The sequence below is a fragment of the Gallibacter intestinalis genome, assembly GCF_014982745.1.
GTDB classification, from domain to species: Bacteria; Bacillota; Clostridia; order Peptostreptococcales; family Anaerovoracaceae; genus Gallibacter; species Gallibacter intestinalis.
In genome coordinates this window covers 1-48,129 of sequence record NZ_JADCKA010000013.1, presented here as the reverse complement: position 1 = coordinate 48,129, position 48,129 = coordinate 1, and the positions used below count along the sequence as shown (strand labels likewise).

At 41.8% G+C, this 48,129-nt stretch carries 52 protein-coding genes, 1 tRNA gene and 1 other annotated feature; of the genes, 42 read left to right on the top strand and 11 right to left on the bottom strand.

All coding sequences use genetic code 11. The features are described 5' to 3' along the window. Positions 1-140: 140 nt before the first annotated feature. The 6 genes from rhuM to INF20_RS07135 all read left to right on the top strand — a co-directional run bounded on the left by rhuM (position 141) and on the right by INF20_RS07135 (position 7,251). Complete coding sequence (gene rhuM / locus INF20_RS07160; protein ID WP_226385690.1) at positions 141-869, top strand: Fic family protein; 729 nt, start codon at positions 141-143, stop codon at positions 867-869. A 222-nt stretch (positions 870-1,091) separates the two neighbouring features. Further along, entirely contained in the window at positions 1,092-1,568 is a 477-nt protein-coding gene (locus INF20_RS07155; RefSeq protein ID WP_226385689.1) for an acyl-CoA thioesterase, read from the top strand. A gap of 84 nt (positions 1,569-1,652) precedes the next feature. Further along, positions 1,653-4,568, top strand: coding sequence for a DUF3427 domain-containing protein (locus tag INF20_RS07150; protein WP_226385688.1), 2,916 nt, complete (start codon positions 1,653-1,655; stop codon positions 4,566-4,568). A 4-nt stretch (positions 4,569-4,572) separates the two neighbouring features. Further along, positions 4,573-4,959 carry an 8-oxo-dGTP diphosphatase MutT gene (gene mutT / locus INF20_RS07145; protein WP_226385687.1) on the top strand — a complete coding sequence of 129 codons (387 nt, stop codon included), beginning with the start codon at positions 4,573-4,575 and terminating at the stop codon, positions 4,957-4,959. A gap of 61 nt (positions 4,960-5,020) precedes the next feature. Beyond that, a complete protein-coding gene (locus INF20_RS07140) occupies positions 5,021-5,911 on the top strand; it encodes an endonuclease NucS domain-containing protein (RefSeq protein ID WP_226385686.1) in 891 nt (296 codons plus the stop codon). 218 nt (positions 5,912-6,129) lie between these two features. Further along, positions 6,130-7,251: a M15 family metallopeptidase gene (locus INF20_RS07135; RefSeq protein WP_226385685.1), complete on the top strand. Its 1,122-nt coding sequence runs from the start codon at positions 6,130-6,132 to the stop codon at positions 7,249-7,251. A 105-nt stretch (positions 7,252-7,356) separates the two neighbouring features. On the opposite strand, the gene INF20_RS07130 is transcribed toward INF20_RS07135, so the two are convergent. From INF20_RS07130 to INF20_RS07105, 6 genes are read right to left on the bottom strand one after another with little or no spacing between them, the layout of a single operon-like run. Further along, positions 7,357-8,370: a TRAP transporter substrate-binding protein gene (locus tag INF20_RS07130; RefSeq protein WP_226385684.1), complete on the bottom strand. Its 1,014-nt coding sequence runs from the start codon at positions 8,368-8,370 to the stop codon at positions 7,357-7,359. A 16-nt stretch (positions 8,371-8,386) separates the two neighbouring features. Continuing rightward, a complete protein-coding gene (locus tag INF20_RS07125; RefSeq protein ID WP_226385683.1) occupies positions 8,387-9,676 on the bottom strand; it encodes a TRAP transporter large permease in 1,290 nt (429 codons plus the stop codon). A gap of 3 nt (positions 9,677-9,679) precedes the next feature. Beyond that, positions 9,680-10,165, bottom strand: a complete 486-nt coding sequence (locus INF20_RS07120; protein ID WP_226385682.1) for a TRAP transporter small permease — start codon at positions 10,163-10,165, stop codon at positions 9,680-9,682. A gap of 34 nt (positions 10,166-10,199) precedes the next feature. Beyond that, positions 10,200-10,961, bottom strand: coding sequence for a type I 3-dehydroquinate dehydratase (gene aroD, locus INF20_RS07115; protein ID WP_226385681.1), 762 nt, complete (start codon positions 10,959-10,961; stop codon positions 10,200-10,202). Positions 10,962-11,020: 59 nt separating this feature from the next. Next, positions 11,021-12,208 carry an MFS transporter gene (locus INF20_RS07110; RefSeq protein ID WP_226385680.1) on the bottom strand — a complete coding sequence of 396 codons (1,188 nt, stop codon included), beginning with the start codon at positions 12,206-12,208 and terminating at the stop codon, positions 11,021-11,023. 46 nt (positions 12,209-12,254) lie between these two features. Further along, positions 12,255-13,130, bottom strand: a complete 876-nt coding sequence (locus INF20_RS07105; RefSeq protein WP_226385679.1) for a shikimate dehydrogenase — start codon at positions 13,128-13,130, stop codon at positions 12,255-12,257. A gap of 224 nt (positions 13,131-13,354) precedes the next feature. Here INF20_RS07105 and INF20_RS07100 point away from each other — a divergent pair, with 224 nt between their 5' ends. Continuing rightward, the gene (locus INF20_RS07100; RefSeq protein ID WP_226385678.1) at positions 13,355-14,239 is read left to right on the top strand and encodes a LysR family transcriptional regulator; all 885 of its coding nucleotides are present in this window, start codon (positions 13,355-13,357) and stop codon (positions 14,237-14,239) included. Positions 14,240-14,267: 28 nt separating this feature from the next. Here the strand turns inward: INF20_RS07100 and INF20_RS07095 are convergent, their stop codons facing one another. Continuing rightward, the gene (locus INF20_RS07095) at positions 14,268-15,167 is read right to left on the bottom strand and encodes a LysR family transcriptional regulator (protein ID WP_226385677.1); all 900 of its coding nucleotides are present in this window, start codon (positions 15,165-15,167) and stop codon (positions 14,268-14,270) included. Positions 15,168-15,389: 222 nt separating this feature from the next. On the opposite strand from INF20_RS07095, the gene INF20_RS07090 reads away from it, so the two are divergent. After that, entirely contained in the window at positions 15,390-17,390 is a 2,001-nt protein-coding gene (locus INF20_RS07090; protein WP_226385676.1) for an NAD(P)/FAD-dependent oxidoreductase, read from the top strand. Positions 17,391-17,468: 78 nt separating this feature from the next. Here INF20_RS07090 and INF20_RS07085 read toward each other — a convergent pair whose 3' ends face one another. Further along, positions 17,469-17,942 carry a methylglyoxal synthase gene (locus INF20_RS07085; protein ID WP_226385675.1) on the bottom strand — a complete coding sequence of 158 codons (474 nt, stop codon included), beginning with the start codon at positions 17,940-17,942 and terminating at the stop codon, positions 17,469-17,471. A gap of 198 nt (positions 17,943-18,140) precedes the next feature. On the opposite strand from INF20_RS07085, the gene INF20_RS07080 reads away from it, so the two are divergent. The 5 genes from INF20_RS07080 to INF20_RS07060 are packed head-to-tail and all read left to right on the top strand — an operon-like array spanning position 18,141 to position 22,769. Next, positions 18,141-18,863, top strand: a complete 723-nt coding sequence (locus INF20_RS07080; protein WP_226385674.1) for an AzlC family ABC transporter permease — start codon at positions 18,141-18,143, stop codon at positions 18,861-18,863. After that, the gene (locus INF20_RS07075; RefSeq protein WP_226385673.1) at positions 18,864-19,199 is read left to right on the top strand and encodes a branched-chain amino acid transporter permease; all 336 of its coding nucleotides are present in this window, start codon (positions 18,864-18,866) and stop codon (positions 19,197-19,199) included. Positions 19,200-19,249: 50 nt separating this feature from the next. Continuing rightward, positions 19,250-21,316 (top strand): bifunctional metallophosphatase/5'-nucleotidase, encoded by a 2,067-nt coding sequence (locus INF20_RS07070; protein ID WP_226385672.1) that lies wholly within the window; start codon positions 19,250-19,252, stop codon positions 21,314-21,316. Between the two features lie 18 nt (positions 21,317-21,334). Beyond that, on the top strand, positions 21,335-21,937 hold the full coding sequence (locus tag INF20_RS07065; RefSeq protein ID WP_226385692.1) for an XTP/dITP diphosphatase: 603 nt from the start codon (positions 21,335-21,337) through the stop codon (positions 21,935-21,937). A gap of 1 nt (position 21,938) precedes the next feature. After that, positions 21,939-22,769, top strand: a complete 831-nt coding sequence (locus INF20_RS07060) for a YihY/virulence factor BrkB family protein (protein ID WP_226385671.1) — start codon at positions 21,939-21,941, stop codon at positions 22,767-22,769. Between the two features lie 100 nt (positions 22,770-22,869). Here the strand turns inward: INF20_RS07060 and INF20_RS07055 are convergent, their stop codons facing one another. After that, complete coding sequence (locus tag INF20_RS07055) at positions 22,870-24,039, bottom strand: 3-phosphoglycerate dehydrogenase family protein (RefSeq protein ID WP_226385670.1); 1,170 nt, start codon at positions 24,037-24,039, stop codon at positions 22,870-22,872. Positions 24,040-24,157: 118 nt separating this feature from the next. On the opposite strand from INF20_RS07055, the gene serC reads away from it, so the two are divergent. The 8 genes from serC (at position 24,158) to INF20_RS07015 (ending at position 32,197) form a co-directional block, all read left to right on the top strand. After that, positions 24,158-25,240, top strand: a complete 1,083-nt coding sequence (gene serC, locus INF20_RS07050; RefSeq protein ID WP_226385669.1) for a 3-phosphoserine/phosphohydroxythreonine transaminase — start codon at positions 24,158-24,160, stop codon at positions 25,238-25,240. A gap of 18 nt (positions 25,241-25,258) precedes the next feature. After that, on the top strand, positions 25,259-26,473 hold the full coding sequence (locus INF20_RS07045; RefSeq protein WP_226385668.1) for a cofactor-independent phosphoglycerate mutase: 1,215 nt from the start codon (positions 25,259-25,261) through the stop codon (positions 26,471-26,473). A 97-nt stretch (positions 26,474-26,570) separates the two neighbouring features. Then, positions 26,571-27,779: a D-alanyl-D-alanine carboxypeptidase family protein gene (locus tag INF20_RS07040; protein ID WP_226385667.1), complete on the top strand. Its 1,209-nt coding sequence runs from the start codon at positions 26,571-26,573 to the stop codon at positions 27,777-27,779. An 11-nt stretch (positions 27,780-27,790) separates the two neighbouring features. After that, the gene (uvrC, locus tag INF20_RS07035; protein WP_226385666.1) at positions 27,791-29,713 is read left to right on the top strand and encodes an excinuclease ABC subunit UvrC; all 1,923 of its coding nucleotides are present in this window, start codon (positions 27,791-27,793) and stop codon (positions 29,711-29,713) included. A 47-nt stretch (positions 29,714-29,760) separates the two neighbouring features. Further along, positions 29,761-30,012, top strand: a complete 252-nt coding sequence (locus tag INF20_RS07030; RefSeq protein ID WP_226385665.1) for a DUF1292 domain-containing protein — start codon at positions 29,761-29,763, stop codon at positions 30,010-30,012. Positions 30,013-30,108: 96 nt separating this feature from the next. Continuing rightward, a complete protein-coding gene (locus tag INF20_RS07025) occupies positions 30,109-30,321 on the top strand; it encodes an HU family DNA-binding protein (protein WP_226385664.1) in 213 nt (70 codons plus the stop codon). Positions 30,322-30,399: 78 nt separating this feature from the next. Continuing rightward, a complete protein-coding gene (locus INF20_RS07020; RefSeq protein WP_226385663.1) occupies positions 30,400-30,678 on the top strand; it encodes an HU family DNA-binding protein in 279 nt (92 codons plus the stop codon). Positions 30,679-30,793: 115 nt separating this feature from the next. Next, positions 30,794-32,197: an NAD(P)/FAD-dependent oxidoreductase gene (locus tag INF20_RS07015; protein WP_226385662.1), complete on the top strand. Its 1,404-nt coding sequence runs from the start codon at positions 30,794-30,796 to the stop codon at positions 32,195-32,197. A gap of 241 nt (positions 32,198-32,438) precedes the next feature. Here the strand turns inward: INF20_RS07015 and INF20_RS07010 are convergent, their stop codons facing one another. Then, positions 32,439-33,197 (bottom strand): GH25 family lysozyme, encoded by a 759-nt coding sequence (locus tag INF20_RS07010; RefSeq protein WP_226385661.1) that lies wholly within the window; start codon positions 33,195-33,197, stop codon positions 32,439-32,441. A gap of 53 nt (positions 33,198-33,250) precedes the next feature. Between INF20_RS07010 and INF20_RS07005 the strand changes: the two genes are divergently transcribed. From INF20_RS07005 to rplL, 21 genes are all read left to right on the top strand, one after another. Then, positions 33,251-33,823 (top strand): xanthine phosphoribosyltransferase, encoded by a 573-nt coding sequence (locus tag INF20_RS07005; protein ID WP_226385660.1) that lies wholly within the window; start codon positions 33,251-33,253, stop codon positions 33,821-33,823. A 19-nt stretch (positions 33,824-33,842) separates the two neighbouring features. After that, positions 33,843-34,565 (top strand): hypothetical protein, encoded by a 723-nt coding sequence (locus INF20_RS07000; RefSeq protein WP_226385659.1) that lies wholly within the window; start codon positions 33,843-33,845, stop codon positions 34,563-34,565. A gap of 25 nt (positions 34,566-34,590) precedes the next feature. Next, entirely contained in the window at positions 34,591-35,382 is a 792-nt protein-coding gene (locus tag INF20_RS06995; protein WP_226385658.1) for a PHP domain-containing protein, read from the top strand. Positions 35,383-35,434: 52 nt separating this feature from the next. After that, positions 35,435-36,100 carry a serine O-acetyltransferase gene (gene cysE / locus INF20_RS06990; RefSeq protein WP_226385657.1) on the top strand — a complete coding sequence of 222 codons (666 nt, stop codon included), beginning with the start codon at positions 35,435-35,437 and terminating at the stop codon, positions 36,098-36,100. Then, positions 36,087-37,490: a cysteine--tRNA ligase gene (gene cysS / locus INF20_RS06985; protein WP_226385656.1), complete on the top strand. Its 1,404-nt coding sequence runs from the start codon at positions 36,087-36,089 to the stop codon at positions 37,488-37,490. The genes cysE and cysS overlap by 14 nt, the downstream gene beginning before the upstream one ends. A gap of 5 nt (positions 37,491-37,495) precedes the next feature. After that, a complete protein-coding gene (locus INF20_RS06980) occupies positions 37,496-37,897 on the top strand; it encodes a Mini-ribonuclease 3 (RefSeq protein WP_226385655.1) in 402 nt (133 codons plus the stop codon). Further along, positions 37,884-38,714: a thymidylate synthase gene (gene thyA, locus INF20_RS06975; protein WP_226385654.1), complete on the top strand. Its 831-nt coding sequence runs from the start codon at positions 37,884-37,886 to the stop codon at positions 38,712-38,714. Before INF20_RS06980 ends, thyA begins: the two co-directional genes overlap by 14 nt. A 41-nt stretch (positions 38,715-38,755) precedes the next feature. Continuing rightward, entirely contained in the window at positions 38,756-39,244 is a 489-nt protein-coding gene (locus tag INF20_RS06970; protein ID WP_226385653.1) for a dihydrofolate reductase, read from the top strand. 10 nt (positions 39,245-39,254) lie between these two features. Beyond that, on the top strand, positions 39,255-39,995 hold the full coding sequence (gene rlmB / locus INF20_RS06965) for a 23S rRNA (guanosine(2251)-2'-O)-methyltransferase RlmB (protein WP_226385652.1): 741 nt from the start codon (positions 39,255-39,257) through the stop codon (positions 39,993-39,995). Continuing rightward, a complete protein-coding gene (locus INF20_RS06960; protein WP_226385651.1) occupies positions 39,985-40,617 on the top strand; it encodes a sigma-70 family RNA polymerase sigma factor in 633 nt (210 codons plus the stop codon). The genes rlmB and INF20_RS06960 overlap by 11 nt, the downstream gene beginning before the upstream one ends. Before the next feature lie 53 nt (positions 40,618-40,670). Further along, positions 40,671-40,747, top strand: a tRNA-Thr gene (locus INF20_RS06955). Positions 40,748-40,788: 41 nt separating this feature from the next. Further along, on the top strand, positions 40,789-41,982 hold the full coding sequence (gene tuf, locus INF20_RS06950; protein ID WP_226385650.1) for an elongation factor Tu: 1,194 nt from the start codon (positions 40,789-40,791) through the stop codon (positions 41,980-41,982). 215 nt (positions 41,983-42,197) lie between these two features. Further along, positions 42,198-43,112 (top strand): ABC transporter ATP-binding protein, encoded by a 915-nt coding sequence (locus tag INF20_RS06945; RefSeq protein ID WP_226385649.1) that lies wholly within the window; start codon positions 42,198-42,200, stop codon positions 43,110-43,112. Then, positions 43,109-44,002 (top strand): ABC transporter permease, encoded by an 894-nt coding sequence (locus tag INF20_RS06940; RefSeq protein ID WP_226385648.1) that lies wholly within the window; start codon positions 43,109-43,111, stop codon positions 44,000-44,002. Before INF20_RS06945 ends, INF20_RS06940 begins: the two co-directional genes overlap by 4 nt. Positions 44,003-44,197: 195 nt before the next feature. After that, positions 44,198-44,347 carry a 50S ribosomal protein L33 gene (rpmG, locus tag INF20_RS06935; RefSeq protein WP_226385647.1) on the top strand — a complete coding sequence of 50 codons (150 nt, stop codon included), beginning with the start codon at positions 44,198-44,200 and terminating at the stop codon, positions 44,345-44,347. Positions 44,348-44,359: 12 nt separating this feature from the next. Then, the gene (gene secE / locus INF20_RS06930) at positions 44,360-44,617 is read left to right on the top strand and encodes a preprotein translocase subunit SecE (protein ID WP_318959513.1); all 258 of its coding nucleotides are present in this window, start codon (positions 44,360-44,362) and stop codon (positions 44,615-44,617) included. A gap of 13 nt (positions 44,618-44,630) precedes the next feature. Next, the gene (gene nusG / locus INF20_RS06925) at positions 44,631-45,200 is read left to right on the top strand and encodes a transcription termination/antitermination protein NusG (RefSeq protein WP_226385646.1); all 570 of its coding nucleotides are present in this window, start codon (positions 44,631-44,633) and stop codon (positions 45,198-45,200) included. Positions 45,201-45,214: 14 nt separating this feature from the next. Further along, on the top strand, positions 45,215-45,640 hold the full coding sequence (rplK, locus tag INF20_RS06920) for a 50S ribosomal protein L11 (protein ID WP_226385645.1): 426 nt from the start codon (positions 45,215-45,217) through the stop codon (positions 45,638-45,640). A 47-nt stretch (positions 45,641-45,687) separates the two neighbouring features. Then, positions 45,688-46,383, top strand: coding sequence for a 50S ribosomal protein L1 (gene rplA / locus INF20_RS06915; RefSeq protein ID WP_226385644.1), 696 nt, complete (start codon positions 45,688-45,690; stop codon positions 46,381-46,383). Between the two features lie 15 nt (positions 46,384-46,398). After that, positions 46,399-46,511 (top strand) — a sequence feature (ribosomal protein L10 leader region). Between the two features lie 50 nt (positions 46,512-46,561). Then, positions 46,562-47,071: a 50S ribosomal protein L10 gene (gene rplJ, locus INF20_RS06910; RefSeq protein WP_226385643.1), complete on the top strand. Its 510-nt coding sequence runs from the start codon at positions 46,562-46,564 to the stop codon at positions 47,069-47,071. An 82-nt stretch (positions 47,072-47,153) separates the two neighbouring features. After that, on the top strand, positions 47,154-47,519 hold the full coding sequence (gene rplL, locus INF20_RS06905) for a 50S ribosomal protein L7/L12 (RefSeq protein ID WP_226385642.1): 366 nt from the start codon (positions 47,154-47,156) through the stop codon (positions 47,517-47,519). A 220-nt stretch (positions 47,520-47,739) separates the two neighbouring features. Here the strand turns inward: rplL and INF20_RS06900 are convergent. Further along, positions 47,740-48,129: transposase (locus INF20_RS06900; protein ID WP_226385641.1), on the bottom strand; the 390-nt coding region annotated here is incomplete at its 5' end.

Genomic DNA, 48,129 nt, shown 5'->3' with positions numbered 1-48,129 from the left:
TTTCTATATTAATATTATATCATAAATACCGCCATAAGCGTTGATATTTCAACGATTTATATATGTTTTATGCAAAAGAAAAAGCCCAATCTCAAAATTGAGATTGGACCTTTGTCTACAGTCTGAGCAATGTGCAAAAAATGCACATTGCAAATTCAGATCGACCTGTACAGTTCTACAATCTCGATGTCATCATCTCAGTCGGATATCGTGTTAAATCAAGGCGAGGCGTTGAATTTAGGAGATGGGCCAATTCAGTTCTCAAGCAGTATATATTACAAGGTTATGCCATAAATGATAATCGTATCGCACAGCTTGGAGAAGTGATACAGATTATGAAGAGAACTCAAAATGCGTTGGATTCGCAGCAGGTGCTCAATGTAATACAAAAATATAGCAAAGCGTTAGATTTATTAGACTCTTATGATCATCAGACTATGGAGCGTCCTAAAGGAAATGTCGCAACATATGAACTTACTTATGAGGAATGCATGGATGTAATTTCTCAAATGCGTTTTGGCGATGAGTCTGATTTATTTGGCAAGGAAAAGGACGATTCTTTCAGAGGCAGTATTGGAAATATATATCAATCCTTTGCAGGAAAAGAACTATATCCGAGCCTTGAAGAAAAAGCAGCTCATCTTTTATATTTCGTAACTAAAAATCATAGTTTTCTCGATGGAAATAAGAGAATAGCAGCAACTATGTTTCTATATTTTCTCGACAAAAACGGAGTACTATTTATGGAAGGTGAGAAGCTGATAGATGACCACACACTTGTTGCTTTAACTATAATGATTGCAGAGTCAAAGCCTGAGGAAAAGGAAATGATGATTACGGTTATCATGAATTGTTTAAGCTGTAAATAAATCTAATTTAAATAAACAAGATATGAGAACGAAGAAAGAATAACCTGTCTTTTTTTTAGTGTTTGTTGCCTATGATAGGTAAAAGTCCCTTGAAAAAGTTGATAGTTTCATCAAAAAGTCCCTTGAAAAAGTTGATAGTTCACTTTTGAAAATATTAGTTATGTGGTATATTAAGAGCATTAGGGAGATATAACTAAACTGCATCGAAAGGAAAGAAAGACAATGACGATAACAAAAAAAGTATCAGACTCGACAGTGGAAACCATCCATATCGTTAGACCAAACCATCTCAACGCTGCCAGCCGACTTTTTGGCGGAATGCTGATGCAGTGGCTGGACGAAGTTGCCGGAGTTGTGGCTCAGCGTCACACCAGATCAAATGTAATTACGGCATCCGTTGATAACCTGAGATTTATTCACGGTGTATACAAGGGAGAGATGGTAGTAATTAAAGGAAAGGTAACATTTGTCGGAACTACTTCCATGGAAGTTAAAGTTGATACATATGTAGAAAACCTTTCTGATGGCTCTCACCACAAAATCAATACAGCCTACTTCACAATGGTTGCCCTTGGAGAAGACGATAAACCTGCAAAGGTGCCAAGGCTGGAACTGGAAACTGATGAAGAGCGTAAGGAATGGGCTGCAGCGGAAAGAAGAAGAGAAATCAGAATGCTGCGTAAGGCGGAAAAGTTCTAAAATTAAAATCAATATTGAAATGTAAAGGCAGAACGGATAAAAGTTCTGCCTTTTATATGATATAATACGCTTGGAGTAAGTATCATGAACAAAAAACTACAGCGAATACAAGAAGGATTTCAAACAGCATTTATAGACTATAATCACAATTCAGAACTCAGCTACAGACCTCAGTTTATTTCAAATGATTATAAAGAGGGTCGTAAAGTAATCTCTTCAATAGAAGAGGAACTGAAGTATTGCGATGAGTTCTTTATTAGTGTTGCTTTTATAACTGAAGGCGGTATAGCTCCGCTACTTCAGACATTTAAAGAGCTGGAAAAAAGAAATATTAAAGGTAGAATTCTGACTACGGATTATCTTAATTTCAGCGAACCGAAAGCTTTAAGAAAGTTAAACGAACTTTCGAATATTGAGCTTCGTATGTATTGTGTAGGTGGAAACAATGCCGGATTTCATACTAAAGGATACATGTTTCGTGAAGGAGAAATTTACAAAATAATTGTAGGTAGCTCCAATATGACGATGAAAGCGTTGTCTGTTAACAAAGAATGGAATACAAAGATTATTGCCACGGAAAATGGAGAATACGTGCGTGAAATGCGCATAGAGTTTCAAAATCTTTGGGAACAGGCTAGACCTCTTGAAGGTTGGATAGATACATATACTGCTATTTATGAAGAACAAAAGAAAATAGCAAAGCAATCAGAAAAACTGATTTCCCTTGAGCAATATAAACTGGAACCGAATACAATGCAGGTTTCTTTTATTGAAAATTTAAACGCAATTATAAAGGAAGGCGAAAAGCGAGCATTACTTATTTCCGCAACGGGAACAGGAAAAACCTATGCTTCAGCATTTGCAATCAGACAACTTAAGCCTCATCGCGTTTTGTTTTTAGTACATAGAGAACAGATTGCAAAACAGGCTAAAAAGGCTTATAAAAATGTATTTGGAAATACTAAGTCTTATGGCTTGATTTCTGGAAGCAATAAAGATTTCGATAAAGATTTGTTGTTTGCAACGGTACAGACGATGTCAAAGGACGAAAGCCTGAAACAGTTTGAGCCAGAAGATTTTGATGTGATCGTAATGGATGAAGTGCACAGAGCAGGTGCAAAGAGCCATCAAAAGATAATGGAATATTTTAAACCTAAATTGTTTTTAGGTATGACAGCAAGTCCTGAGAGAACCGACGGATTTGATATTTTCAGTTTGTTTGATCATAACATCGCATATGAAATCAGACTTAATCAGGCGTTAGAAGAGGATTTACTATGCCCGTTCCACTATTTTGGAATAAGCGAAATAGAGATAAATGGTGAAGTATTTGATGATGAGACGGGTTTAAGAAATTTTAACAGACTTGTTTCCGATGACAGAGTAAATCATATAATTGAACAGGCTGAATACTATGGATACAGCGGGGAACGTGTAAAGGGACTAATATTTTGCAGCAGTAAAAAAGAGGCTCAGATACTTTCGGAAAAGTTTAATGAAAGAGGATATTCAACTTTAGATCTTTCGGGAGAAGATAATCAAGAAACTAGAGAAAAAGCAATAGAGAGACTTGTCAGTGATGAAGCAGAAAATCATTTGGATTATATCTTTACTGTAGACATTTTTAATGAAGGTGTTGATATACCAGAGATAAATCAGGTAATTATGCTTAGGCCTACTCAATCTCCTATAGTCTTTGTGCAGCAGTTGGGACGAGGTTTGAGAAAAAATGAAGATAAGGAATTCGTAGTTATATTGGACTTTATCGGTAATTACAAGAATAACTTTATGATTCCGATGGCTCTTTCTGGGGATCGCAGCTATAACAAGGATACCATTAGGAGATATGTAGCTTCCGGAACAAGGGTAATTCCAGGCAGCTCAAGTGTACATTTTGATGAAATATCAAGAAAGAGAATATATGAGTCCATTGACAAGGCCAGAACAATTGATGTTAAGCTAATTAAAGAATCATATAAAAATTTGAAATACAGATTAGGACATATTCCTTCTTTACTTGATTTTGACAGGTACGGTTCCATTGATGTAACAAAAATATTTGATAATAGCAATTTAGGTTCGTATCATAATTTCCTGTCAAAGTATGATAAAGAAGATTATCATGTGGAATTATCTCCTAAAGAAGAACAAGCTTTAACATACATTTCTCAGAAATATGCAAAAGGCAAGAGAATACATGAATTGCTGCTCTTAAAATGCATATTAGACGAGGCGGAAGATATTATCAGAGACTTTAGAGAAAAATTAGAAGCAGAATATGAGATTAAAGTTTCTGATAAAGATGAGGAGTCGGCTATAAATAATCTTAGATTTGAATTTCTAAAAACTCAGGAAAGAGAAAAAATCATATTCAATTTCATAGAGGAGATAGAAAGCAAAATATGCGTTTCGCAAGAATTTGAGGATATGATAAAAAATCCTGAATTTAAGGCAATGGTTACAGATGCCATTGAGTTTGGAATTCACAGATATAAAGAGAATTATTCCGAAAGGTACAAGGAAACCAATTTCCAGCTTTATCAAAAGTATACATATGAAGATGTATGCAGGCTTCTTAATTGGGATAAAAATATGAACGCTCTTAATATCGGTGGGTATTTCTACGACAAAAAGACAAAGACTCTACCTGTCTTTATAAATTATGAAAAAGACCATGATGCTATAGCATATGAAGACAGATTCTTGTCAAATAAAGAGTTGATTGCCCTTTCAAAAAGCAAAAGAACAGCAGAATCTTCAGACGCAGTACATATATATAAGTCCAGCGATGATGATAAGGATAACAAGATATACCTGTTTGTACGTAAAAATAAGGACGATGGGGAAGCTAAGGAGTTTTATTTCTTGGGAGAGATAAATGCAGTGGGCAAACCACATCCGATAGTTATGGACAAAACAGGGTATGATGCATTTGAGATAACGTATCTACTGGATCATCCTATAAGAGAAGACATTTACGAGTATATAGTGGGAGAGTAATTTAATGAAGACTATAGAGGTAGTTGCAGCGATAATTAAAGATGGCAATAAAATCTTTGCGACGCAGAGAGGGTACGGCGAATTTAAAGATGGTTGGGAGTTTCCCGGCGGGAAAATAGAAGATGGAGAAAGCCCTCAAGAAGCTCTGGTTAGGGAAATTAAAGAAGAACTGGATGTAGAAATAAGTGTTCAGGAGCTATTTGATACTGTTGAATACGATTATCCGGGGTTTCACCTCACAATGCATTGCTTTATAAGCTCACTAAAAGCTGGAGAAATTGTTTTAAATGAGCACGAAGATGCAAGATGGCTGTATAAAGAAGAGCTTGATACTGTTGCGTGGCTTCCTGCGGATGAAGGTTTGATTGAGAAATTAAAGAAGGTATTGTAATGTTTTTGAGAATAATGTAGTCATAATCGTTTATATCTGATAACTATGGGGAGGATTATTTATGTCTGATATAAAGTTGTTTCAACTAGAAGAAAGTGTTAAAGAACTTTCGGCAGCGCAGGTTTCAGTAGAAAAAGAGTTACAATCTTTAATAGAAGATAATATGGAACTGTTTTTTGGTGTTAGATTCCTTAAAAGTGAATATCAAATAACTAATGGGCGTATGGATAGTATAGGCATTGATGAGAATAATTGTCCGGTTATTTTTGAGTATAAAAGGAGCATAAATGAAAACGTTATAAATCAAGGACTTTTCTATTTGGATTGGTTATTGGATCATAAAGCGGATTTTAAACTTCTTGTGATTGAAAAGCTTGGAACGAAAGCAGCAGATGAAATTGATTGGTCAATGCCATGTGTAATATGTATAGCAAATGATTTTACTAGATACGATGTGCATGCGGTAAATCAAATGCAAAGAAATATAAAGTTAGTTAAGTATAAGAAATATGAAGATAAACTTGTTTTATTTGAACATTTAAATGCACCAAATGTAAAAGCGATAGTGCAAGATCAAGATGAAGATAAAGCAAAATCAGGGCAAAAAACACATGTGGAAAAAGTAGCAAGTGTACCAGAAAATATAAAGAGAATATATAAATCAATATGCGAATATATTGAAAGCCTAGGAGACGATATAGTTGCAAATCAACTTAAATTCTATATTGCATACAGGAAAGTTCAGAATATTGCATGTATAGAAATATATAATAAGCAAGTTATAGTGAATTTAAGATTGAATCCGGAGACGGTCGAACTTGAAGAAGGATTTAGTCGCGATATGCGAGGAATAGGGCATTTTGGAACAGGAGATCTTCAATTAATAGTAAAAAGCGATAAGGATTATGAAAAATCTTTACCGTATATAGAAAGAGCATATCAAGAGAATTAAATCTACTACATCTGCAAGCGGCTCGATAGAATTTAGTAGCAAAATGAGCACATTAAAAACCACGGAGTAGCAGTCCGTGGTTTTTTTCTTGATTATGCGCTAAATTCGTACTCACGATTTAGCCTAATTCATTATAGCATATTTAAGCTTATAGTCAAATGTTGTATAATTAACAAAGAACTTATTTGTTATAAAAGCACGATGCAGGGGATAATATAATGGCAAAACATACTTTAAAAAATAGAAAGACAGTAATCATTGTTGCATGTATAGTTGTTGTTATAATCGCAGTTGCCTTAGGGTTATTCATTTCGCAGCCTAAAGTAAAAGAGGATATCTTCACATTTGAATATGGCAAGAAAGTAGAAATTGATACTAGCGCGATTTTCGGTGATAGCTCTGACAAAGTAAAAAATATTGAAGTGGATTATTCTTCCTTGAAGATGGTCAAAGATAAGGATTATCCGGAGGTTGGAGAGTACGAACTCCCATTTACATATCGAACAATGATTAAGCATTCCGATAAGCTGAAAGTGGTGGTAAAGGATACCACAAAACCTGAGTTCACTTCTTTTTCAGAAAAAATTGAAGTGGCAAAGGGGAATAAGGACTTTGATTTTAAAAGTTACTTTAAAGCTAGCGATTTGAGCAATTGCACTCTTGATATCGATACAAAGGATGTTAAATTTGATAAAGAAGGTGACTATACTGCAGAAGTCACCGCAACTGATGCCCATAAAAACAAGGAAAGCAAAAAGTTCACTGTGGTAGTTAAGGCTGAAGAGAAAGCGGTCATCCAATCTTCATCAAATTCAGCAGTTAAGCCATACTACAAAAATGGCATACTGATTGTTAATAAGAAACATCCTGTACCACCGGGATTTGGTGGCGGTGTAAACCAAACTGCACTGGCAGCAGTTAACAGGATGATAAGTGATATGAAGGCCGAGGGGCTTTCTGTAGATAGCACTACAAGTAATTACAGAAGTTACAGTTATCAAAGTACTCTTTATCAAAATTATGTGAGTGCATATGGACAGGCAAGCGCTGATACTTTTTCAGCTAGGCCTGGTTATTCGGAACATCAGACTGGATTGGCTTTCGATTTGCGTGAGCCGGGCGGTGGTTCCCTTCTAACAAATTCCAAAGCGACAAGCTGGGTTGCTAAAAATGCCCATAAATATGGTTTAATTGTTAGATATCAGTCAGGAAAGGAATGGATAACCGGATATCAGGCTGAACCATGGCATGTTCGCTATGTTGGAGACATTGCAACGAGCGTCTATAACTCCGGTCTCAGCCTAGAGGAATATCTAGGAGTTTCCGGCGGCGGATATTAACTCAGGTTATAGGATAAAAAACGCGTAATAAAAGGCAAAACTAAAACCACGGAGCAGTTTTTAGCAATAGTCCGTGGTTTTGTGTTGTTATATTACTGTAGTATTTTATTCCCCAACATATGCCCTGTAAATATCCTCATCTACAGCATTCTTGATTTCCTCATATATATCAGCTGAAGCATCAACCATATCCTGGCGAGTTTCATCGCTTATGGTTACGATTTGTGTGCCGCTATCCTCGATTACTTCGATTCGCTGGTTTATACGTTCATCTGAAGCTTTACGTGAGTAATCTCTTGCGATTTTTTGAGCTTCAACTAAAATTTGCTGATCTTCGGCTGATAACTGATCATAAAAGTCCTTGCTGACCACAAGGGATATCAGATGAGGCAGGTGGTTTGTTTCCACTACATAGTCCTGCTGCTCGTAGAGCTTGTTGGAGACTATGACCTCATAAGGGTTTTCCTGGGCGTCAATGGTGTTTTGTTGAAGCCCTATGTAAACTTCGCTGAAGTTCATCGGTGTAGGATTTGCGCCGAGGGCCGACCAGAAATCAAGATGATAGCTGTTTTCCATAGTTCTTATTTTCTGCCCTTTAAAATCCCCTATGGAAGTGACATTTTTGTTTGTGGACATCACTCTAAAGCCTTGGTCGGAGTATCCTAAGAGCTCGTAACCGGCATCGCGGTATGACTGTTGAATCCTGTTAAAAAATTCGGGATTGTCTACGGTGGCTCTGACGTCTTCAAGGCTGTCAAAGAGGCATGGCACATCAAATACGGCGGTATCTGGGATAAATGTTACCTGTGGGGCCGTATTTTGTATTACAAAAGGTATATCTCCGTCATAGCAGCTTTCTAAGAGTTCTCTGTCACCGCCTAGTACGCTATTTGGGTACACCTGGATTTTGATGCGTCCGTCACTGAGACGATCAACTTCCTCGGCGAATTTTTCGGCATATATCTGGGTTACGGTGTCTTCCGGACTGGCTGTGGCCAGTGGATAGGCATATTCCTGTTCACCATCGGCACTTTGGTTGCCGCCGGAGCATGAGCTTAGGCTAAAGGTAAGCCCAAAGGTTATTATGAAAGCTGCTGCTGTTATAATCCATTTCTTCATGGTTATTCTCCTATACCTACAACAGCACGAGGCTGATTGCAGGAATAAATGTTATCAGCACAAGGGCAAATAAAAAGTATATTATCATCGGCATTGCCTTTGCTGCAATCTTCATCAGAGGTATCTCCGAAAGGGAAGAAGCTACAAAGAGATTTACGCCAATTGGTGGTGTTACAAAACCGACAGCCAGGTTTACAACCATCATTACACCGAAGTGTATAGGGTCCATGCCTATTTCCGTTACGATCGGCAGCAATATCGGTGTAAGAATCAATATTGCTGGTGTGGTATCCATTACCATTCCAACTATAAGCAGGAATATATTGATTACAAGCAACAGTACAATCGGATTTGTAAAGTGGGTCAGTATCCAGTCGCTTACGGCCTGAGGTACTTGCATTAAAGTGAGCACCCTTGAAAATGCTATTGAAGCAGCCAGTATAAACAGTATCGGTGTGTATGTGCGTATTGATTCTACTAGTATGCCCCATATATCTTTTAGCTTGATGCTGCGGTACACAAACAGGCTGATGATAAGGGCATAAAATACGGATATTACCGCTGCTTCTGTAGGTGAAGCTATGCCGCTGTATATGCATCCTAGGATTATAACGGGACTTAAAAGAGCCAGGGAACTGTCCTTAAGCACCTTTAAAAATCCGCGAGAATGAAGTTCATTTACCATTACCAGTTTCTTTTCTTGATCTTCGCCGTGTTTTTTACAGTAGAGCCAGGCGTAAATCATCAGAAGTGCACCGATGAGAAGTCCCGGTATTATTCCGGCGATAAAAAGGTCGCTGACAGAGGCTCCGGAAGCGCTTCCGTACATGATAAAAGGTATGCTCGGAGGGATTATTACCCCAAGTCCTCCTACCACTGCCACGACGGCTGTGGAAAATGTCTTATCATATCCCATTTCTATTAGAATAGGAATCGTCATACTGCCTACTGCTGCTACAGTGGCTGGGCCTGAACCTGAAATCGCTCCGTAAAAAAGACAGGTTACGATTACGGCACAAGGCATGCCTGCTGTGCGTTTTCCCATAAAGAAGGCAAATATATCAAAGAGCTTTCTTGATATACCACCTCTTGCCATGATGATTCCCGATAAAACGAACATAGGAACCGCCAGCAAAGGGAAGCTGTCAAGACCGCCTAGCATAGAACGGATAACATAGGTTGCGCTAGCCGTAAATGAAGGATCAAGGGCGCCCGGCAACACCGATGCTATTCCCAGGGAAATGGACACCGGAATTGCGATTACCAGGCAGATTACGAATATTATCATTACAACTGCTGCCGGCATGAGTTACTCCTTTCCCCTTACTGTATTGAACTCCACAATCCAGCGCTGGATTATGCGTATGGCCACCAGTATAAATCCTGCAAGGGGAGCAGCCTGAACATAGTACATTGGAATTCCCAGAGCTGGACTTACCTGGCCTGTTTCAATGGCTGAGTAAAAATATTTCCATGCAAATGGAATAAGGTAAAGAAACAGTACCAGTTCAATAGTATGGTTTACAACTTTAAACAGCGCTTTCCCCCTTTTAGGGAAGAGCGCTACAAATTGTTCTATTTTTATGGATATGCACTTCTTTGTGCAGTAGCTGACGCTTAAAAATCCTGCCCATATGAACAGATATCTTGTCAGCTCTTCAGACCATGTCAGGGACATGGAAAGTGCATAGCGACAGAATACCTGGATGCCCATAATTACAGCCATTGCTGCAAGGAGGAAGACCAGGATTATTTCTTCGAGGTATTCGTCTATGCAATTTATTATCTTTTTCATAAGTCTGCCTCCTTGTCTTACGCAAAGGATTTACCTAAAGGCTTTTGTGAAGAAGCGAAAGAACTGTTTTCAGGTCTTCAACTCCCATCTGTCCAGGAGCGGAGGCCTTGCCTGCGGCTCCGAAGGTAAGCGATGAACCGAACACTTCACCACACAGGCGGCTTATAACGCCTGTTCCTGCCATGGACATTGTTATAATCGGTCTGTCTGCATATTCTGTGCTCATTTCTTCAGTAGCTGACAGCAGTGTCAGCACATCTTTTTTGTTCTGTGGCATTACTGCTATTTTAGGGATATCTGCTCCCAGTTCCTGCATTTTGCGCAGTCTTTTTACAATTTCATCCTTTTCAGGAGTCTTGTCAAAGTCGTGGTTTGATGCTACCACTTTAACACCGCAGCTGTGAGCGGCACTGATGACCTGTTTTACGGCATCGTCGCCGGTGAAGGCTTCAATATCTACAAGGTCAACATATCCTGTTTTTGCAATTTTAGAGTTTAACTCAACATAGTCTGCTGTTTTTATGGCTTTTTCGCCGCCTTCCTTTGATGTACGGAAGGTAAAAAGTATAGGAGTGTCGCCGAGAGCCTTGCGAAGTTCTTCGGCGGTTTTTTCAACTTCATCGAAGTTAAATACATCCTGGTACCAGTCTACACGCCATTCTACCACGTCGGTTCCCATGGCGGCAATGAATTTAGCGGCATCAAGGATTTCATTTCTTGTTACGCCTACTATAGGTACGCAAATTTTTGGGATGCCCGCTCCAATTTCAATATTTCTAACTTTTACTGTATTCATCAGTTGTATCCTTTCTTAATATATGACCTGAAATATACGACCTGAAACTGTGACAAAGATTATTCGGCCTGTCCGGCATTTTTAAGCAGCTTGCCGTATCTCAGGTTTACAAACAGAGCAAGAAGTATACCTATTACTGTTATTACGATGTTCATAAGGATAACTCCGGAGGAGCTCATTTTTGCTGCTGCTGTAAGGATTGTGTAATTGCACAGGCTGGAAGCTATCATAACCAGACTTGTGAGGGTTCCCTTGATTTTTGGGAACAAATCATTGGCTACGGCTGTTGCCATCTGCAGTACGCCGCCTGCACCAGCATAACCGATTACAAAGGCGCCTACATAGCAGATCATAGGTGTCTTAATCAGGTAAACTAGAGCCAGCATTACAAGAGAGATTACAGGATAGATTACCAGGAAACGAACCTGCTTAAACTTTGTAATAAGAATACTTGTTACAAACAGAGCAACCAGAGTACCTGCTGAGTAATAAGTCTGCATCATTGAAACGCTTTCAGACGGAATTCCGGCAACCTCAGTACCGAATGTCTGCGCGCAATTGAGCCACAGCTGGAAAGTTGCTGTGCATGTAAATCCGATGAGGATCAGAGCTACGCTTTCCAGAGAGAAATGAGCGTTCTTAAGGTTATTTAAGAAGGATTCGCCCTTTCCTACGCCTTCAACCTTAGGCAGCGGAGCAAATATTGCAAGTATACCCAGTACTGCAATTACGATACCGCATACCAGAGGGAGCATCAGGTAGGACATGGAAGTTCCTACGCACATTCCCAGGAAGAATGGGAGGAGCAGCTGAGCAACGGATATGAACAGCTTGATACCCATTGTGGCAACGCCTGTGTACTTGTAGATGATTTCTCCAACTGCAGGATAAGTTGCTGTATCCAGGAAGGAGTTTGCTATACCGCCCAGTACGGCTGCCACATATGCAAAGGTCATGCTTGGGGAGAAAGCAATTCCCACAAAGAATATTACATATGAGAAGCATCCGATGAGAACGGAAATTCTTCTTCCAAATTTATCGGACAGAGGACCTGCAAAAGGCAGGGAAATGAGTCTTCCCAGACCAAGAGCTGCTGCTACTGCAGTTACGCTCATTACATCTCCTGTACCCCACTGTTCGGAAAGCATTTCCTTTACAACCTGCTGGCTGAGGATAGAGCATCCGATACCGTGGATAAAGTAGTTTAAATAAAGAATAAGTGCGCTTGGCAGATATTTTGTATTCATGAAATAATCTCCTTTATATAACGATATTTTCCTTTAGCGATGGTTATTAGTCGTACTTGATGTCCAATACTTCCTTCATATGGTCGATTGGCATATGCTTGCCTGTCCACAGATGGAAAGCCGCATCTCCCTGGAAGAGCATCATGCCAAGGCCGTTCATTGTTTTGCAGCCTACTTCCTTTGCCATCTTCAGGAGAGCTGTTTCTCTCGGTGAGTAGATTGTATCAGTTACAATCAGGTCAGGGCGGAAGAAGGATTTGTCAGGAACTACAGACTGTCCTTCCATCGGCTTCATACCTACGCCTGTTGCCTGAGCAAAGAGATAGCTATCTGCGATTTCTTCTCTCAGCTTTTCCTTGTCATCGAGATCGTAGAGATTTACAACGCAGTCTGTGTTTTCTCTTATTACCTGCACTGTTCTTTCGGCAGCTTCCCAGAAGCTATCGTGTATATTAAAGATGGAAATTTCCTTTACACCGTCTAAAGCGGCCTGAACTTCAATAGCCTTTGCGGCTCCGCCGGCGCCTGCTACGGTGATTTTCTTTCCTATTACATCTATATTGTTATCTTTAAGGGACTGCATGTATCCGATACCGTCTGTGATATGTCCGATGAGTTTGCCGTTATCATTTACGATTGTGTTTACGGCGCCGCACATCTGCGCAGCAGGGGAAAGCTCATCAAGATACTGGCCTACTACTGTTTTGTTAGGCATGGAAACATTGGAACCTACCATCTTTAATGCGCGAAGTCCTTTAACGGCATCTTCCAGAGTGCTGTTATCCACTTCAAATGCCAGATATGCATAATCCAGTCCTAAGGTTGCAAATGCTTCGTTATGCATTGCAGGGGAGCTGGAGTGACGAATCGGATATGCCATAAGTCCGATTAGCTCAGTATGTCCTGTAATTCTTTCAGTCATTTTGTTTTTCCTCCATTAATTAATAAATGTGTCTAATTGATTTGTGATTTTGCTTTTGATTTTCGTTTGTTAATTAACAGACAACCTCTTTAACTTTATTATATATGAGCCTACCGATAGTTCTAATATATCTTTTATTTAATTTTGATAGCATTTAACTATCAATGGTGGTACAATTTAATAGTAAGATGATTTGAACGAAAAAGGATTAAAGAGGATTAAATATGACGCTTAATCAATTGCTGTATTTTCAGACTGTGGCAAAGCACCAGCATTTTCATAAAGCGGCGGAGGAGCTTAATATATCGCAGCCGTCCTTGAGCAGATCCATTGCGACTTTAGAGGAGGAGCTTGGCATCATGCTCTTTGAAAGACAAGGAAGAAATGTAAGGCTTACCAAGTATGGTCGTATTTTTTTAGAGCATGCGGAAAGGATTTTAAAGGATGTTGATATGGCCACCTTGCAGATGAAGCAGCTGACAGGAGATGAAGGACATGTGGATATAGCCTATGTATTCCCTCTGGCAGGCCATTACATCCCTCACATGGTAAGGCGATTTCTCAGTCAAGAAAAAAACAGGAAGGTAACCTTCAGCTTTCATCAGCTGCATACATCGGCACTTATAGAAGGGCTTAAAAACGAAAAGTTTGATGTTGTTTTCGGCTCTTATGTGGAAAATGAACCGGGCATACAGTTTGTACCTATAATACATCAGGAAATGGTTATCATAGCTCCGGAAGGACATCCACTGACGGAAAGTCCATTGGTGAGATTGCAGGATTTAGAAGACTATCCGGTAATAGGATATGACAGAACATCGGGGCTTGGTAAATATACAAACAGACTTTATGAGATCTACGGGATGAAGCCCAATATAATATGTGAGTCGCCGGACGAATACGCTATTTCCGCACTGGTGGAGGAAAACTTCGGCGTGGCACTGGTGGCGGATGTGGAGACGATACACGAGAGAAATGTAGAGATTATAAAGGTGAAAGATCAGGAAATTGCTCATACGGTGTATATGGGATACCTGAAAAATCATTATATGATACCGGCGGTCAAAAACTTTATTAAGTTCATACAAAAGGAAGGGACGAGATTGTAATTCTCGTCCATTTTAATTTCTATGATATTTATAGCTGAGGTGTAAAGGATATGGCGTTGGCCACATATTTAATAAACTGTTTGACTGCAGGGGGATGATAATTGTCAGGGCACCATGCCATATATACATATCTGCGATGGCCTGAGAGGTTAAGGGGCAACACATCGACATCCATGGTGCGCAGCACGGGAATGTCAGGCATGATGCCTATGCCAAAGCCTCGGGCAATAAGGCCTGCCATGCAGCTGTCCTCTTCTATTTCATATGCGATTTCCGGCTTTATATCCGCTTGCTCAAAGAGATTGTCTATGAGGGGACGCAGGCCGCTGTTTTCTGTAAAGAAAATCTGAGGATACTTGGCGGCCTCTTCCAAAGAAACTGCATTTCCGGATGAAGCAATGGGATGACCCTTTGGAGTTACAAGCACAAGTTCTTCGGTGCCCACAGGTGCAAAGTTTATATGAGACTCCTTTTCAACCATGGAACAAAAGGCCACGTCGAATTTTTCATCCTTTAATCCCTTTAAAATATCCGTTGTATTTCCCACGGTGAAATGAAAGCGAATGTTAAGCTCCTCGTGGGAACGCAAAAAGTCGCTGACCATATTAGGAACAAATTCGCTGCCTAGGGTGTATATAAATGCCAGGTCGATGATGCCGCCGGTGTGGCCGGTCATTTCCTTTGTTTTGCGGATGCCTTCCTCAAGGGTGGAAAGGGATTCTTCTGCATATTTAAGGAAGGTGCGCCCGTACTTGGTAAGGACAACTCCACGACCTTGTTTTTGGAAGAGGCGAGTTCCCAATTCCTGTTCAAGAGTCGCCATGGAGTGACTTAGTGTGGGCTGGGTGATTTCAAGTTCCTCGGCGGCCTTTGTAAAGTGTTCAAGTTTGGCAAGGGTGATGAAATATTTAAGATGATTGAGATTCATGGTTACATCCTTTTGACTGTTTTTTAACAATAAACTCCTTCGATAATGACAATATATCACAATTCATAAACGTTTTCTATGAATTTTACGGTTTATATGCATTTGTTTTATTAAATAAAAATTCATATAATACGGGCAGAAAACATAAACACAACCTCTTTATTTTAAAACTTAGATTGAACATTATATACAAGCATTTCTGATTCAAGGAGAAAGATAACAATGAAAAAGGATTACAAGCATATCTTTGAGCCGCTGACCATCAGACGCATGACCATGAAAAACAGAATCATGATGACTCCGATGGGAACAAACTACGGTGAACAGAGCGGAGAAATGAGCTTCCGTCACATTAATTATTATGAGCTTCGCGCAAAGGGCGGCACAGGCCTTATTATGGTGGAAAATGCCAATGTGGATTTTCCGACAGGCTCCAACGGTACGACACAGCTTCGTATAGATAAGGATAATTTTATTCCGAGACTATACATGCTCACAGAAACCGTTCATAAGCACGGTGCGTGCATCGGTATTCAGATTAACCATGCAGGAGCATCTGCCCAGTCGGCCCGTATAAACACTCAGCCTGTATCCGCATCGGATATACCTTCTAAGGAAGGCGGAGAAATTCCTCGTCCTTTAGATAAAGAGGAAATATTAAGAATAGTAAAGAAGTACGGCGAAGCAGCTAAGAGAGCTCAGACTGCAGGCTTTGACTGTGTGGAAATCCATGCTGGTCATTCCTACCTTATAAGTCAGTTCCTTTCACCGACAACAAATAAGAGAACCGATGAATTTGGAGGAAGCCCGGAAAACAGAGCGAGATTTGCTTCCATGGTACTCAAGGAGGTAAGAGCACAGGTGGGACCTTTCTTCCCAATTTTCCTGAGAGTAAGTGCCGATGAATTTATGGAAGGCGGCAATACTTTAGAGGATACATTACAGCTTTTGGAATATTTCCAGGAGGAAGCGGATGTTATAGATGTGTCCGCAGGTCTCAACGGTTCTCTACAGTATCAGATAGATGCCAACTATCTGCCTGACGGATGGCGTTCATATATGGCTAAAGCCGTTAAAGAAAAATTCGGCAAGCCTTGCGTAACAACGGGCAATATTCGTGACCCTAAGGTGGCTGATGAAATCCTTGAAAGAGGAGATGCAGACATCATCGGTATGGGTAGAGGTCTTATCGCTGACCCTGACTGGGTAAACAAGGTGGAATTTGGCGATGTTAAAGATATTAGAAAATGTATTTCCTGTAATGTTGGTTGTGCAGGACACAGAATCGGTATCAACAGACCTATTCGTTGTACCGTTAACCCAGCAGTTCCTACCGGCGAAGGATATAAGAAAAAACACATCAGCAAGCCTTGCAATGTAGTTGTTATCGGCGGAGGAACAGCAGGAATGGAAGCTGCCTGTACAGCGGCTGAAGTGGGCTGCACCACCTTCCTTATAGAAAAGAAACCTTATCTTGGCGGACTTGCTGCGGAAATTTCAAAGATTCCTGATAAGAAGAGATTGGCGGATTTTCCTAATTACATGATCCACCGTGCAGAGAACCTGAAAAACCTATTTGTATTTACGAACACCGAAGGTACTGTAGACTTTGTTAAAAACCTTAAACCAAATGTTATAGTCAATGCAACGGGTTCTCTGCCTCTGCTTCCGCCTATTGACGGTTTGCATGACAACCTGGGTAAAGAGGGAAGCCATGTGTATTCCATCTTTGACATGATAGAAAATATCAACAATTATCCTGAGGATATGAAGGGTAAAAAGGTTGCAGTAATCGGCGGAGGTGCCGTAGGCCTTGATGTAGTTGAATTCTTTGCCCCGAGAGGAGCGGAGGTTACCATTGTGGAGATGCTGCCTGCCATCGGAAACGGCATTGACCCTGTTTCAAAGGTTGGCACATTTACACTGATGAAAAAATACGGTGTTCGCCAGATGACCAATACGGCTCTTAAGGAAGTGAGAGCTAATTCATTCCTGGTGGAAACAAAGGACGGAATGGAAGAACTGGACTTTGATTACGGCTTTGTTTGCCTGGGTATGAAGGCAAATGCTCCTGTACTCAATGATATAAAAGAGGCCTTTGAAGAAGATGGCAATGTTGAAATTGTAAATATCGGCGACAGTGTAAGAGCAAGAAGAATCATAGAAGGAACCGATGAAGGTAGAAATATTTTAAATACTCTTGAAAAGAGAGGATATTTTTAAAACTCCGAAAACTCCTATGTTTGATTTCACTTAATAAAAAACAGGGAATGGTTACGATTAGTGTAATCCTTCCCTGTTTTATTTTATTATGTCGTTTTTCATTTCCGATGCTCTGTTTTCGGCGTTTTCTTCGCTGTCGATAACATCGTGTTCATATGGAGCAAACATGTATCCGCTACTGATGAGAAAGTCTGCTGTGGCTCTGTTGTTGGCCATCGGTATATCGTAAACTGTGGAAATTCTCACAAGAGCTTTGATGTCTGGGTCATGGGGCTGAGCTTCTAGGGGATCGGAAAAGAATATAAGCATATCTATTTTTCCGTCGGCTATAAGGGCTCCCACCTGCTGATCCCCGCCGAGAGGGCCTGACTTGTAAGCCTTAACCGGCAGCCCTGTTGCTTCTGCCACGAGCCTTGCAGTGGTGCCTGTTCCGCATAGGAAATGACCGCCTAAAGTAGCCTTATTTTTGATGCACCAGCTTACCAATTCATCCTTCTTATTATCGTGGGCGATAAGTGCGATGTGCTTTTGCGTGTTCATTGTCTTTTTCATCTGAAATCCTCCTTTCCTTATTATATTAGTGGTACGGATGTCGTATTCCACAACTCTAATATATACTAAAATCATCAAAAAACAACGGCGGCGGCATAGAATTAACACATATTAACAGAAGTTTTACAATGGATTAACAAATATGGTAAAATTAAACGATTGTAACTTAATTTCGAATTAAGAAAGGACCGATAAGAAATGACTGAAACAGCGGCTAAAAAGGAAAACGTATTTGACCGGAAAAGAACTTTCAGACAGGCTTTTTTAGATTCGCTGCCGGTGATGGCAGGATATGTGGTGCTTGGTCTGGGATATGGACTGATTATGGAGACCAGTGGATACAGCTTTTTGTGGGCTATGGCCATGAGTATATTTGTCTTTGCAGGCTCCATGCAGTATGTTACCGTATCCTTGCTCACGGGAGGAGCATCTCTTATCACTACGGGCCTTATGACACTTATGATAAACGCAAGACATTTCTTTTATGGCATATCCATGCTTGGTAAATACAAGGATATGGGTAAGGAAAAGCCGCTGCTAATACATACTCTTGTGGATGAAACATATTCGCTGGTATGTACAAGGCTTCACGACGAAGAATGGTTTGACGAAAAGAAATACTATCTGTATATATCTTTGCTCAACTGGAGCTACTGGGTGGTTGCCAGTGCTGCAGGAGGCATAGCGGGAACCTTTATAACCTTCGACACAACGGGTATAGATTTTGCTATGACAGCACTGTTTGTGGTTATATTTACAGAACAGTGGCTGAGTACAAAGGAGCATCTGCCTGCTCTTACGGGGCTTGGGGCTTCCCTAATATGCTTGCTTGTATTCGGACCGGACAGATTTTTGATTCCGGCCATGGTACTGATAAGTGCAGTATTGCTGCTTCTCAGAAAAAGACTGGAGGAAAAATAAATGCAGATAGATGTAATACACAGTATAGCAATAATAGCGGTGGTAGCTTTAGTAACCGCTCTAATAAGATTTTCGCCTTTTATTATCTTTCCTGCGGGAAAGGAAGCGCCTAAAACTATAAATTATCTGGGAACGGTGCTCCCATATGCCATAATGGGAATGCTGGTAATATACTGCCTGAGAAATACTTCCTTTGCTTCTGCAGGTCAGTGGGCACCGGCATTTATATCCGTTGCGTTGGTGGTGGCACTCCACGTGTGGAAACGAAATACCCTTATAAGTGTTCTGTGCGGTACAATATGCTATATGGTACTGGTGCAGACGGTGTTTGCATAGACAAAATATGATATAATTACCTGATAAGTATATCTGTGAAAGGAAAAAGTATGAAAAAAATAGTATCGCTGGTGACGGCATTTGTTATGGTGGCAGCCCTTGCGGCGGGCTTTGGTTCTGCCTTTAGCAGAGTTTCGGCTGCAGAGGGGGATACGGTATCGGTGCTGTTTACCCATGACATGCATAGCCATCTGGAAACGGAAAAGCAGACCAGAGATGGTAAAACCACGGAAAGCGGCGGTTTTGCCAAAATTAAAACTGTAAAGGACGATGTGGAAAAGGATTATCCGGGAACTTTCCTGCTGGATGCAGGGGATTTTTCCATGGGTACACCTTTCCAGACAATCTTTAAATCCGATGCGGCAGAACTTTCAGTAATGGCGCAGATAGGTTATGATGCAACAACCTTCGGTAATCATGAATTTGATTACGGAGCTGCAGGACTTGCCGACATGCTTAATACCGCAGCAAAATACGACAGCGATGACTACACCATGCCTGCCATTGTAGGCACTAATATAAACTGGGAGGCAACCTTGGCAGATGAGGAAGCATATCCTGACGGACAGAAACTGAAAAAGGCCTTTGATAACTATGGAGTTGAAGATTATACCATCATAGAAAAGGATGGCATAAGAATGGCTATATTCGGAGTAATCGGTGATGAAGCCATAAGCAATGCCCCTGAAGCGGGATTAGCCTTCAGCGATTATGTTAAAAGAGCACAAAAGATAGTAGATGAAATCGAAGAAAACGGCGATGCCGATATTATCGTTGCTTTAAGCCATGCAGGAACAAACGAAGATGACTTCAGCAGTTCAGAGGATGTCAAACTAGCTAAGGAAGTTAAGGGAATAGACCTTATTATAAGCGGACATTCTCATACTGTTCTCGATGAAGCGCAGAGCGTAGGAGATACAACTATAGTTTCCTGCGGAGAGTACACTGACAATGTTGGACACCTGGTTTTGGAAAAAAGTGGGGACAGCTATAAGGTTAGCGATTATCAGATTATAAAACTGGACGGCAGCGTGAAAAATGACAGCGATGTTCAGAGGACAATTGAAGGATTTAAATCTACGGTAAACAGCAAGTTCTTTAGCGATTACGGATATTCCTATGATGAGGTGCTGGCAGAAAGCGACTTTGCCTTTACCGATATAGGTGAGTTCGGAAAGCAGCAGGGTGAGGAACCTTTGGCAAATTTGATTTCCGATAGTTACATCTATGCTGTAAAACAGGCGGAAGGCAGTGACTCTGAACCTATTACAGCATCAATTATTCCTGCGGGAACTGTAAGAGCATCCTTTGATGAAGGCGATATTACAGTGGCAGATGCCTTTAATGTAAGCTCCCTTGGTATGGGGGCCGATGAAAGTGTCGGCTATCCTGTTGTAAGCATATATCTTACAGGTAAGGAGCTTAAGACGGCCGCCGAGGTTGATGCATCAATTTCTCCGGGAATGGGTGTTGCCCGTCTTTATATGAGCGGCATCGGCTATACCATAAACGATAAGAGACTCTTTTTAAACAGAGCTACAGATGTTGCAATAATCGATAACGAAGGAAATGAAATAGAAAAACTGGATAATGACAAGCTGTACAGAGTTGTGGGAGGACTTTATTCCTGTCAGATGCTGAGCATTGTAAAGGATCAGTCCCACGGTTTGCTTTCCATTGAGCCAAAGGATAAGGACGGCAATGTAATAACAGATTTTACTGAGCATATCGTAAAGGATAGAGACGGACAGGAACTCAAGGAATGGTACGCTTTAGCGTCATATATTGATTCCTTTGAAGGAAACAGCGTGCCTGACTATTATTCGACAACCCACAACAGAAAAGTGGTGGATAACAGTATCAATCCGGTGAAACTGCTTAAGCAGCCTAACCACATTGCCATAATGCTTACAGCAATAATCCTTATACCGGTGGTAATCATCGTGGGTATAATAGTTGCCTTTGTAAAAAGGAGAAATGCAAGACGAGGATTTGCAAAGAGCATGTTCTCAGGAAGCAGAAACCGCGGTTACAAGAGAACTATGAGCTCCCGCGGCGTAAGACCGTCAGTTCGTCACAGAAAGATGAGCATGAAGGGTAGAAAAAGAAGATTTTAACAGTTGAGAGGTGATATGGTGAAGGATATAGTCATAGCAACTCAGAATAAACATAAGATTGAAGAGATAGAAAAGATAACAAAAAACTTCGGCTTCAGACTTTTAAGCGGCAAAGAAGCGGGTATAGACGGAGTTGATGTTGTCGAAGACGGTACGACCTTTGAAGAAAATTCATATAAAAAGGCTTCGGAAATTATGAAGCTGACAGGCATGATAACCATAGCTGATGATTCTGGCCTTGAGGTTGATGCTTTGAACGGCGCACCGGGCGTTTATAGCGCTCGTTTTGCCGGTGAAGATGCTTCTGACGAAGATAACAACAGGAAGCTGATGGCTGAGCTTAAAGGGGTTCCATTTGAAAAAAGAACAGCCAGATATGTATGCGTTATTACCATGTTGTTCCCTGATGGCAGAAAACTGGTGGCAAGGGGAGAAAGCGAAGGACATATAGCTGAAGAACCGTCAGGAAATAACGGATTTGGTTACGATCCGTATTTTATACCAGAAGGATACGATAAAACCTTCGGGTGCTTTGATATGGATGAAAAAAATAAGATAAGTCACAGAGCGAGAGCGCTGGAAAAACTGGCGCAGCTGCTGGATCAGGAGGAAAACCGTTAATATGCGTAAAAGGGATCGTGTATTTAAAATGATCACCCTGGGATTAAAGCAGATGCAGGACCCGTATTACCAGGGCTTTGCAGCGCAGCTGTCATTTTACTTTATTTTGGCGCTGGTACCTATAATACTGTTGATATCCCAGGTGCTGACAAGCATATTTAAACAGAACCTTGAAGATGCCATAGGATGGATTATGGATTATATCGGAACCTCTGGCATAGGCAGCTATATCGAAAAGCTGGTAATAGGTAACGGCGGCGGTGCCATGAGTCTGGTATTTATAATCATCGCTGTTTGGGCGGCCTCTAGGGTTCAGTTCTCCATGATGAGAATTACAAATTATACTTTCAGTGACGGACAGTACACAGGAAAGGGCTTTTTGAGAGACAGGATAAGAGCCTTTGCAACCATGGGACTTACCATACTGACAATAGTATTTGCCATAATAGTGCTGCTGTATGGAGATGTTATTTTAAGCACAGTTCTTAAAATCATCGGAAAGGAAAGCGATGCCACCGACATTTGGATGGTATTGCGCTGGCCTATAGCTATAGTACTGTATTTTCTGATGATTAGCTTTAACTATTATGTGCTTCCTATGCGCAGGATGAAATTTAGAGAGATTATACCGGGAAGTATATTTGCTTCAGTGGGCCTTTTGATTGTATCCTATCTGTATTCGAAATACGCATTTAGCATAGCCAACTACAGCTTACTATATGGCTCTTTGGCAACGATAGTGGCGTTGCTGTTTTGGTTTTACTTCCTTGCGTGGGTGCTGTTTTTGGGTATACTTGTAAACAAGGTATGGGCTGATACAAAGACCTATTGACGAATTATTGATGACATAAGAGATTTAATACCAAAAGACCGGAATATCCGTAAGGATGCTTCCGGTCTTTTGTAATGCGTATATTAGAAAATGCAATGTGTTATCTGCTTCTTATAATCCTTATCCTTATGATGCCGTCAATATCCAGAGCGCTTTTAAATTGCTCTTCGGTAACCTCGGCGTCTATGTCCATGAGGGTTACGGCAAAATCGCCCTTGGATTTATTTGTCAGATCTCTGATATTTACATTGAGGTCGGACATGATACCTGTAATCTTACCCAACATAGAAGGAATATTTTTATTTAAAATACATACTCTGGCGTGAGCCTCCTTGTTAAGTTCGCCCATGGAGCAATTAGGATAGTTTACGGAATTTACAACGTTTCCCTTTTCGATATATTCCATTAGCTGATCTGCTGCCATCATAGCGCAGTTGTCTTCGGCTTCTTTAGTGGAAGCGCCTAGGTGCGGCAGCATTATGACTTTATCAAGACCTGCGATTCCAGCAGTTGGAAAGTCAGTTACATAGTAACGGAGGCTTCCTGCTGCAAGGGCTTCTGTAAGAGCCTTTTCGTTAACAAGTTTGTCCCTAGAGAAGTTTAAAAGCACCGCACCGTCCTTCATCTGGCTAAAACGCCTAGAATCAAACATACCTGTGGTGTCTTCAGTTGCAGGAACATGCAAAGTTACAAAGTCGCTGGCGGCAAGTAGCTCGCCGGCATCTTCTGTTACTGGTATCGTGTTGGAAAGATTATGAGCCGATTTAATGGATATAAATGGGTCATATCCGATAACATTCATGCCGAGAGTTTGGGCAGCATTGGCAACCAATACGCCTATGGCTCCGAGACCTACAACGCCCAAGGTCTTTCCAGCTATTTCGGTTCCGGCAAACTGACTTTTGCCCTTTTCCACTGCCTCGGAAATATTTTCCGTTAGGGAAGATGCCCATTTTATACCAGATGGAATATTTCTTGCTGCCAGAAGCATTCCGGCAATTACCAGTTCCTTTACGGCGTTGGCATTGGCTCCCGGCGTGTTAAATACAACGATGCCTTCCTCTGCACATTTTTCTACCGGTATGTTGTTGACGCCGGCGCCTGCCCTGGCGATGGCCAAAAGCTCATCGGAAAATTCCATGTCCTTCATGTTCTGGCTTCTTACGATGATTCCCGATGCCTTTTCGGGCTCGTCGATAAGAGTATATTTATCACTGAAGCGGCTTAGTCCTGCCGGCGATATTTTGTTTAGTGTAGCGATTTTATACATTGAAATAGCTCCTTTCCAGAAAAATTGTTGATATAAAGTATAACACTTTACCATATTCGAGTAAAGTGTTATAATTCTGAAAAAGGCGAAAATAGTGACAATTTGGAGGTATATACATATGAAAAGAGCTTTTAATTTTTCGGCAGGTCCGTCGATGCTGCCGCTTGATGTTATAGAAAAGGTGGCAGCAGAGCTTACGGATTACAACGGATGCGGTGAGTCGGTAATGGAAATGTCCCACAGATCAGCTGAATTTAAGCAGATTTTGAAGGATGCTGAAGCGGATTTAAGGGATCTTATGAGCATACCGGACAACTATAAAGTGCTCTTCCTTCAGGGCGGAGGTACGTTACAGTTTTCAATGGTGCCTTTAAATTTGATGACGGGTTCAAAAAAGGCAGACTATATCGTAGGCGGCTCATGGGCTAAAAAGGCGGCTAAGGAAGCTGCTAAGTTCGGTGATGTCAAAGTTGTGGCTTCCTCTGAAGATGACAATTTCACATATATACCTAAGGTGGATAAAAGTCAGATAAGACCGGATGCTGACTATGTGCATATAACGTATAACAACACCATCTACGGAACTCATTATGCAGAGGTTCCTGATGTGGGCGATGTGACGCTAGTTGCTGATATGTCATCGTGTATACTTTCCGAAAATATCGATGTAAGTAAATTTGGTCTCATATATGCTGGTGCTCAGAAAAACATCGGCCCTGCAGGTATGACTCTTGTGATTGTAAGAGAAGACCTTTTAGGTAAAGCTCCTGCGGATATTCCTATTTATTTAGATTATCAGATTCACGCTGACAATGATTCTTCATACAACACGCCTCCTTGTTTTGCCATATATGTAGCAGGAGAAGTGTTTAAGAAAATCAAGAGGGAAGGCGGCGTTGAAGTGCTTCTTAAGGCCAATGTTGAGAAGGCAAAGATGCTTTATGATTACATCGACGGCAGCGGATTTTATAAATGTCCTGTGGCTAAAGAAGATAGATCATTGATGAATGTTGTCTTTGTAACGGGAAACGGAGACCTGGACAAGAAGTTTGTTTCCCAGGCAAAGGAAAAGGGACTGCATAATCTGGGAGGACACAGATCCATAGGAGGAATGAGAGCATCAATTTACAATGCAATGCCTAAAGAAGGTGTTGAGGCACTTATAGACTTCATGGAGGAATTCAGAAAGGAAAACGCTTAATTTTAAGCAGGTGAAGATATGAAATATTTTGTACTGGTGCCCGACGGGGCAGGAGATGAAAAACTAGAAGAACTGGGAGGTAAAACTCCTTTGGAAGTGGCCAATATGCCATGTGCAGACGCTTTAGCTGCAGAAGGCGAAGTGGGAATGGTAAGAACCGTACCTGAAGGCATAGCGCCGGGAAGCGATGCGGCAAATCTGTCGGTCATGGGTTATGACCCGGCAATTTATCTCACAGGAAGATCTCCTTTGGAAGCTGCCAGCATCGGCATAGACATGGATGATACGGATGTTGCCTTCAGAACAAACATAATAACCATCGAAGGTGACGGAGCCTACGAGGATATGACCATTGTGGATCACAGCGCAGGGGACATAACCACTGCAGAGGCACAGCAGCTTATCGAAGCTTTAGCCGCAGAGCTTTCCACAGAGGACATAAAATTCTATCCGGGCGTAAGCTACAGGCACTGCATGATAATGAAAAATGGTCGTACGGATTATGAGCTGACTCCTCCTCACGATGTTTTGGGACAGAGAGTCGGAGATCATCTGCCAAAGGGCGAGGGAGCCGAGTTCATCACCGACATGATGAAAAAGAGTTATGAGATTTTAAAGGATCATCCCGTAAATCTTGAGAGAATTAAAAAAGGCCTTAATCCTGCAAATACTGCATGGATATGGGGTCAGGGTAAGAAGCCTGCTCTTTCCGCCTTTAAGGAAAAGTACGGACTTTCCGGTGCTGCAATAAGTGCCGTTGATCTTATCAAGGGTATAGCAATCTGCGCAGGCCTTGACAGTATCGATGTGGAAGGAGCAACAGGAACACTTCATACCAATTATGACGGAAAGAAGGATGCGGCTATAAAGGCCTTTGAAGAAGGCAAGGATTTTGTATATATGCATCTTGAAGGCCCGGATGAATGCGGACATCAGGCTGATATAGACGGCAAGATTGAAGCCTTAGAAAAGATAGATGAACTGGTGCTTAAGCCGGTTGTGGAATATCTGAAAGAAAGTGGTGAAGACTTTAAAGTGCTTATCGTGCCAGATCACAGGACTCCGATATGCATAAGAACCCACAGTTCCACTCCTGTACCTTATGTTATTTACAGAAGCGATGATGTAAAGGAACAGGATAGCTCCAGAGGATTTAACGAAACCGCAGGAGAAGCTTCAGGAAGATTCTTTGAGCAGGGGTACGAAATGGCGGATTATTTCTTTGCCGGATAGAATATTTATTGCAGATGGATATCCGAATCTACTTTTCTTATGATATAATAAATAGGATAGTATCATGGAGGAGAGCCATCCTAGGTGGCGGGGAAATATGACATTAAACCGAAGAATAAGAAAGACATATATTTGTTTTATAACGGCATTGATTATGGTACTGTCTGTATTTACACAGGCAGTACCTGTTTTTGCTGTAACCGGTGAAGCTCCAGTTACAGATAGCAGCGCAGCAATTGTTGTAGATGCCGGAACGGGAGCCGTTGTCTATCGTAAAAATGAAAAGGCATCCTTTAATCCGAAAGCGATGACAAAGCTGATGACTGCCCTTGTTGCGGCGGATAAAAAGAAGCTGACGGATGGAGATATAGCCAAGATAGGAGATATGCTGACAGCTTCCGACAGCAAAGGGACTGAAGCGCTGGCAAAGGAAATCTCTGGAAGCACATCTGCCTTCTGCAAGGAAATGAATGCCAAGGCTAAGGAACTGGGATGTAAAGGTACAAATTTTGTAAGTCCGGAAGGACAGACATCTGATGAAAAGCATAAAACCACTCTGGCAGACATGAAGTTGATTGCTAAGGCCTTTGCGGACAGCAAGCTTTCTTCGACAATAAAAACGGAAAAAAAGAAGGATAAAGATGAAAAAGCTTATATGACCCTTGTCAGCGGTGATGGTGAAAAAAGCGGCATTTGCACAGTGGCTGTTGGAGATAAAGGGGAAACAAGACTTATTGTACTGGCAACGGGAGGATCTTCTGCCGAAAGCAGTCTTACAGATGCAGAGTCTCTGCTCAGCTACTGCCTGGACAACTACAGGACATACACTGCAATGAAGGCCGGTGAAAAAGCTGGAAAGGTAAAGGTTAAAGGCGGACAGAAAAGCTATGCCAAAGTAGCGGCAAAAGAGGACCTTAAAGTGACACTTCCGTCGGAAGGAGCGGATTCCTTGGTAGAAACCGAAACGGTACTGGAAGAAGAGCTTAAAGCACCGGTGGAAAAGGGAACTGTGGCAGGTAAGGTCAGAGCCATAGAAGCGGGAGTCGTAACCGCAGAAGTGGATTTAGTAGTGACCGGAGACATAGGAACCGGCGGACCATGGACCAAGGTGGGCATTTCAGATTATATGCTTATTGGCATAGGTGCTGCGTTGGTGCTGCTATTGATTTTAGTTATTGTTATTAAAGTCAAGAGAAGCCGCAAAAAGAAGAGAATTGCCGAAATGAGAGCAAAAAAAAGGCAGGAAGAAGCCATGCGTATTGCTCTTGAAAGGGCAGAAAAGAAAAGAAGAGATTGGCCTTATTAACGGAGGAGCCGATGTTTGATATAAAGGAAAATTTAAAAAAACTCCCGGATGAACCGGGAGTTTATCTGCATAAGGATAAGCTGGGACAAATAATATATGTGGGAAAAGCTGTTTCTCTAAAAAAGAGAGTAAGGCAGTACTTTCAGTCTTCAAAAAATATGGACCCAAAGGTTAGAGCCATGGTTGCCAATATTGAAGAGTTTGAGTACATAAGATGCGGCAGCGAGATGGAAGCGTTGGTGCTGGAAAACAACCTTATAAAAAAGTATCAGCCTAAGTACAATATACTTTTGAGAGATGATAAGACTTATCCGTATATATGTGTAACGGCGGACAAATGGCCGAGAATCATCAAGACAAGAAGGATATTAAAGGACGGGGCAAAGTATTTCGGGCCGTACAGTGATGTGGGTGCCGTAAACAGCATGGTGGATCTTTTAAACAGCGTCTACCGCATAAAAAAATGCTCCGCTTCCGAATTTCCGGAAGGGTTTAGACCATGTCTCAATTACCACATAGGTCAGTGTGATGGCATATGCACAGGCAAAGCAGATCACGGCGATTATATGAACAGGGTCGAAGAGGCTGTTAAATTTCTAAGGGGAAAGCAGTCAGACCTTTTGTCATACCTTAAGGAACAGATGAACGAGGCATCGGAAAATCTGGACTTTGAAAATGCCGCAAGATACAGGGATTATATTATTGCGGCAAAGGCCCTTACGGAAAAGCAGAGAGTCACCCTGTCCCACGGTGGGGATATGGATTTAATCCTGTATGCAGGCAGAGGATATGTGACAAAGTTCCTTGTGCGTGACGGTAAGCTCATAGGAAGGGACACTTTTGATATGAAAGTGCCTGAAACCGAAGAAGCAGGAAGCGTCATCGAGGCTTTCATAAAACAGCATTACGGACAGATGCCTGAGGGTCCGTCGGAAATTCTTCTCAGCAAAGATTTAGAAGATAGAGAAATTTTACAGGAATTTCTTTCCCAGTGCTGGGGTAAAAAGGTCTCTATAAATGTTCCGGTCAGAGGCGAAAAGAAAGCTTTTATGGAAATGGCTCTAAGGGACACCATGGAACTGACTGACAGCATAGAGGAAAAGGAAAAAAATAAGAAGGAACGAGCCGAAAGATTAAGAACGCAAATAGGCGATGTGATTGCAAAGGCAAAGGTCGGGCCGCCGTCTGAAAGTTGGGTTGACGAAGAGACGGGAGAAATCATATCGTTGTTAAGCGATACAAAAAACAGAAATTACAGAGTTGAAGCCTACGACATTTCAAATATAAACGGAGTGGACAATGTGGGTGTCATGGTTGTTTATGAGGGGCTTAAACCGATAAAGAAAGCATACAGAAAGTTTAGGATAAAAACGGTGGACGGCGCCGACGATTATGCTTCCATGAGAGAAGTCATAGCCCGCAGAGTGAAAAGAGGACTTTCGGGAGACAAGACATTTTTACCTTTGCCGGATCTGATGCTTATAGATGGCGGAAAGGGACATGTGCAGGTGGTGAGGGAAACCTTGGAGAGCCTCGGCGTGGAAATAGCCGTTACTGGAATGGCAAAGGATGACTTTCACAGAACAAGAGCCCTTGTTTATTGTCCTCAGTCTGCAGGTGGCAACGGAGAGTTTGTCGAAGAAGAGCTTAAAGGCAACGGCATGCTCTTTGGCTATATTGGTGGAATTCAGGAGGAAGTTCATAGATTTGCCATTGACTATCACAGGGGCAAGCGTCGAAAGGGAATGCTTAAATCGGCATTAGACGATATACCAGGTATAGGCCCGAAAAAGAGGACTTCCCTTATGAATTATTTTGGCAATGTAGAAAAAATAAAAGAAGCTTCCGCAGAGGAACTGCTCAAGGTGCCCGGTATAACTCAGGCAAATGCTGAGGTGATAGTTAATTTCTTTATTGATAAAAAAGGCGACTGATGGTATAGTAAATAATCATTATCACTGAAAAAACGGAGGAAAGCACAATGACAGAAGAGAAGGATATGGTCACTCTCGAATTTGAAGACAAAGAAGTTGAATGTGAAATTATGGGTGTCTTTGAAGCAGAGGGAAAGGAATACATAGCTCTCATACCTGAAGACGGTACTGACGATGTATGGATTTACGGCTATAAGGAAGTCGGCGATGACGAGTTTGAAATCATCGACATTGAAGACGATGCTGAATTTGAAGCTGCTGTAAAGGAATTTGACGCAATAATGGCATCAGCAGAATAATAATGACATATCTGAAGCACGCAGGCAAAAGCTGCGTGCTTTTTTATTACAGTTGCAAAAGTCTCTTATATTGACAGGAAACGCAGGGGGTATAACATGAATAAAAAGGAACTTGTAGGGGCTATAGTTGATAAGACGGGATTCACGAAAAAGGATTCAGAAGTAGCACTCAAAGCTATTGTTGAAAGCATTGAAGAAGAGCTCGTAAAAGGTGGTTCTGTAAAGCTTATCGGATTTATAACATCGGATGTGATTTATATTACATCCGGTATTTTTTTGTTGGAAATTATGATAAAATATAAATTGTAGTTTTATATAAGTTGGGTGGGGCGCGTAAAACTGCCTTCTGACAGCCGGCCGCGCGCCCCGGATAGTTAGGAGGAACAAATGAATAAGAAGGAACTGGTTGAAGCCATCGCAGGAAAAACTGGATTCACTAAAAAGGATTCGGAGTTAGTTCTTGATGCGGCCATGGAAACCATCGAAAATGAGTTGGTAAGTGGCGGCTCTGTTAAGTTGATTGGATTTGGCAGCTTTGCTGTTGTCGACAGAAGACCGAGAACAGGTAGAAACCCAAGAAAACCGGAACAGCCAATTAAAATTCCTGCTTCTAAAGCTGTTGTATTTAAAACCGGCAGTGACCTTAAAAAGAAGGTTAACAAATAGATTGACAGAAGTGGAAAACGGCACAACTTTTCCGGGTGCGATAAAGTCGCATCCGGAGTTTTTACGACCGGATATCAAATAAGTAAAGCAAAGTGCCACGGAGGAAGAAAGAAGTATGACAAATTCAGCAGAAAACAAAAGATATGACATAATAATAGTTGGTGCAGGAGCCGGCGGTGTGTTTATGACCTATGAGCTTATGAAGCTTAAAGCTAAAGCGAAGGTTTTAGTTATAGAAAAGGGCGGCCCTCTGGAAAACAGAAAGTGTCCTATTTCCGCAGGAAAAACTGATAAGTGCGTTAAATGCAATCCGTGCAGCATTATGAACGGATACGGCGGTGCAGGATCCCTTTCTGACGGAAAATACAATATAACAACTCAATTCGGCGGGGAACTGCATAAATATATAGGCGAGGAAAAAGCCATGGAGCTGATGGAATATGTGGACAGCGTTTTATGCGAACACGGAGGTGCTGACGCAAAGCTCTATTCCACAGGAAACTCCGAACTTAAAACTATAGCGTTGAGAAATAATCTGCATCTGCTGGAAGCAAAGGTAAGACATCTGGGAACGGACAGAAATGTTAAAATTTTAGGAAACATGTATGCCGAAACCGGAAATGCCATAGAACATAAATTCTATACGGGAGTTGCAGATGTTAAGCATCTGGGAGATCATGATTTTGAAGTTGTGACAGAGGACGGTGAAAGTTACAGATGTTCTGATCTGGTGCTGGCTACCGGTAGAAGCGGCTCCAAATGGATAGGAGATATATGCAGCGGCATGGGTATTCATATGAGCTCCAACAGAGTGGATATAGGAGTGAGAGTTGAGCTGCCTGCGGAAATCTTTAAGCATATTACAGATGAAGTATACGAATCAAAAATAGTATACAAAACGGAGCAGTATAACGACCAGGTAAGGACATTTTGCATGAATCCTTACGGAGAGGTGGTAACGGAAAATACCAACGGTATTATCACTGTGAACGGGCACAGCTATGCAGATCCGGCCCTGAGAACGGAAAATACTAACTTCGCACTTTTAGTTACTAATACATTTACTGAGCCTTTTAAGGATAGCAATGAATATGGTGAGTCCATAGCCAGACTTTCAAATATGCTAGGAGGAGGAGTTCTGATGCAGCGCTTCGGTGACCTTGTTAAAGGCAGAAGAAGCAGCGAGCGCAGAATGGAAAAGTGCTTTACAAGGCCTACTCTTAAAGCTACACCGGGAGACTTATCTCTTGTCATACCAAAAAGACAACTTGACAGCATAATCGAAATGGTATACGCTTTAGATAAGATTGCGCCAGGAACGGCCAATGAGGACACATTGCTTTATGGAGTTGAGGTTAAATTCTATAATTCTAAAATCGATGTGGACGAAAATTTGGAGACGGCCGTAAAGGGTCTTTATGCTTTAGGGGACGGCTCCGGAGTAACTCATTCGCTTTCACAGGCTTCGGCCTCGGGAGTGTATGTGGCAAGGAGACTTGCTGAAAAATATGGTAAATAACAGATCAATTTATGATATAGGAGGATAAGAATGAACGGTTTTGCGCGTAATTCACACATAAACAAAGCGGCCTGTATGACATGCTGCTGTTGTTGTTGTGCGAAAAACTGTGATGATACGCGCGAGTCTGACGGGTTCTTATCTTAAATCAGAAGGCAGCATATTGCCTTTCCAAAGATTAAAAATGCGGACAAAAATAGAGCGTATCATCGATTAAGTTGATACGCTCTTTTGTTTTGGTTTAGTACTCCCGTACAAAATCAAGCTTGCTGCCGTTATAGACATTTAAGTCAAGATGAGGCAGATATCCAGAGTAGCCTTCCAGTTTTCCTTCAAAGGAATACTGTAAAAATTTCCAGTCGCTGCCGTCAGGCAGGGTTTCCGGAAATGACAGGTCGGCTAACCAAATGTCGTTATCGTAATTGCCTTTTACATACTCCTCATAGAGGGCGGATGTGGTGTAGATAATCGGCTTCTTGTCGTAATGGTCTTCAAGCATTTGAAGCATAGGCTGGATAATTGAGTCCACGGTTTCCTGGGATGGATGATTGCTTATAAAATCACCGTAAAGCTCCAGGTCGATTACCGGCGGAAGAGAGCTGCTTTCTTTAGGAACATTGGAAATGAAGTTTTCCGCCTGAGTTTCGCCGCTGCTTTCGAAGCTCATAAAGTGATATGCGCCTACTTTAAGATGAGTATCCGTTGCACCTTCCCAGTTATACTCGAAGTTTTTATCTACATGGCTGCTACCTTCGGTGGCTTTGATAAAGACAAAGGCTATATTCTGATCTGCTAGGGTAGGCCAGTCGATATCTCCTTGATAATGGGAAACATCGATGCCGCGAACAGGATAATCGATATCGTCATCGGGAGCATCCGGAACGGAAAAATATTCTGCAACAAAAACTATAGCCTTTATAATGAGCAGAAGGGCAATTACAAGACAAGCGAGTATTAAATATTTTCTTATTTTTAAATTTCTTTTTTTAGTATTTTTCATGGCATTATGATAACATATAACGATACAAAAGTAATCCGGAGGATAAAAAACACATGGAAAGTTTAAAAAACAAACTGACCGAGGAAGGCAGAGCCATCGGCAGCGCTATCCTTAAGGTCAGCGACTTTTTAAACCATCAGATAGATGTACAGCTGATGAAGGAAATCGGCAGAGAGCTTGCCGACAGATTTAAAGGAGAAAAAATAGATAAGGTACTTACGGCAGAGTCTGGAGGCATAGCGGTAGCCTTAGCAACGGCGGAGGCTATAGTCTGTAGCAAGGCACTGTTTGCTAAAAAGACAGTGCCTAATACGATGACCGGAGAGCGTTACAGTGCAGAAGCTAGATCCTTTACAAAGGGAACAGTGTCAAATTTATGCGTTGATAAGGAACTGCTTAAAGAGGGAGAAAGAATCCTCATCGTGGATGACTTCCTGGCCCATGGACAGGCTGCCTTGGCATTAGCCGACATAGCGGCTCAGGCAGGCTGCCAAGTAGTCGGCGTGGGAGCGGTAATAGAGAAGGCTTATCAGGGTGGAGCAGAGCGGCTGAGAGAAAAAGGCTTTAGAGTTGAGTCTCTGTCCCGGATAAAGTCTATCGACGACGGTAATGTGATATTCGGGTAATCGACAAAGGAAAGAATGAATGAAAAACATTAGCAAAAGATCCAGAAGAAATCCATGGAGAAACACCAGAAACGATTTCAAAATGCCATGGCAGAACATATGGGCAACGCTACTGACGGTACTACTTCCCTTCGGTATATTGTTTCTGGCATCAAATATAGTGCTAAGAAGTAGCGCCTTTTATACATTTTATGTTTCAAGGAGCGGAGTGACCAGAGAACTGCCATATAGCATAGAAAACAGTGATGTGGCAGGAGCGTTTCACGATTTTATGATGCATGGCAAAAGAACTTTCTCCCTTACAGAAAACAGAGATTATAAGCCTCAACAGGTTTTCGGCGAAAAAGCGGCGGATGTTATGGGGGATTTCAGACTGATAGCAGATATCAGTCTTGTAACCGGCATAGTTATTCTGATTGCTTGCATAGGTATTGGAATATGGCTTTATCGCAAGGGAAGCAATAAACTTTTGTATAGCCATTACCTTACTGTTTGGCCGGAGCTGGTGATACTGCTGGTGCTGATATCTGTGCCAGTGTTTGTGACTCCAATCAGAGAAGCTCTGATGTACGGCATATACGGAAAGGACTTTCCGCCGGGAGACAGCCTTTTACAAATCTTTGAAAATGGATTTTGGACATATTTTGGTGTAGCTCAGATATTGGCATCGATAGTGCTGATGCTGGCAATACTGTATATCATGAAGAAGTTTGTAACAGCTCACAAAATGTTTAAGTTTTAGATAATACAGCTAAAAGGAGGATGTAATGCTGCAGTTGATGACAGATATAAATAAGTGCGATATGCACATTCATACTTGTTTCAGCGACGGCGAGGATTCTCCTGAAGAAGCGATAATGTGGGCAAGGAATTGCGGCATGGAATGTGTTGCGATAACAGATCACGATGATGTACGAGGTTTAAAAAGAGCTGAAGCGCAAGCTGAAAAGCTAGGTATGATATTTCACAGCGGAATAGAGCTGTCCACAGATTTTAAAGGAATCAAGCTTCACATCTTAGGTTATGACATAGACACGAAAGATGAAGCATTGAAGAAGGCATGCGCTGTTGCCGCTGCAAGGCGGGTGAACAGAAACAAGAAACTGGTGGAGGTTTTAAATAAAACCTACGGCCTCACATGGGAAGAGGTTAAGGCGGAAACCACATCAGAATATGTGGGAAGACCTCATATGGCAAAAGCCCTTGTAAAAAAAGGCTTAGCAGATGATGTAAGAGATGCCTTTAAAAAAATATTTTCGAAACCGGAAATAGCTTCCGTCAAAAAGGAAAACATGAGCGCTGAGGAAGCGATAAATATAATCAAGGGTGCAGGAGGCACACCGGTGTTAGCGCATCCAGGCAAAATAAGAAAAATCGGAGAAAAGGGAAGCGAAGAGTTTTTCGAAAATGTTGAAAAGATAATTCTGGAACTTTCACAAATGGGTCTTGAAGGCCTTGAATGCATTCATAAAGATCATTCGGAGCAAGAGGCAGATAGCTTTATGAAGATGGCTCAAAAACTTAATCTGCTCATCACAAGAGGCTCGGACCATCATTGAAAAGAAACCTATCATAAGTTATAATATTTAATTAGACATAAAGGAGAAAATAATGTCTTTTTTCGGAAGAATAAGAGAAGATATAAGGACGGTAGTGGAAAAGGATCCGGCGGCAAGAAACGGACTGGAGGTGCTAATCTGCTACCCGGGGATTTGGGCACAGATACTTCACAGACCAGCTCACTTCCTCTACAACCATAATTTGAAGCTGCTGGCAAGAATAATTTCGCAGCTGGCGAGGTTTTTTACAGGTATTGAAATACACCCGGGAGCCAAAATCGGCAGAAGGCTTTTCATCGACCACGGCATGGGTATCGTAATAGGAGAAACAACTGAAATCGGCGATGACTGCATGCTCTATCAGGGAGTTACCCTGGGAGGTACCGGTAAGGATGCCGGCAAAAGACATCCGACCCTGGGAAACAGAGTTATGGTAAGCTCTGGGGCAAAGGTTTTAGGACCTTTCACTGTAGGAGATGACGCCAAGATAGGCTCAGGAGCAGTAGTGCTCAAAGAGGTGCCTGCCGGATGCACGGTGGTAGGAGTACCTGGAAGAATTGTAAAGGGGCCGCGTCCTATAACTGAAGAAATGGATCAGGTGCATTTGCCGGACCCTGTTACAAGAGAAATGGAACAGCTTAAAAAACGTATAGCCAAACTTGAAAAGATGCTTAATAAGTATGAGGAAAGGAACGGAGAAGAATATGAAAGTATATAACTCGCTCACAAGACAGAAGGAAGAATTTATACCTAACAATCCCGATGAAGTAAAGGTGTATGTATGTGGACCTACAGTGTACAACTTCTTTCATCTAGGTAACGCAAGACCATTTGTTGTATTTGACACTTTAAGAAGATACCTTAAATACATAGGATATAATGTTAACTTCGTACAGAACTTTACAGATGTTGATGACAAAATTATCAACAGAGCAAAGGAAGAAGGCATTTCAGCACCGGAAGTCAGCGAAAAGTATATAAAAGAATACTTTGATGATGCAAAGGCGCTTAATATTGTCCCAGCTGATACTCATCCTAGAGTTTCCGAAAACATCCAGCAGATTATAGAATTTGTAGAAACTCTTATTGAAAAGGGATATGCCTATGAAGTTGATGGAGATGTTTACTACAGCACAAGAAAATTCAAAGACTATGGTAAACTTTCTAAACAGAACATAGAAGAATTAGAAGCAGGCGCAAGAATTGCCGTTGAAGAAAAGAAAAAGGATCCTTTAGACTTTGCCCTTTGGAAGGCAAGAAAAGAAGAAAGCGAAATCGCTTGGGAATCTCCATGGGGAATGGGTCGTCCAGGCTGGCACATCGAATGCTCTGCCATGTCCAGAAGATATCTGGGACCTACTCTTGATATCCATGCAGGCGGACAGGATCTTCAGTTCCCTCATCATGAAAATGAGATAGCCCAGTCTGAGGCATGCAACGGAGTACCCTTTGCCAAGTATTGGATGCACAACGCTTACATCACAATAGATAAGGAAAAGATGTCAAAATCTCTTGGTAATTTCTTTACTGTAAGAGAGATTAGAGAAAAGTATAAAGGCGAAGTAATAAGATATTTCCTGCTTTCAGGTCATTACAGAAGCCCTATCGACTTTAACGACAACCTTATGGAAATGTCCAAGGCTTCCCTGGCAAGATTTGAAAATGCCAGAAAGAATCTGGAATTCCTTATCGAAAAGGGCGAAGGCCAGATGACAGATGATGAAAAGAAGGTATTTGAAAGCTATGACAGCTACAGAGCGAAATTCAAGGAAGCCATGGATGACGATCTGAATACCGCCGATGCGATTTCCGCAATCTTTGAGCTGGTTACTGCAATCAATCAGGCTGTAAAGGATGGCGCAAGCAAGGAATTTGCACAGAAGTCTCTGGATACACTTCTTGAACTTACTCATGTACTGGGACTTCTTGAAGCTGAAGAAGATGCCGATGTTGATGATGAAATCAAAAAGCTGGTAGATGAAAGAGAAGCTGCCAGAGCGGCTAAAGACTTTGCAAAGGCAGACCAGATAAGAGATGAACTTAAAGCAAAGGGCATTACTCTTAAGGATACACCGCAGGGAGTTCAGATTATTAAAGAAGAAGTATAGGATATATGAGTTCATTAAATTCTGAAGATATAAAAATGATGAACACGGCGTCTCTCGCCTATATGGGGGACGCCGTATATGAGATTTATGTTAGAAAACGCGTGATTGAAAGCGGCCGTGTGGCACCTTCCAAGCTGCATCGCATGAGCACAGGCTATGTTAAGGCTGAAGCTCAGGCAAAAGCCATAAGAGCGATGGAGGATATGCTAAGTGAGGAAGAAAGCTCCGTTGTAAAGAGGGGCAGAAATCACAGAGTCACTTCCAAAGCAAAGAACGCGGATATTGTCACATACAGATGGGCGACGGCCTTTGAAGCGCTCATCGGATATCTTTACCTTCTGGACCGCAAGGAAAGGATGGAAGAGATAATCTTTAAGGCCATGGAGGTAATCGATGAGCAAGGCTGATAAATTGTTTGTAAACATGTGTAAAGACATTCTGGAAAACGGATATTCTTCAGAGGGACAGACAGTCAGAGCTGTCTGGGAAGATGGTACTCCTGCCCACACCATAAAGAAATTTGGTGTAGTTAACAGATATGATTTGCAGGAAGAATTCCCGGCACTGACTCTGAGACCTACCGCAATTAAATCCGCAGTGGATGAGCTTTTGTGGATATGGCAGAAAAAGTCCAATGACATCCATGAACTTAACTCCAAGATATGGGACGAGTGGGCTGATGAGCAGGGATCCATCGGAAAGGCATACGGATATCAAATGGGTATCAAGTACAAGTTCCCTCACGGAGAAATGGACCAGGTGGACAATGTAATCTGGCAGCTTAAAAATACTCCGTATTCAAGAAGAATTCTTACCAATATATATAAGTTTGACGATCTCATGGAAATGGGACTTGAACCATGTGCATATAGCGTGACGTTTAATGTTACGGGCAACAAGCTGAACGCAATCTTAAATCAGCGTTCCCAGGATATACTGGCGGCAAATAACTGGAATGTAGTTCAGTACAGTGTTCTGGTGCATATGCTGGCTCAGGTTACGGGACTTGTTCCTGGTGAGCTTGTACATGTTATCGCCGATGCACATATTTATGACAGACATGTGCCTATAATAAAGGAACTGATTGAAAGGCCTCAGTATGACGCTCCTACATTTAGCCTTAATCCTGATATAAAGGACTTTTACGATTTTACAACAGACGATCTCATAATCGGGGAATACAAGAAAAACCCTCAGATAACAAATATTCCGATTGCAATATAAAGCTGCAGTCGGCTGTAAAGGATAGGAAAAAGAGGAATTTTATGAACTGTATAGTTGTCGCTGACATGAACTGGGCGATAGGAAAAGATAATGGTCTTCTGGCACATTTGCCGGGAGACCTGAAGTATTATAAAGAAAAAACTCTCGGCAAGGTGATAGTTATAGGTCGAAAAACACTAGAGTCATTTCCGGGAGGCAAACCGCTTCCAGGAAGAACAAACCTTGTGCTGACGGGAAATCCGGATTATAAGAACGAAAACTGCATTGTGTGCTGCGGCATGGATACCCTTGAAAAGGCTATGGCCCAGTATGACGATGAGGATATATTCGTTTCCGGAGGGGCGATGATATATGATATGATGCTGGACAGATGCGATAAGGTGTTTGTTACAAAGATATTTTCGACCTTTGAAGCGGACAGATATTTCAGGAATATGGACGAAGATGAAAATTTTGTTCTGACCTGGGAAAGCGATGTTATGGAAGAAAACGGTCTGTCCTATAAGTTTACACTGTATGAGAGGAAATAAAAGCGGATAAATGGAAGATAAAAAAGATATTCTTGTGGGCAGAAATGCCGTGGCAGAGGCCGTTAAAAGCGGCAGAGAAATAGATAAGATAACCGTTGCCAACGGAAGCGATGGTTCTGTAAAAAAGACTGTGGCTATGGCAAAGGATAGAGGCATACCTGTTTATTTTGCTGATAGACAGGCTTTGGATAGAATGGCGCCGGGAGAAAAGCATCAGGGCATTATAGCGCAAGTGTCAGGATTTTCCTACAGCAGCATCGATGAAATTCTTGATGTTGCGGAAAACCGTGGAGAAGAACCCTTCGTTATAATACTGGATGGCATTGAGGATCCGCATAATCTGGGAGCTGTTATGAGAACGGCAGAATGCGTGGGCGCTCACGGTATAATCATTCCTAAGAGAAGAGCAGCATCAGTAACCGAAACTGCTGCAAAATCAGCTGCCGGAGCAGCAGAATATATGAAAGTTGCAAAGGTAACGAACATAAGCAGAGCTATAGATGAGCTTAAGGAAAGAGGCCTTTGGATAGCTGCTTGTGATATGGACGGGGACACCTATTGGCAAAGCAATCTTAAAGGTCCGATTGCCATCGTCATAGGCAACGAAGGCGCCGGCATAAGCAAGCTGGTAAAGGAGAAGTGTGATTTTACAGTATCCATGCCTATGAAAGGTAAAATTACATCCCTTAATGCGTCCAATGCGGCGGCAGTAATAATGTATGAAGTGAGAAGGCAGAGAGATGGCATCTGAAAATGATATGATTCGCTGTCGTAGGATGACAGATGAGGAACTGGCGATAGCAGCCAAGGGCGGAGATGCAGAGGCGGAGGAGTTTCTCATAAGAAAATACAAGGGAGAAATTAACAAGGTGGCGGGCATGTATTCTATAGCCGGAGCTGACAGAGATGATTCGGTCCAGGAAGCTATGATTGCTCTTTTTCGTGCCATCAGAAGCTTTGATGTCGATGGGGGAGCATCTTTCAGAACCTATGCTAGAGTGTGCATGGGAAGAAGACTTGTTTCCGCAGCACAGGCGGCAAGTAGGAAAAAGCATGCTCCGTTAAACGATTCTGTTTCTTTGGCGGATCCGATTACCCGTGAGGACGGTAACAGCGACGGACTTACTTTTTTGGATGTAATCGCAGCCAGAACAGATGATCCCTATACCAAAGCCATGGTAAACGATGTGTTTGAATATATAAATGCCAGAGGCAATGGGGTATTCAGTCCGATGGAAGCGGCGGTTTGGAATGGCAGAATGAACGGCAGATCTTATGATGAAATTGCAGCGGAGCTGGGCAAGGATAGTAAGGCTGTTTACAATGCCATGGAAAGGACTAAAAAGAAGATACTCAAATACCTTGATGTATAGGGTATGAATGTTGACATTTCAATACCCATATAGTAATATAAGACTGTTAACGCGCTGCTGTAGCTCAGTCGGTAGAGCACTTCCTTGGTAAGGAAGAGGTTCGGCAGTTCAATCCTGCTCAGCAGCTCCAATTTAATAAAAAGGTGGATTCTTTAAGGAGGAAAAACAAAGATGGCAAAGCAGAAATTTGAAAGAACAAAACCGCATATTAATATCGGAACAATCGGTCACGTAGACCATGGTAAGACAACTCTGACAGCAGCAATCACAACAACACTGCAGCAGAGATACGGTCTTGGAGAAAAGGTAGCATTCGACCAGATCGATAAGGCACCAGAAGAAAGAGAAAGAGGTATCACAATCGCTACAGCGCACGTAGAATACGAAACACCAAACAGACACTACGCGCACGTAGACTGCCCGGGCCACGCTGACTATGTAAAGAACATGATTACAGGAGCAGCACAGATGGACGGAGCAATCCTGGTAGTAGCAGCAACAGATGGTCCAATGCCACAGACAAGAGAGCACATTCTTCTTTCAAGACAGGTAGGCGTACCATACATCGTAGTATTCTTAAACAAGTGCGATATGGTAGACGACGAAGAACTTCTTGAACTGGTAGAAATGGAAGTAAGAGAACTTCTTAACGAATATGAATTCCCAGGAGATGATACACCAATCATCAGAGGATCCGCTCTTAAGGCACTGGAAGATCCAGCAAGCGAATGGGGAGATAAGATTGTAGAACTGTTCGAAGCAATCGATAGCTACATCCCAGAACCAGAAAGAGATAACGACAAGCCATTCCTGATGCCAGTAGAAGACGTATTCTCCATCACAGGAAGAGGTACAGTAGCAACAGGAAGAGTAGAAAGAGGCGTGCTGCACGTAGGAGAAGAAGTAGAACTTATCGGACTTACAGATGAAAAGAGAAAGATCACTGTAACAGGAATCGAAATGTTCAGAAAGCTTCTTGACGAAGCACAGACAGGAGATAACATCGGAGCACTTCTTAGAGGTGTACAGAGAGATGAAATCAAGAGAGGACAGGTACTTGCCGCTCCAGGAACAATTCATCCACATACAAAGTTTAAGGGCGAAGTATACGTACTGAAGAAGGAAGAAGGCGGAAGACACACACCATTCTTCAACGGATACAGACCACAGTTCTACTTCAGAACAACAGACGTAACAGGGGATCTGAAGCTTCCAGAAGGAACAGAAATGTGCATGCCTGGAGACAACATCACAATGGAAATCGACCTGATCACAGAGATAGCCATTGAAGAAGGACTGAGATTCGCCATCAGAGAAGGCGGAAGAACAGTAGGTTCCGGCGTTGTAACTGAAATTATTGAATAAAACATTCTACTCCGCGAAGAATGAGCGGCTAAGTAGAATTTTCGCGAGGGATGCCCGCAAGCGAAGCGAGCGGCAAGCAGCCCGAACGTGGGAATCAATTTCAAAAGCAAACACAAGAGACCACAAGCAAGTGGTCTCTTTTATGTATTCACCATGTAATTATTATGGTATTATAAAAAAGGAGATGATATGGGGAGTAAGAAAGGAAAACCTATATGGAAACTGTGATAAATATCGAAAATCTTGGTAAATCTTTTGGGGATATTCATGCGGTGGACAACTTGTCACTTCAGGTGCGCAGAGGAGAGTTGTTTGCTTTCCTTGGAGTTAATGGTGCGGGTAAATCCACGACAATTTCCATAATATGCGGACAGCAGAAAAAAGACGGCGGCAGTGTAAGTGTATGCGGATACGATACGGAAAAGGATATGGAAATTATTGCCGGGAAAATAGGAGTCGTATTTCAGAATTCAGTGCTTGATATGGCATTATCGGTCAGGGACAATCTTAAAAGCAGAGCGGCTTTGTACGGCATAAAAGGCAGAGATTTTGAAAACAGGCTGGAACAGATAAGTCATATACTTTCCATAGATGATCTGCTCAAACGTACCGTCGGCAGATTGTCAGGAGGTCAGAGGCGGAGAATTGATATCGCAAGAGCGCTTCTTCATAAACCGGAAATTCTCATACTTGATGAGCCGACAACAGGGCTTGATCCTCATACGCGAAAATTAATTTGGAACGTTATTCATGAACTGCGAAAAAAAGAAAACATGACAGTATTTTTAACAACTCACTATATGGAGGAAACCGCCGATGCTGACTATGTCGTAATAATTGACGGAGGTAAAATTGCAGCAGAAGGTTCGCCGCTGGAGCTTAAGAACAGTTTTACAGGAGATTACATTACGATTTATGGGATATCCGAGCAGCAGGTTCGACTTATGGGAAAATCATTTGAAAAGATAAGAGACGGTGTGCGAATATCTGTAAAGGATACTTCCGAGGCAACAGGACTCATAATGAACCATCCTGAACTCTTTAAGGATTATGAGATTACAAAAGGAAAGATGGATGACGTTTTTCTTGCTGTAACCGGTAAACGCCTCGAAGGAGGTGATGCAAGATGATAGGATTTGGTAATCTCATAAGAAGAAATGTGAAATTGTTCTTTAAAGATAAAGGCTTATTTTTTACATCTTTAATAACGCCTATAATCCTTCTGGTATTGTATGTTACCTTCCTTGCAAAGAGCTTTAGAGAAGGATTTTTGTCTGGAGGCTTAGATGTCTATCCGATAAAAGAGGGATTGATTGATGCAGTGGTAGGAGGCCAGCTGTTTTCATCGCTATTATCTGTGTCGGCGATAACAGTGGCATTCTGCGCAAATATGCTGATGGTGCAGGATAAGGTGACAGGAGCAAGAAATGACCTGGCCGTAACACCGGTAAAGAGCCACACTCTGACATTGAGCTATTATGTTGCTACAGTTATTTCAACGCTGCTGATTTGTCTAGTGACTACAATAATATGCTTTATATATATGAAAAATATCGGCTGGTACATGTCTGCCGAAGATGTGGCGTGCATTTTTGCAGATGTGTTCCTGCTTACAATGTTTGGAACGGCTTTGTCTTCCGTGGTGAATCTATTTCTTTCATCACAAGGACAGATGCAGGCAGTAGGCACAATAGTCAGCGCCGGTTATGGCTTTATCTGCGGTGCATATATGCCTATAGCATCTTTTGGAGAAGGATTGCAAAAAGTGCTTATGTTCCTGCCTGGAACCTATGGAACGGGACTGCTGCGCAACCATGCAATAGGCGGAGCTATTGAAGAAATGGAAGCACAGGGAATGCCTGAAGAAGTCACCGGCGCTGTAATGGATTCTCTGGACTGTAATCTGTACTTCGGTGAAGAAAAAATCAGCGAGAGCACTATGTACATCGTTCTGATTCTGTCTGTGGTGATCCTGCTATCGGTATATGTGCTGCTTGGCCGAATGAGAAAGAAACATTGAGGCGATAACAAATACAAAATCTGCATATTGTACCTGTGCATATACCTGTTAGATTGATTTTTTAAATAAAAAATAAAACGGCATATGTATTGACTTTTACATACTTGACTAGTATACTTAATGAGCGACTTTATGAGAAATAACAGCAGAGCTTTGCAAAAAGCTCTAGTTTTAAGTTGATGGAGGATAAAGAAAATGAGAGTTAAAGCAATACTCGCATGCACAGAATGCAAAAACAGAAATTATCACACAATGAAGAACAAGAAGAACAATCCGGATCGTATTGAAATGAACAAATACTGTCCTACTTGCAAGAAGCACACACTTCACAGAGAGACAAAATAAGAGGGTGACTTTATGGCAAAACAGACTGATGTACGCAGACGTGCACAGCAGATGGCTGGAAGCAAGAAGAATAAAGAAAAGAAAGGCATCAGAGAATACTTCAAGGGCGTAAGACTTGAAATGAAAAAAGTAGTTTGGCCTACTAAAAAGGAACTTGGAGCCTATACGGTTACAGTTCTGACTACATGCGTTGTATTCGCTGTTGCGTTCTGGCTTATCGATACAGGATTTTTGGCCGCACTCAAAGGACTGCTGGGCATAAACATGTAAAGAAGGGTAGAAAATGTCAGAAAGAAAAAATATCACTCCTATAGAAGGAGAAGGACTTCGTGGAGACGGAACTCCTAAATGGTATGTGGTTCATACCTATTCCGGACATGAGAACAAGGTTAAGATTAATATAGAAAAGCTCGTGGAAAACAGGGGCATGCAGGATCTTATCCAGGCCGTAGTAGTACCGACTGAAGATAAAGCGGAACCAAAGGACGGCAAGATGGTTATCAAAACCAGAAAAATGTTCCCGGGTTATGTTATTGTGAAAATGATTATAACCAACGAGTCCTGGTATCTTGTAAGAAACACTCAGGGCGTGACCGGTTTTGTAGGTCATGGCTCAAATCCTATACCTCTTTCCGTGGAAGAAGTAAGAAGGATGGGTATAGAAAAGATACACGTTGACCTGGATCTTTCCGTAGGTGACAGCATTAAAGTCATCAACGGTCCTTTTGAAGGATTTATGGGAGAAGTTGAAGAGGTCAACGAAGATAAATCGACAGTCAAAGCGAAGATATCCATGTTCGGCCGTGAAACTCCGGTAGAACTGGAATTCGCACAGATTGATAAAATTAAATAGAAAGGAGAGGACCAATGGCTAAGAAAGTTGAAGGCTACATTAAACTGCAGATTCCTGCTGGCGGCGCAACTCCTGCACCTCCTGTCGGACCGGCATTAGGTCAGAAGGGCGTAAACATCATGGATTTTTGTAAGCAGTTCAACGCAAAGACACAGGATCAGCAGGGTATGATTATTCCTGTAGTAATTACTGTATATGCCGACAGATCTTTCACATTTATCTGTAAGACACCACCGGCAGCAGTACTTCTCAAGAAGGCAGCAAACATCCAGTCAGGTTCCGGTGAACCTAACAAGACTAAGGTTGCTACTGTAAAGAGAGCACAGGTTCAGGAAATTGCTGAACTTAAGATGCCGGATCTGAATGCCGGAAGCGTTGAAGCCGCTATGGAAATGATTTGCGGAACAGCAAGAAGTATGGGAATTGTAGTTGAAGATTAATCGGTGGGAGATGAAAAATCGCAAGCACCACTAAGGAGGTAAAAGATATGCCTAAAAGAGGTAAGAACTACAGAGCTGCAGCCGAAAATATCGACAAGACAACTCTGTACGATGCAGACAAAGCTTTAGAGCTTGTTGTAGAAAATTCAAAAGCAAAATTTGACGAATCCGTTGAAGTACATCTTAAGCTGGGTGTAGACGGAAGACACGCGGATCAGCAGGTTAGAGGAGCCATCGTACTTCCTAACGGTACTGGTAAGACTAACAGAGTTCTGGTATTCGCTAAAGGACCTAAGGCCAGCGAAGCAGAAGCTGCAGGAGCTGATTACGTAGGAGCTGAAGAGCTTGCTCAGAAGATTCAGAGCGAAAACTGGTTTGACTTTGACGTAGTTGTTGCAACACCTGACATGATGGGCGTTGTAGGTAGACTTGGTAAAATCCTCGGTCCTAAGGGCCTGATGCCAAACCCTAAGTCCGGCACAGTTACAATGGATCTTGAAAAGGCGCTGACAGAAATCAAAGCCGGTAAAGTTGAGTACAGACTTGACAAGGCAAACATTATCCATGTTGCTATCGGTAAGGTATCCTTTGGCGCAGAAAAGCTCAACGAAAACTTTAACGCACTGATCGATGCGGTTATCAAGGCAAAACCTGCTGCCGCAAAGGGACAGTATCTTAGAACTGTAACAGTTGCGTCCACAATGGGTCCTGGAGTAAAGGTAAACCCTGCAAAGCTGGGCTAAGCCGGGACTAAAAAACTGAATTACGAAAACTAACCGTAGACAGCGGGTGCGAAAGCTTAATTTCCCGCCGAGGTACAATATAAAATATTGATCTCGCTGTCTATGACGCGGGATCTTTTTATGGAGTACCCCATAAAAAAGACCGTGTATCACGGTCGGAAAGGAGAACAGACAACAGATGAGCGAAATTAAAAAGGCACAGCAGGCTAAACAGGTTATCATCGACGAAATCAAAGAAAAGCTGTCCAGAGCAAAGTCCGCTGTAGTTATCGACTACATGGGAATTACTGTGGAACAGGCTGACGCCATGAGAAAAAACCTTCGTGAAGCCGATGTTGACTACACTGTTTATAAAAACACTCTCATGAAGAGAGCAATCGAAGGTACAGAATTCGAAGCTCTTGGAGAAGTACTGGAAGGACCAAGCGCATTTGCACTGTCTTATGACGATGTAACTGCTCCTGCAAGAGTACTGAGCAAGGCTATGAAGGACTTCGAAAAGATGTCATTTAAGGCCGCAGTAGTAGAAGGTTCATTCTACGATGCTGCAGGCGTTGAAGCACTGGCAAAGATTCCTGGAAGGGAAGAACTCATTGCCAAGTTTATGGGAAGCATCCAGTCTCCTGTATCAAAGGCTGTCAGAACATTTGCAGCAATCAGAGACGACAAGGCTGCCCAGGAAGCGTAAAAATAAAATGCGCATAGCATAGTAATTAAAAGCCGCGCAGAAATGCGCAATATAAAATCAATTAAGAAAAGGAGAAAATAAAATGAACAAAGATCAGATCATTGAAGCGATAAAAAATATGACAGTTCTCGAACTCAACGAACTGGTAGAAGCATGTGAAGAAGAATTCGGCGTATCCGCAGCAGCACCTGTAGCTGTAGCAGCAGCAGGCGGCGAAGCAGCAGGCGGAGCTGAACAGTCTGAATTTGACGTTGTACTGAAGGAAGCAGGCGGCGAAAAGATCAAGGTTATTAAGGTTGTTAGAGAAATCACTGGTCTCGGCCTGAAGGAAGCTAAGGAAATGGTAGACGGAGCTCCTTCTACACTTAAGGAAGGCGTTGAAAAGGCTGAAGCAGAAGCACTCAAGGCTCAGCTGGAAGAAGTTGGCGCAGTTGTAGAACTGAAATAAGTCAATTAAGCCGAAATATACAATTTGAAATTAAAGAAGGTCAATCTGACGGAACTAATCGTCGGATGACCTTCTTTTTATTGGCTCTTTAACTTTTTTAGTGGTTGAGCGCTAAGTTGTGGTTTGAAATAATGAATATAGGAGGACCTAAAATGTGAATACATATTCATACAGGTCCTCTTTTTATGCGAAACAACTATTTGTGATATAACTAACTAATTTATGCTTTAATAGTAGAAGAATCGTTTAAGGAGTAAAGTACTCGCTTTCTAAATCGTTCAAAATTACCATAACCAGTAGAAGAATATTTGATAAGTTTAATTCGAGAATTTATAGATTCTATAGGTCCGTTTGAAATTCTTCTTTTACCAATAGTATCAAAGCTGTTGATAATTTCTTGTCGCCAGCCTTTGAGAGCTTTTTTAACAGGATTAAATTCTTTGATATTAAATATTGTTAGATCTTCAATATATCTATCCAATTTGTCCTCGATATTCTCTAATGTGCTTTTCGAATTTATACGCTCATAATCGTATTTCAATGTGTAAGCGAGTTCTAATTCAGAATCCAACGAGAGAATAGTATTTAATATATCTAATGCAGGTACATT

Coding starts and splice junctions, on each gene's coding strand:
- rhuM (WP_226385690.1), top strand. CDS start 141: ATGCACATTGCAAATTCAGATCGACCTGTACAGTTCTACAATCTCGAT.
- INF20_RS07155 (WP_226385689.1), top strand. CDS start 1,092: ATGACGATAACAAAAAAAGTATCAGACTCGACAGTGGAAACCATCCAT.
- INF20_RS07150 (WP_226385688.1), top strand. CDS start 1,653: ATGAACAAAAAACTACAGCGAATACAAGAAGGATTTCAAACAGCATTT.
- mutT (WP_226385687.1), top strand. CDS start 4,573: ATGAAGACTATAGAGGTAGTTGCAGCGATAATTAAAGATGGCAATAAA.
- INF20_RS07140 (WP_226385686.1), top strand. CDS start 5,021: ATGTCTGATATAAAGTTGTTTCAACTAGAAGAAAGTGTTAAAGAACTT.
- INF20_RS07135 (WP_226385685.1), top strand. CDS start 6,130: ATGGCAAAACATACTTTAAAAAATAGAAAGACAGTAATCATTGTTGCA.
- INF20_RS07130 (WP_226385684.1), bottom strand. CDS start 8,370: ATGAAGAAATGGATTATAACAGCAGCAGCTTTCATAATAACCTTTGGG.
- INF20_RS07125 (WP_226385683.1), bottom strand. CDS start 9,676: ATGCCGGCAGCAGTTGTAATGATAATATTCGTAATCTGCCTGGTAATC.
- INF20_RS07120 (WP_226385682.1), bottom strand. CDS start 10,165: ATGAAAAAGATAATAAATTGCATAGACGAATACCTCGAAGAAATAATC.
- aroD (WP_226385681.1), bottom strand. CDS start 10,961: ATGAATACAGTAAAAGTTAGAAATATTGAAATTGGAGCGGGCATCCCA.
- INF20_RS07110 (WP_226385680.1), bottom strand. CDS start 12,208: ATGAATACAAAATATCTGCCAAGCGCACTTATTCTTTATTTAAACTAC.
- INF20_RS07105 (WP_226385679.1), bottom strand. CDS start 13,130: ATGACTGAAAGAATTACAGGACATACTGAGCTAATCGGACTTATGGCA.
- INF20_RS07100 (WP_226385678.1), top strand. CDS start 13,355: ATGACGCTTAATCAATTGCTGTATTTTCAGACTGTGGCAAAGCACCAG.
- INF20_RS07095 (WP_226385677.1), bottom strand. CDS start 15,167: ATGAATCTCAATCATCTTAAATATTTCATCACCCTTGCCAAACTTGAA.
- INF20_RS07090 (WP_226385676.1), top strand. CDS start 15,390: ATGAAAAAGGATTACAAGCATATCTTTGAGCCGCTGACCATCAGACGC.
- INF20_RS07085 (WP_226385675.1), bottom strand. CDS start 17,942: ATGAAAAAGACAATGAACACGCAAAAGCACATCGCACTTATCGCCCAC.
- INF20_RS07080 (WP_226385674.1), top strand. CDS start 18,141: ATGACTGAAACAGCGGCTAAAAAGGAAAACGTATTTGACCGGAAAAGA.
- INF20_RS07075 (WP_226385673.1), top strand. CDS start 18,864: ATGCAGATAGATGTAATACACAGTATAGCAATAATAGCGGTGGTAGCT.
- INF20_RS07070 (WP_226385672.1), top strand. CDS start 19,250: ATGAAAAAAATAGTATCGCTGGTGACGGCATTTGTTATGGTGGCAGCC.
- INF20_RS07060 (WP_226385671.1), top strand. CDS start 21,939: ATGCGTAAAAGGGATCGTGTATTTAAAATGATCACCCTGGGATTAAAG.
- INF20_RS07055 (WP_226385670.1), bottom strand. CDS start 24,039: ATGTATAAAATCGCTACACTAAACAAAATATCGCCGGCAGGACTAAGC.
- serC (WP_226385669.1), top strand. CDS start 24,158: ATGAAAAGAGCTTTTAATTTTTCGGCAGGTCCGTCGATGCTGCCGCTT.
- INF20_RS07045 (WP_226385668.1), top strand. CDS start 25,259: ATGAAATATTTTGTACTGGTGCCCGACGGGGCAGGAGATGAAAAACTA.
- INF20_RS07040 (WP_226385667.1), top strand. CDS start 26,571: ATGACATTAAACCGAAGAATAAGAAAGACATATATTTGTTTTATAACG.
- uvrC (WP_226385666.1), top strand. CDS start 27,791: ATGTTTGATATAAAGGAAAATTTAAAAAAACTCCCGGATGAACCGGGA.
- INF20_RS07030 (WP_226385665.1), top strand. CDS start 29,761: ATGACAGAAGAGAAGGATATGGTCACTCTCGAATTTGAAGACAAAGAA.
- INF20_RS07025 (WP_226385664.1), top strand. CDS start 30,109: ATGAATAAAAAGGAACTTGTAGGGGCTATAGTTGATAAGACGGGATTC.
- INF20_RS07020 (WP_226385663.1), top strand. CDS start 30,400: ATGAATAAGAAGGAACTGGTTGAAGCCATCGCAGGAAAAACTGGATTC.
- INF20_RS07015 (WP_226385662.1), top strand. CDS start 30,794: ATGACAAATTCAGCAGAAAACAAAAGATATGACATAATAATAGTTGGT.
- INF20_RS07010 (WP_226385661.1), bottom strand. CDS start 33,197: ATGAAAAATACTAAAAAAAGAAATTTAAAAATAAGAAAATATTTAATA.
- INF20_RS07005 (WP_226385660.1), top strand. CDS start 33,251: ATGGAAAGTTTAAAAAACAAACTGACCGAGGAAGGCAGAGCCATCGGC.
- INF20_RS07000 (WP_226385659.1), top strand. CDS start 33,843: ATGAAAAACATTAGCAAAAGATCCAGAAGAAATCCATGGAGAAACACC.
- INF20_RS06995 (WP_226385658.1), top strand. CDS start 34,591: ATGCTGCAGTTGATGACAGATATAAATAAGTGCGATATGCACATTCAT.
- cysE (WP_226385657.1), top strand. CDS start 35,435: ATGTCTTTTTTCGGAAGAATAAGAGAAGATATAAGGACGGTAGTGGAA.
- cysS (WP_226385656.1), top strand. CDS start 36,087: ATGAAAGTATATAACTCGCTCACAAGACAGAAGGAAGAATTTATACCT.
- INF20_RS06980 (WP_226385655.1), top strand. CDS start 37,496: ATGAGTTCATTAAATTCTGAAGATATAAAAATGATGAACACGGCGTCT.
- thyA (WP_226385654.1), top strand. CDS start 37,884: ATGAGCAAGGCTGATAAATTGTTTGTAAACATGTGTAAAGACATTCTG.
- INF20_RS06970 (WP_226385653.1), top strand. CDS start 38,756: ATGAACTGTATAGTTGTCGCTGACATGAACTGGGCGATAGGAAAAGAT.
- rlmB (WP_226385652.1), top strand. CDS start 39,255: ATGGAAGATAAAAAAGATATTCTTGTGGGCAGAAATGCCGTGGCAGAG.
- INF20_RS06960 (WP_226385651.1), top strand. CDS start 39,985: ATGGCATCTGAAAATGATATGATTCGCTGTCGTAGGATGACAGATGAG.
- tuf (WP_226385650.1), top strand. CDS start 40,789: ATGGCAAAGCAGAAATTTGAAAGAACAAAACCGCATATTAATATCGGA.
- INF20_RS06945 (WP_226385649.1), top strand. CDS start 42,198: ATGGAAACTGTGATAAATATCGAAAATCTTGGTAAATCTTTTGGGGAT.
- INF20_RS06940 (WP_226385648.1), top strand. CDS start 43,109: ATGATAGGATTTGGTAATCTCATAAGAAGAAATGTGAAATTGTTCTTT.
- rpmG (WP_226385647.1), top strand. CDS start 44,198: ATGAGAGTTAAAGCAATACTCGCATGCACAGAATGCAAAAACAGAAAT.
- secE (WP_318959513.1), top strand. CDS start 44,360: ATGGCAAAACAGACTGATGTACGCAGACGTGCACAGCAGATGGCTGGA.
- nusG (WP_226385646.1), top strand. CDS start 44,631: ATGTCAGAAAGAAAAAATATCACTCCTATAGAAGGAGAAGGACTTCGT.
- rplK (WP_226385645.1), top strand. CDS start 45,215: ATGGCTAAGAAAGTTGAAGGCTACATTAAACTGCAGATTCCTGCTGGC.
- rplA (WP_226385644.1), top strand. CDS start 45,688: ATGCCTAAAAGAGGTAAGAACTACAGAGCTGCAGCCGAAAATATCGAC.
- rplJ (WP_226385643.1), top strand. CDS start 46,562: ATGAGCGAAATTAAAAAGGCACAGCAGGCTAAACAGGTTATCATCGAC.
- rplL (WP_226385642.1), top strand. CDS start 47,154: ATGAACAAAGATCAGATCATTGAAGCGATAAAAAATATGACAGTTCTC.